The organism is Mesorhizobium sp. M8A.F.Ca.ET.218.01.1.1 (assembly GCF_004791165.1).
GTDB lineage: Bacteria > Pseudomonadota > Alphaproteobacteria > Rhizobiales > Rhizobiaceae > Mesorhizobium.
The window spans coordinates 279,028-336,698 of sequence record NZ_SRUZ01000007.1; the positions used below are offsets into that span (position 1 = coordinate 279,028).

51 protein-coding genes (2 of these 51 only partly in view) are annotated in these 57,671 nt (G+C 63.8%); 28 read left to right on the plus strand and 23 right to left on the minus strand.

Annotation, left to right across the window (positions count from 1 at the left end; all coding sequences use genetic code 11):
* From EN861_RS25190 to EN861_RS25245, 12 genes are all read left to right on the plus strand, one after another.
* On the plus strand, nt 1-459 hold the 3' end of the coding sequence (locus EN861_RS25190; RefSeq protein ID WP_135866236.1) for a DHA2 family efflux MFS transporter permease subunit. Its footprint begins 975 nt before the window's first position; the window shows 459 of its 1,434 coding nt (coding positions 976-1,434); the start codon falls outside the window, past its left edge; its stop codon occupies nt 457-459.
* Nucleotides 460-730: 271 nt separating this feature from the next.
* Nucleotides 731-1,717, plus strand: a complete 987-nt coding sequence (locus tag EN861_RS25195) for an ABC transporter permease (RefSeq protein WP_127278341.1) — start codon at nt 731-733, stop codon at nt 1,715-1,717.
* A gap of 87 nt (nt 1,718-1,804) precedes the next feature.
* Nucleotides 1,805-2,830, plus strand: a complete 1,026-nt coding sequence (locus tag EN861_RS25200; protein ID WP_015317085.1) for a sugar ABC transporter substrate-binding protein — start codon at nt 1,805-1,807, stop codon at nt 2,828-2,830.
* Nucleotides 2,831-3,086: 256 nt separating this feature from the next.
* Nucleotides 3,087-5,210: an SMP-30/gluconolactonase/LRE family protein gene (locus EN861_RS25205; RefSeq protein WP_135866238.1), complete on the plus strand. Its 2,124-nt coding sequence runs from the start codon at nt 3,087-3,089 to the stop codon at nt 5,208-5,210.
* A complete protein-coding gene (locus EN861_RS25210; protein WP_127278343.1) occupies nt 5,207-6,262 on the plus strand; it encodes a hypothetical protein in 1,056 nt (351 codons plus the stop codon). Before EN861_RS25205 ends, EN861_RS25210 begins: the two co-directional genes overlap by 4 nt.
* Nucleotides 6,262-7,758: a sugar ABC transporter ATP-binding protein gene (locus EN861_RS25215; RefSeq protein ID WP_127278344.1), complete on the plus strand. Its 1,497-nt coding sequence runs from the start codon at nt 6,262-6,264 to the stop codon at nt 7,756-7,758. The genes EN861_RS25210 and EN861_RS25215 overlap by 1 nt, the downstream gene beginning before the upstream one ends.
* Before the next feature lie 390 nt (nt 7,759-8,148).
* Nucleotides 8,149-8,559 (plus strand): carboxymuconolactone decarboxylase family protein, encoded by a 411-nt coding sequence (locus tag EN861_RS25220; protein WP_127278345.1) that lies wholly within the window; start codon nt 8,149-8,151, stop codon nt 8,557-8,559.
* Nucleotides 8,560-8,798: 239 nt separating this feature from the next.
* Nucleotides 8,799-9,635: a metallophosphoesterase gene (locus EN861_RS25225; RefSeq protein ID WP_135866240.1), complete on the plus strand. Its 837-nt coding sequence runs from the start codon at nt 8,799-8,801 to the stop codon at nt 9,633-9,635.
* Nucleotides 9,632-10,789, plus strand: a complete 1,158-nt coding sequence (locus EN861_RS25230) for an ABC transporter ATP-binding protein (RefSeq protein ID WP_135866242.1) — start codon at nt 9,632-9,634, stop codon at nt 10,787-10,789. Before EN861_RS25225 ends, EN861_RS25230 begins: the two co-directional genes overlap by 4 nt.
* Nucleotides 10,782-11,705 carry a sugar ABC transporter permease gene (locus EN861_RS25235; RefSeq protein WP_135866244.1) on the plus strand — a complete coding sequence of 308 codons (924 nt, stop codon included), beginning with the start codon at nt 10,782-10,784 and terminating at the stop codon, nt 11,703-11,705. Before EN861_RS25230 ends, EN861_RS25235 begins: the two co-directional genes overlap by 8 nt.
* The gene (locus EN861_RS25240) at nt 11,702-12,532 is read left to right on the plus strand and encodes a carbohydrate ABC transporter permease (RefSeq protein WP_135866246.1); all 831 of its coding nucleotides are present in this window, start codon (nt 11,702-11,704) and stop codon (nt 12,530-12,532) included. Before EN861_RS25235 ends, EN861_RS25240 begins: the two co-directional genes overlap by 4 nt.
* Nucleotides 12,533-12,558: 26 nt before the next feature.
* Nucleotides 12,559-13,824, plus strand: a complete 1,266-nt coding sequence (locus EN861_RS25245; RefSeq protein WP_135866248.1) for an ABC transporter substrate-binding protein — start codon at nt 12,559-12,561, stop codon at nt 13,822-13,824.
* Nucleotides 13,825-14,005: 181 nt separating this feature from the next.
* On the opposite strand, the gene EN861_RS25250 is transcribed toward EN861_RS25245, so the two are convergent.
* The 11 genes from EN861_RS25250 to EN861_RS25305 form a co-directional block, all read right to left on the minus strand.
* Nucleotides 14,006-14,893 (minus strand): amidohydrolase, encoded by an 888-nt coding sequence (locus tag EN861_RS25250; RefSeq protein WP_189343729.1) that lies wholly within the window; start codon nt 14,891-14,893, stop codon nt 14,006-14,008.
* Nucleotides 14,893-16,029 (minus strand): VWA domain-containing protein, encoded by a 1,137-nt coding sequence (locus EN861_RS25255; protein WP_135866253.1) that lies wholly within the window; start codon nt 16,027-16,029, stop codon nt 14,893-14,895. The genes EN861_RS25250 and EN861_RS25255 overlap by 1 nt, the downstream gene beginning before the upstream one ends.
* Before the next feature lie 234 nt (nt 16,030-16,263).
* Nucleotides 16,264-17,145 (minus strand): MoxR family ATPase, encoded by an 882-nt coding sequence (locus EN861_RS25265; RefSeq protein ID WP_135866255.1) that lies wholly within the window; start codon nt 17,143-17,145, stop codon nt 16,264-16,266.
* 9 nt (nt 17,146-17,154) lie between these two features.
* The gene (locus tag EN861_RS36670; RefSeq protein ID WP_127873194.1) at nt 17,155-18,156 is read right to left on the minus strand and encodes a molybdopterin cofactor-binding domain-containing protein; all 1,002 of its coding nucleotides are present in this window, start codon (nt 18,154-18,156) and stop codon (nt 17,155-17,157) included.
* 1 nt (nt 18,157) lies between these two features.
* Nucleotides 18,158-19,525 carry a xanthine dehydrogenase family protein molybdopterin-binding subunit gene (locus EN861_RS36675; RefSeq protein WP_135866257.1) on the minus strand — a complete coding sequence of 456 codons (1,368 nt, stop codon included), beginning with the start codon at nt 19,523-19,525 and terminating at the stop codon, nt 18,158-18,160.
* Between the two features lie 12 nt (nt 19,526-19,537).
* A complete protein-coding gene (locus EN861_RS25280; protein ID WP_135866259.1) occupies nt 19,538-20,020 on the minus strand; it encodes a (2Fe-2S)-binding protein in 483 nt (160 codons plus the stop codon).
* Between the two features lie 109 nt (nt 20,021-20,129).
* On the minus strand, nt 20,130-20,924 hold the full coding sequence (locus EN861_RS25285) for an FAD binding domain-containing protein (RefSeq protein WP_135866261.1): 795 nt from the start codon (nt 20,922-20,924) through the stop codon (nt 20,130-20,132).
* Nucleotides 20,925-20,935: 11 nt separating this feature from the next.
* A complete protein-coding gene (locus EN861_RS25290) occupies nt 20,936-21,379 on the minus strand; it encodes an SRPBCC family protein (protein WP_135866264.1) in 444 nt (147 codons plus the stop codon).
* 113 nt (nt 21,380-21,492) lie between these two features.
* On the minus strand, nt 21,493-22,320 hold the full coding sequence (locus tag EN861_RS25295) for an AraC family transcriptional regulator (protein WP_135866266.1): 828 nt from the start codon (nt 22,318-22,320) through the stop codon (nt 21,493-21,495).
* 175 nt (nt 22,321-22,495) lie between these two features.
* Complete coding sequence (locus EN861_RS25300; protein WP_127873191.1) at nt 22,496-23,494, minus strand: ABC transporter permease; 999 nt, start codon at nt 23,492-23,494, stop codon at nt 22,496-22,498.
* Nucleotides 23,495-23,546: 52 nt separating this feature from the next.
* Nucleotides 23,547-24,290, minus strand: a complete 744-nt coding sequence (locus EN861_RS25305) for an ATP-binding cassette domain-containing protein (protein WP_127280595.1) — start codon at nt 24,288-24,290, stop codon at nt 23,547-23,549.
* A 446-nt stretch (nt 24,291-24,736) separates the two neighbouring features.
* Here EN861_RS25305 and EN861_RS25310 point away from each other — a divergent pair, with 446 nt between their 5' ends.
* Together EN861_RS25310 and EN861_RS25315 are read left to right on the plus strand one after the other, a co-directional pair.
* A complete protein-coding gene (locus EN861_RS25310; RefSeq protein WP_127280594.1) occupies nt 24,737-25,726 on the plus strand; it encodes a sugar-binding protein in 990 nt (329 codons plus the stop codon).
* 188 nt (nt 25,727-25,914) lie between these two features.
* A complete protein-coding gene (locus EN861_RS25315) occupies nt 25,915-26,697 on the plus strand; it encodes a FadR/GntR family transcriptional regulator (RefSeq protein WP_127280593.1) in 783 nt (260 codons plus the stop codon).
* Between the two features lie 18 nt (nt 26,698-26,715).
* Here EN861_RS25315 and EN861_RS25320 read toward each other — a convergent pair whose 3' ends face one another.
* Nucleotides 26,716-27,654: an NAD(P)-dependent oxidoreductase gene (locus EN861_RS25320; protein ID WP_135866269.1), complete on the minus strand. Its 939-nt coding sequence runs from the start codon at nt 27,652-27,654 to the stop codon at nt 26,716-26,718.
* Between the two features lie 120 nt (nt 27,655-27,774).
* Between EN861_RS25320 and EN861_RS25325 the strand changes: the two genes are divergently transcribed.
* From EN861_RS25325 to EN861_RS25335, 3 genes are all read left to right on the plus strand, one after another.
* A complete protein-coding gene (locus EN861_RS25325; protein ID WP_127279251.1) occupies nt 27,775-28,671 on the plus strand; it encodes an NAD(P)-dependent oxidoreductase in 897 nt (298 codons plus the stop codon).
* A gap of 100 nt (nt 28,672-28,771) precedes the next feature.
* Nucleotides 28,772-29,548 (plus strand): FadR/GntR family transcriptional regulator, encoded by a 777-nt coding sequence (locus EN861_RS25330; RefSeq protein WP_127279252.1) that lies wholly within the window; start codon nt 28,772-28,774, stop codon nt 29,546-29,548.
* Nucleotides 29,549-29,704: 156 nt separating this feature from the next.
* Nucleotides 29,705-30,148 carry an SRPBCC family protein gene (locus EN861_RS25335; protein ID WP_127279253.1) on the plus strand — a complete coding sequence of 148 codons (444 nt, stop codon included), beginning with the start codon at nt 29,705-29,707 and terminating at the stop codon, nt 30,146-30,148.
* A gap of 41 nt (nt 30,149-30,189) precedes the next feature.
* On the opposite strand, the gene EN861_RS25340 is transcribed toward EN861_RS25335, so the two are convergent.
* Nucleotides 30,190-30,480, minus strand: a complete 291-nt coding sequence (locus EN861_RS25340) for a DUF3175 domain-containing protein (RefSeq protein WP_127279254.1) — start codon at nt 30,478-30,480, stop codon at nt 30,190-30,192.
* A gap of 177 nt (nt 30,481-30,657) precedes the next feature.
* On the opposite strand from EN861_RS25340, the gene EN861_RS25345 reads away from it, so the two are divergent.
* The 7 genes from EN861_RS25345 to EN861_RS25375 all read left to right on the plus strand — a co-directional run bounded on the left by EN861_RS25345 (nt 30,658) and on the right by EN861_RS25375 (nt 38,630).
* Nucleotides 30,658-31,887 (plus strand): MFS transporter, encoded by a 1,230-nt coding sequence (locus EN861_RS25345; protein ID WP_127279255.1) that lies wholly within the window; start codon nt 30,658-30,660, stop codon nt 31,885-31,887.
* A 160-nt stretch (nt 31,888-32,047) separates the two neighbouring features.
* Entirely contained in the window at nt 32,048-33,076 is a 1,029-nt protein-coding gene (locus EN861_RS25350; protein ID WP_135866271.1) for a LacI family DNA-binding transcriptional regulator, read from the plus strand.
* 289 nt (nt 33,077-33,365) lie between these two features.
* The gene (locus tag EN861_RS25355; protein WP_135866273.1) at nt 33,366-34,493 is read left to right on the plus strand and encodes a sugar ABC transporter substrate-binding protein; all 1,128 of its coding nucleotides are present in this window, start codon (nt 33,366-33,368) and stop codon (nt 34,491-34,493) included.
* A 78-nt stretch (nt 34,494-34,571) separates the two neighbouring features.
* The gene (locus EN861_RS25360; RefSeq protein WP_135866275.1) at nt 34,572-36,119 is read left to right on the plus strand and encodes a sugar ABC transporter ATP-binding protein; all 1,548 of its coding nucleotides are present in this window, start codon (nt 34,572-34,574) and stop codon (nt 36,117-36,119) included.
* Nucleotides 36,116-37,096, plus strand: coding sequence for an ABC transporter permease (locus tag EN861_RS25365; protein ID WP_127280764.1), 981 nt, complete (start codon nt 36,116-36,118; stop codon nt 37,094-37,096). Before EN861_RS25360 ends, EN861_RS25365 begins: the two co-directional genes overlap by 4 nt.
* A complete protein-coding gene (locus EN861_RS25370; protein ID WP_127280763.1) occupies nt 37,093-38,079 on the plus strand; it encodes an ABC transporter permease in 987 nt (328 codons plus the stop codon). The genes EN861_RS25365 and EN861_RS25370 overlap by 4 nt, the downstream gene beginning before the upstream one ends.
* 2 nt (nt 38,080-38,081) lie before the next feature.
* The gene (locus EN861_RS25375; protein ID WP_127280762.1) at nt 38,082-38,630 is read left to right on the plus strand and encodes a gluconokinase; all 549 of its coding nucleotides are present in this window, start codon (nt 38,082-38,084) and stop codon (nt 38,628-38,630) included.
* On the opposite strand, the gene EN861_RS25380 is transcribed toward EN861_RS25375, so the two are convergent.
* From EN861_RS25380 to EN861_RS25390, 3 genes are all read right to left on the minus strand, one after another.
* Nucleotides 38,625-39,776 carry a hypothetical protein gene (locus EN861_RS25380; protein ID WP_135866277.1) on the minus strand — a complete coding sequence of 384 codons (1,152 nt, stop codon included), beginning with the start codon at nt 39,774-39,776 and terminating at the stop codon, nt 38,625-38,627. The genes EN861_RS25375 and EN861_RS25380 overlap by 6 nt on opposite strands.
* Nucleotides 39,777-39,786: 10 nt before the next feature.
* Complete coding sequence (locus EN861_RS25385; protein WP_023769580.1) at nt 39,787-40,236, minus strand: Rrf2 family transcriptional regulator; 450 nt, start codon at nt 40,234-40,236, stop codon at nt 39,787-39,789.
* Nucleotides 40,237-40,487: 251 nt separating this feature from the next.
* Complete coding sequence (locus EN861_RS25390; RefSeq protein WP_127280601.1) at nt 40,488-41,471, minus strand: sulfate ABC transporter substrate-binding protein; 984 nt, start codon at nt 41,469-41,471, stop codon at nt 40,488-40,490.
* Between the two features lie 234 nt (nt 41,472-41,705).
* Between EN861_RS25390 and EN861_RS25395 the strand changes: the two genes are divergently transcribed.
* Nucleotides 41,706-41,987, plus strand: coding sequence for a DUF1778 domain-containing protein (locus tag EN861_RS25395; protein ID WP_127280600.1), 282 nt, complete (start codon nt 41,706-41,708; stop codon nt 41,985-41,987).
* A complete protein-coding gene (locus tag EN861_RS25400; protein WP_135866431.1) occupies nt 41,987-42,463 on the plus strand; it encodes a GNAT family N-acetyltransferase in 477 nt (158 codons plus the stop codon). Before EN861_RS25395 ends, EN861_RS25400 begins: the two co-directional genes overlap by 1 nt.
* Before the next feature lie 53 nt (nt 42,464-42,516).
* Here the strand turns inward: EN861_RS25400 and EN861_RS25405 are convergent, their stop codons facing one another.
* From EN861_RS25405 to EN861_RS25445, 7 genes are all read right to left on the minus strand, one after another.
* On the minus strand, nt 42,517-43,557 hold the full coding sequence (locus tag EN861_RS25405) for a sulfate/molybdate ABC transporter ATP-binding protein (protein WP_127280599.1): 1,041 nt from the start codon (nt 43,555-43,557) through the stop codon (nt 42,517-42,519).
* Nucleotides 43,558-43,569: 12 nt separating this feature from the next.
* Nucleotides 43,570-44,454, minus strand: a complete 885-nt coding sequence (gene cysW, locus EN861_RS25410) for a sulfate ABC transporter permease subunit CysW (RefSeq protein ID WP_127873179.1) — start codon at nt 44,452-44,454, stop codon at nt 43,570-43,572.
* Nucleotides 44,447-45,298 carry a sulfate ABC transporter permease subunit CysT gene (cysT, locus tag EN861_RS25415; protein WP_135866279.1) on the minus strand — a complete coding sequence of 284 codons (852 nt, stop codon included), beginning with the start codon at nt 45,296-45,298 and terminating at the stop codon, nt 44,447-44,449. Before cysT ends, cysW begins: the two co-directional genes overlap by 8 nt.
* A gap of 23 nt (nt 45,299-45,321) precedes the next feature.
* Nucleotides 45,322-46,350: a sulfate ABC transporter substrate-binding protein gene (locus EN861_RS25420; protein ID WP_127278932.1), complete on the minus strand. Its 1,029-nt coding sequence runs from the start codon at nt 46,348-46,350 to the stop codon at nt 45,322-45,324.
* 211 nt (nt 46,351-46,561) lie between these two features.
* Nucleotides 46,562-47,311 carry a M15 family metallopeptidase gene (locus EN861_RS25425; protein WP_135866282.1) on the minus strand — a complete coding sequence of 250 codons (750 nt, stop codon included), beginning with the start codon at nt 47,309-47,311 and terminating at the stop codon, nt 46,562-46,564.
* 204 nt (nt 47,312-47,515) lie between these two features.
* On the minus strand, nt 47,516-49,606 hold the full coding sequence (gene pbpC, locus EN861_RS25435; protein WP_245512111.1) for a penicillin-binding protein 1C: 2,091 nt from the start codon (nt 49,604-49,606) through the stop codon (nt 47,516-47,518).
* A gap of 245 nt (nt 49,607-49,851) precedes the next feature.
* Nucleotides 49,852-55,332 (minus strand): alpha-2-macroglobulin family protein, encoded by a 5,481-nt coding sequence (locus EN861_RS25445; RefSeq protein ID WP_135866285.1) that lies wholly within the window; start codon nt 55,330-55,332, stop codon nt 49,852-49,854.
* Between the two features lie 280 nt (nt 55,333-55,612).
* Here EN861_RS25445 and EN861_RS25450 point away from each other — a divergent pair, with 280 nt between their 5' ends.
* Both EN861_RS25450 and EN861_RS25455 read left to right on the plus strand, forming a co-directional pair.
* Nucleotides 55,613-57,541: an autotransporter assembly complex family protein gene (locus tag EN861_RS25450; RefSeq protein ID WP_135866287.1), complete on the plus strand. Its 1,929-nt coding sequence runs from the start codon at nt 55,613-55,615 to the stop codon at nt 57,539-57,541.
* Between the two features lie 2 nt (nt 57,542-57,543).
* Nucleotides 57,544-57,671: the 5' end (the start) of a translocation/assembly module TamB domain-containing protein gene (locus EN861_RS25455; protein ID WP_135866289.1), read on the plus strand. It continues 5,929 nt past the right edge of the window; only the first 128 of its 6,057 coding nucleotides appear in the window; it begins with the start codon at nt 57,544-57,546; its stop codon lies off the right edge, out of view.

Genomic DNA, 57,671 nt, shown 5'->3' on the forward strand with positions numbered 1-57,671 from the left:
ACGGTGACGACGCCGATGCTGCGTCGCTTCGGCTTTCGCTCGGTGATGGTCGTCAACGGCATCATCGCGTCGGCATCGATCATGGCTTGCGCGGCGATCTCGCCGCAGACGCCGCAGGCGCTGGTGGTGGCGCTGATGCTGATTGCCGGCCTGTCGCGCTCGATGCAGTTCACCGCGCTCAACACGCTGGCCTTCGCCGATATCGCCGCCGGGCAGCGGAGTTCCGCAGCGACCTTGTCTTCGATGCTGCAGCAGGTGGCGATGCTGTTCGGCGTTGCCGTGGCGGCGGCGATCCTCAACCTGTCGCAGATCGCGAGAGGCCGGCCGGCGCTCGATCTCGTGGATTTTCGAGCAGCCTTCCTGGTGATCGGCGTCATCGGGCTGGTGACGTCGTTTCGTTTCCTGATGTTGCCGAGGACCGCCGGCGCCGAGGTCTCGGGCCATGTTGCCGGGAACTGAAATCGAATTTTCCCGACCATCGCGGGGTTAAATTCCGTCTTCGCCTTTCGCCTTGGTGTGACGCTTTCGCAATGCGCCGAGATGGTGCAAACAATTGCCAAAAGCGTTTAAGTTTCCGGGCATTGCGCCAGATTCGGCAATCAATGCGTCCACTTTGCGAATCTCATCGCAAGCCCACGTTTTGAACGCGGATTCATTTGACGAAGCGACGCTGAGCCGATTAGTTTTCGACCCAGGGGTGGCAGCGCTGCCATCGGGGTGAAAGCAGACAATGAACATGGCCGGCTGGCTGAACTTCAGGAGCCTGAATCAGGAAGGCATTGTCTTTGCCATAGCGGTGGTGCTGTTCGTCGCCGCCGCAATTGGCCTGCCGGGTTTCATAGATCCCAACAATCTCGTCGCCATCGTCCGCTCGGTGTCGGTGCTGGGCATACTGGCGCTCGGCATGGCCGTCGTCATCATCGGCCGCGGCATCGACCTGTCGGCGGTGGCGATCATGGCGATGTCGGTCGCCTGGTACCTGCAATTGCTCAACACCGGAACGCCGGACGGGCTGGCCTTCGCCTATGTGCTGGCCGGCGTGCTCGCCATCGGCCTGCTCAACGGCTTTCTCGTCGCCTATGCCGATGTGCCGGCGATCTTCGTCACGCTGGCGACCGGCTCCTTCGTCTTCGGCTATGTGCGTTCGCAATTGATCACGCAGGACGCGGTGCCGGTGCCTCAGGGCCATTGGGTGGAACTGCTCGGCGGCCTGCGCTTTCTCGACGTTCCGATCGAGGTGTTCGTCTTCGCCGGGCTCGCCTTCCTGTTCTTCCTGTTCCTGCGCTACACCAAATGGGGCCGCTACATCTATTTCGCCGGCGACAATCCGGTGGCGGCGCGCAACATCGGCATTCCTGTGCGGCCGATGCTGGTGCTGCGCTATGTGCTGTCCGCTTTCGTGGCGCTGATCGCAGGCCTTTTGACGGCGGCCAGCCTGCACTCGATCAACACGCGGGTCGTCAACTCGACGCTGCTCTACGACATCGTGCTGGTGGCGGTGATCGGCGGCATCGGATTGTCGGGCGGGCGAGGCGGCGTGCGCAACGTGCTGGTCGGCGCAGCACTGATCGGCATCCTGCTCAACGCCATGACCATCATCGACATTCCGCTGCTCTACCAGAACCTGATCAAGGCGGCGATCCTGCTCGGTGCCATCATCGTCGACGGCATCATCAATCCGCGCGACGAACAGACCGCGCAGCAGGGCGATATTTAGGGCAGATGGGCTAGCCCATCTTGCTCGGGGTACCCGGTGCGATCGGAACGATCGGCCGGCAATGAAAACCGAACCAGAGGATGACACATGAAACTGATCAGAACACTCATGGCGGCTGCCACGGCCCTTGCCGTCACCGCCTTCGTGGCGCCGACCTTCGCCGCTGACGATCCAGGCCCTGCTGCCTATGCACAAGCGCTGAAAGGCAAGCGTGTCATGCTGGTGCCGCTGGCGATGGGCTTCGACCTGGCGCAGGGCTGGGCGCATTACCTGAAGAAGGAGGTCGAGGCCTGGGGCGGCACGTTCGAGACGCGCGATCCGAACTGGGTGGTCGATGCCGGCGCGCAGGCGATCACCGATGCGATCTCTTCGGACACAAGGCCAGATGTGCTGATCATCCATGCACCGGACCTCAACTCCTATTCCAAGCTGATGAAGAAGGCGCAGGCGGCCGGCACCTATGTAATCCTGGTCGACAATCCGGCGAATTTTCCCGCCGACGCCTTTGTCGGCAGCGACTGGGACCGGCTCGGCCAGCTCGAGGCTGAAGCGGCGATCAAGGGTTGCGGCGAGAACTCGTCCAAGAAAATCGGATTGGTGCAGGGCGACCAGGCCAATTCTTCCAGCCTTTACCAGTATGCCGGCATCATGAAGGTGCTGGACAAGCATCCCGACTTCAAGGTCGTGGCAAAGCCCGACTCCAACTGGGATGCCACGACCTCGCGCAACGTCACCACGACCATGCTGCAGCAGAACCCCGACATCTGCTCGATCATCGATTTCTGGGATGGTGACGCGACCGGTGCATCCGCCGCGATCCGCGACGCCAAGCTTGACGGCAAGGTGTTTTTGGTCACCACCGGCGGCGGCGAAAAGGCGGCCGATTGCGACAAGCTGAATGACGGCACCTATGGCGCCGTGGTGATGACCGATCTTGCACGCCAGTCGGGCGACATGAACGCCATCATAAAATTCCTGCTGCAGAGCGGCCAGCCGGCCGGCACCTCGCACACCTACATCTACACGCTGGAGAAGGCGACGACCAAGGCCGACCTCAAGCCCGACAGCTGCTGGGACCTGAAGGCGCTGCAGGCCGAGGCGGCGGCGAAATAGTGTCGCGCGGTTAATGTCAGCGAGGTGGCTTGGGCCATCTCTAATCGCTAGCGGTTTGCGCTGCCCTCACCCTTACCCTCTCCCCGTGAAGAACGGGGAGAGGGGGACGCCGACGTTGGTGCGCTTCCCTTCTCCCCGTCTCTATACGGGGAGAAGGTGCCGGCAGGCGGATGAGGGCAGCGGCGAGATCGAGAATTACCCGAAGCCATGCCTCGGGAACAACCCGGCCCTTTTTCTCATGGAATAGCAGCAGCCGATGACCTTTCGCGAACGCCTTCAGTCCTGGCGCTACAATCTCGTGCCCGACCATCTGGTCGGCGAGATCCTGACCAAGCGCTGGACCGACAACGCCATTCCTTTCCTGGCGCTGGTGGTGACATTGGCGACCTTCGGCTCGATCATTCCGGGCTTCTTCAAGCTCTCCTCGCTGCAGGAATCGACCCGCCAGCTCGGCGAGTTCTCGATGGTCGTCACCGGCATGACCGTGGTGATGCTGGGCGGCGGCATCGATCTCTCGGTCGGTTCGATCTTCGCGCTGTCCTGTTTCTCCGCCGTCTATGTCTTCTTCATCCTGGAACAGTCGATCTGGCTGGCGCTGGCCGCCTCGCTCGCCACCGGCCTCGTGTTCGGCGCGATAAACGGCTACCTCGTCGGCTATCTCCGGCTGCGCGCCTTCCTCACCACGCTGGTGACCTTCATCTTCGGGCGGGCGCTGTTCGACATTCTGGTCATCACCTATGCCGCCGATGTGCAGCTTTCGACCGCTACGTCTGACGTGCTCGATTTCATAGGCGACAGCGCCTTCTGGGGGCTCTCGGTCTCGGTGTGGCTGGCAATCATCCTCGCCATCGTCACCCATATCGCGCTGACGCGCTCGCGGCCCGGCTGGCATGTGCTGGCGGTCGGCGGTTCCCGCCGCTCGGCGCACAATGCCGGCATCCGGGTGCGCCGCACCGTGTTCATGACCTATGTCTTTTCCGGCTTCTGCGCCTCGATCGGCGGCTTTCTCATCGCCTGCCGGTTGAGCGGGGCGGGGCCGGGCACCGGCCTCAACCTGGAGATCATGGCGCTGACCGCTGCGGTGGTCGGCGGCGTCAGCCTCGGCGGCGGGCGCGGTTCGGTGATCAAGGGCCTGATGGGCGCCATCATTGTGCTCACCATGACCAACGGGCTGATCCGGCTCGGCTACGGCACCGGCACCAACCAGATGGTTCTGGGCATCATGCTTGCGGTGGCTGTGACCATCGACATCCGCTGGCTGAAGAACCGCCACAAGGTGCTGAACGAGGTCTATGTCGCGCCGGTCTATCTCAAGATGGGCGAAACACAGTCCGCGGTGCCGGGCTCCGGCACGCCTTACGCGCTCGACAACCGGTTGTCTTCAGCCGACCATATCGGGCTTGGCGAACTGGAGGGGCCTGAAGACGTCATCCTCGACCGCGACGACAATCTCTATTGCGGCACCCGCCATGGCGAGATCGTCCGCTTCTTCGCGCCCGATTATGTCAGGTCGGAAGTGTTCGCCCATATTGGCGGCTTTCCGCTGGGGCTCGCCTTCGACAAATCAGGCAATCTCATCAGCTGCGTTGGCGCGATGGGACTCTATTCCGTGTCGCCTGAGCGCGAGGTGAAGCGTCTGTCGGCCGAGACGTCGCGTTCCTGGACCTCGATCGTCGACGATGCACGGCTGCGCGATCCCAATGATTGCGACATCGCTCCGGACGGGCGCATCTATTTTACGGACTCGACCAAGCGCTACGACGCCCATGACTGGGCGCTGGACTCGATCGAGAACCGCGCCACCGGACGGCTGCTGGTCTACGACCCCAGGGACGGGTCGACCAGGACGCTGCTCGACGGCTATCGCTACACCAATGGTGTGTGCATGGCGCATGACGGCAAGTCGCTGTTCTTCGCCGAAAGCTGGGCCTGCCGCGTGCATCGCTACTGGCTGGAAGGGCCGAAGGCGGGCACCGCCGAATGTGTCATCCGCGACATGCCGGGGTATCCTGACAACATCAACCGGGCCTCGGACGGCAATTACTGGATGGCGTGGCTGGGTATGCGCACGCCGAGCTTCGACCTCTCGCTGCGCCATCCCGACATGCGCAAGCGCATGACGCGCCGGCTGCCGCAGGACGAATGGCTGTTTCCCAACATCAACACCGGCGGCGTGGTGAAATTCAACGAGAAGGGCGGCATCGTCGAGGCGATGGGCGACTTGACGGGCGGCGCGCACCCGATGGTCACCTCGATGCGCGAGCACAAGGGATATCTGTTCGTCGGCGGCATCCTCAACAACCGCATCGGCCGCTACAAGATCAGGGGTGCCGACCCGAACTGGACCAGCCCCGCTTCCTATTGGGGGGCGCAACCATGATCCTCGATCCGATCCTGGATATGTTTCGCGGCAAGGCAGTGACCATCCCGCCGCTCGACGGCGCCTTCCGGCCGAACACGCGGCTCGATGATGCGTCGGCTTTCGCCGAACTGACCGAGCCCGACAATCTGCTGGTTGCCGGTGGCCGGCTGCTCGCCTCAAGCGGCAACGCCGTCCTTGGGATTGCTGTCGGTGTGGAACCCGCCGTGGTCGAGACCTTTCCGTCTCCTGTCACGGCGCTGTCGCTGTCGCCTTCAGGCGAACTCACGGTAGCGCTGGAGAGCGGCAAGCTGTTCATCGCGGCCAGGGAGGTGTCGCTGCCAGCCGGAATCCGTTGCATCACCGCTCTTGCCTATGCCGAGGACGGCGGGCTTTGGCTGGCTAATGGGTCGGCCGAGCACACGCCGTCGCAATGGGCCGCCGATCTGATGAAGAAGGGCGCCTCCGGTTCGCTTTGGAAGCGGGATGCGGCAGGCGGTGAGTTCAGCAAGCTGGCCGGCGACATTGCGTTCCCTTACGGGCTCCATCCCCTCGGTAGGGACGTGCTGGTGAGCGAGAGCTGGCGCCACCAGCTCGTCCGTTTCGATGGCACGACCGGCGATCGCTCGACCGTGCTGACGCATCTGCCCGGTTATCCCGCGCGGCTGTCGCCGGCCGGCGATGGTGGCGCGTGGCTGGCCCTGTTCGCGCCGCGCAACCGGCTGATCGAATTCGTGCTGCAGGAAACGCACTATCGCCAGGACATGATCGGACAGGTGCCGCCGGCCTACTGGATCGCGCCGGCGTTGGCCTCAAACCGCAGCTTCCTCGAGCCGCTGCAATGCGGCGGCATCCGAACCATGGGCATCCACAAGCCGTGGTCGCCGAGCCGCTCCTACGGGCTGGTGGTCAGGCTCGATCAAAACATGCAGCCGCAGTTCAGCCTGCACAGCCGCGCCAACGGCACGCGCCACGGCATCTGCAGCGTGGCGGAAAGGGACGGCGGGCTGTTGATCGCCTCGAAGGGCGGCGACTGCGTGCTGGCCGTCGACCTTGCCTCGGGAGGTTTCTGATGCAACCGATAGTTCGCCTCGAGAACGTCACCAAGAATTACCGCGGCGTGCCCGCGGTGAAGAACGTCACCTTCGAGCTACGCAAGGGCGAAATCCATGCGCTGCTCGGCGAGAACGGTGCCGGCAAGTCGACGCTGACCAAGATCATCGCCGGAGTGGTCGATGCCACCTCGGGCAAGATGTTCCATAAGGGCCAGGAGATCGCCTACGCCTCACCGCATGCCGCGCTCGAAGCGGGCATTGCCATGGTGTTCCAGGAGACCAGCCTGGTGCCGTCGATGACGGTGGCGCAGAACCTCTATCTCGGTACTGAAAAATTCCTCAACCGGCTGCGCGGCACGTATATTTCAGCACAGCAGTTCCTGCAGTCGCTGAATTTTCCGGTCGATCCGAACGCCATGGTGGCGACGCTGGGCGCCGCCAAGCGGCAGATGGTCGAGATCGCGCGCGCCGTGCACCACAATGCCGAGATCATCATCTTCGACGAACCGACAGCGACGCTGACGCCGGAGGAGAAGCGGCATTTCTTCGCACTGATCCGGCGGCTGAAGGCGAACGGTGTCTCGATCGTCTTCATCAGCCACGCGCTGGAAGAGGCATTGATGATTGCCGACCGCATCACCATCCTGCGCGACGGCGAGCTGGTCATCACCGACGACACGTCGGCCTTCGACCGCGACAAGATCGTCGCCGCCATGGTCGGGCGCACGCTGTCGGGCCAGATCTACCGCCAGCGCGATGAGGCCAGGCTGCGCAAGGCCGGCAAGAAAGTGCTGTCGGTGCAGGACATTTCGATGAGCAACGTCGTGCGCAACAATTCCTTCTCGATCTTCGAGGGCCAGATCACCGGCGTGTTCGGCCTGATCGGCTCGGGCCGCACCGAGACGTTCAAGATCGTGTCGGGCATCTACAAGCGCGATTTTTTGCGCGGCGGTGCGATCGAACTGGACGACAGGCCGGTGCGCTATCTCGTGCCGAGCCAAGCGGTGGCCGACGGCATTGTCTATGTCACCGAGGACCGCAAGAGCGAAGGCATCTTCGAGACGATGGGCATCGCCGAGAACCTGTTCGGCGGGCTGCTGGCGGCGGGCCGCGAACAGGCCTGGGTGATCAACCAGCAGGAGTTGCGGCAGCTTTCGGCGGAATGGACCAAGACGCTGAACATCAAGGCGATCAACGACAATGCGCGCGTCGTCGAACTGTCCGGCGGCAACCAGCAGAAGGTGGTGATCGGCAAGGGGCTGGTGCAGAAGCCGCGCATCGTCATCTTCGACGAACCGACGCGCGGCGTCGACGTCGGCGCGATCGCCGAGATCCACCAGATCATCAACCGGCTGGTGGATGAGGGGCTGGCGGTGGTCGTCATCTCGTCCTACCTGCCTGAGATCATGAACCTGTCGGATCGCATTTTGGTTTGCCGGCAAGGGCGCATCGTCGAGGAGTTTTCACCGGCGGAGGCGACGGAGGAGAGGATCATGTACGCGGCGGTGCATTAGGTGGCGAGACAAGGTGGATGATCGCACCATTGGATCGAACACCGGAGGCTAGTCGAGGCATCCGTCATTTCGTCATCCACGGGCGGAGCAAGGAGCGTAGCGACGCGGCGCAGACCCGAGGATCCATGCCGAGACTCAGAAGCGCTGCTATGGTGCAGGATTTGGCTCCGCTGCACTCTACGGTGAAAGTCGCGGCATGGATCCCAGGGTCTCCGCGACGGCGCTTCGCGCCTGCTTCGCCCAGGGATGACGAAGTTTAAGTGCTTCGGCCAACCTTCAAGGCGCCACGCCATTGAGCGCCAAAAACCGAGTCAAAAAAGTTGGTTAGCCGCCGCATTTGCTCGAAACTTGTTTCAACGACCTTATTCATCCAAACGAAAGGACCCGATCATGGCCACCACAAAGCTCCTCAGCGATGCCGAGGTCGAGAAAATCCCGGCGGTGAAGGCGGTGTTCGACGACATCAGGGCGACGCGCAAATCGGATTTCGTCAACAATTTCTGGCGTGGGCTGGCCAATGATCCGGCGGCGCTGAAGCGGATCTGGGAACAGTTGAAGGCTGTGATGGTGGCGGACAGCGCCATCGATCCGCTGACCAAGGAAATGATCTACATCGCGGTGTCGACGGCCAATGGCTGCTCCTACTGCGTCCACTCGCACACGGCGGCGGCGCGCGCCAAGGGCATGACCGACGCGCAGCACGGCGAGCTGGTGTCGATCATCGGGCTCGCCGGCCAGACCAATCATCTGGTTACGGCGATGCAGATTCCAGTCGATCCGCAATTCGAGGTGAAAAGCTAGAGCCGTTCCGGGAAACGCGCATAGCGGCCTTCCATCTGAAATTACGCAAAAACAAAGAGTTAGAGCGGTTCGGTAGTTCTATCGAGCGCTGAACCGCGCCGGCGGCTAGCCGGCCTATCGGCGCGCCGCGCACATTTGTCCCCACGCTGTTAAGGAAGTGACATGTAACGGCACTAAGGAAGCCACACGCGAGGTCGCTCGGTGGTTTTCCGGCAGCCGGCTCTCGCAATGGAGCCGGCATGAAAATCGTCCAGATCACCGATACCCATTTCAGCCCGACCAAGCCGCATTTCAACGGCAATTGGCAGCCGCTCGCCGCCTGGATCGAGCAGAGCGCTGCGAACCTCGTCATCCATACCGGCGATCTCAGCGTCGATGGCGCAGACAAGGATGCCGACATCAGCTTCTGCATGGACCTGATGCGGGAAATCTCAGTCCCGATGCTGCTTGTGCCCGGCAATCACGATGTCGGCCATCTGCCCGGCTCCTTGCAGCAGGTCAATGCGGAACGTCTCGAGCGCTGGCGCCGGCTGGTTGGTCCCGACTATTGGATGGAGGACGCCGGAAACTGGCGGCTCATCGGCCTCGACAGCCTGCTGATGGGCTTTGATGATGCCGAAGAAGAGAACCAGTTCGAATGGCTGCGTGCGGCGCTGGAAAGCCGAGGCGGCCGGCGCGTCGCGCTCTTCGCCCACAAGCCCTTGTTCATCGATGAGCCGGGCGAGGGCGACACCGGTTACTGGAGCATCCGCCCGGCACAGCGGCAGCGTCTCTACGATCTGATCGCCGCCCATGATGTCGCGCTGTTCGCCAGCGGGCACTTGCACCGGGCATGGCAAGGCAAATACCAAAACACTTCGCTGATATGGGGTCCGTCGGCTGCCTTCGTCGTCGGCGACATGGAGCGCGACATGCCGGGCGAGCGGTTGCTCGGCGCCGTCGTGCATGAGTTCGGCGACACGGTCACCAGCGAGATCGTCGCAATTCCCGGCATGACCGTCCATGTCCTCGATGACGTGGTCGAGGAGGTCTACCCGCACGAGGCGCACAAGGTCCGCAGGAAGATCGCGTCATGAGCGCGCTCTCGCTTCGCGGCCTGAACAAGGCCTTTGGCGGCAACGCCGTCCTGAACGGCGTCAGCCTCGATGCCGAAGCGGGCGAGTTCATCGCTCTCGTCGGCCCCTCGGGCTGCGGCAAGAGCACCTTGCTGCGCATCCTTGCTGGGCTCGATCATGCCGACAGCGGCGAGATCTTCGTTGGCGGCAAGGACATGTCGGCGGTCGCCGCGGCCGATCGCAACATCGCCATGGTGTTCCAGTCCTACGCGCTCTATCCGCATCTGACGGCCGGCCAGAACATTGCCGTTCCGCTGGCCATGAAGCGGTTGAGCCGGACACAGCGCCTGCCGCTGGTCGGCTCGGCCCTGCCGGGCCAGAAAGAGATCCGGGCCGGGATTTCGCGGGATGTCCGCGAGATGGCGACGGTGCTCAAGATCGACCATCTGCTTGACCGGAAGCCTGGTCAGATGTCGGGTGGGCAACGGCAGCGCGTCGCGCTGGCGCGCGCCATGGTGCGCCATCCCAGCATCTTCCTGATGGACGAACCTCTGTCCAACCTCGACGCCAATCTGCGCGTCCATGCCCGTGGCGAGATCGTCGAACTGCACCGGCGCGCCGGCGTACCGACGCTCTATGTGACGCATGACCAGGCCGAGGCGCTTTCGATGGCCGACCGCGTGGCGGTGATGATCGGCGGCAATCTGCTGCAACTCGCCGCGCCCGAGGCGATCTACAACGATCCCGCTCATATCGAGGTCGCCCGCTTCGTCGGCCAGCCGAGGATCAACATCATCTCGGCGCTCGCCGAGAATGGCCGCGTCGATTTCTCGGGCACCCGGCTTGCCCTGCTGGAGAAAGTGGCGAACGGCCCGGTCAGCCTCGGCATCCGGCCTGAATTCGTCAAGCTGTCGCCCAGCGGCCGGAGCGGGCTTGCCGGGCGGATCGAGCGTCTGGAATTCCTCGGGTCGGAGGTCATTGCCCATTGCCGGCTCGACGCGTCCGGCGACGTCGTCATCGCCAAGCTTGCGCCGCATGAGGCGAGGGACCTGATTGCGGGAATGCCGGTGGGTATCCTTCTGTCCCCCGAACAGGCCATGGTCTTCGGGCCGGAGGGACGGCGGCTGCGTACGGCAAGTGCCGCGCCAACGCGGCAGGAGCCGGCCTATGTCTAGCATCGTGCTGGCGGGCCGCGCTTCGGATGCGGCGGCACTTCATCGGCGCAGCGAAGACCGCGCCGCCTGGCTGCTGGCGGCTCCGGCGATCGTGCTGTTGCTGCTGTTCGTGCTGCTGCCGGTGGTTGCCGTCATCTTCCTCGGCTTCACCGATTTCGAACTCGGCTATGGCAAATTCCGCTTGGTCGGCTTCGAGAACTACGCGCATCTGATCACCGATCGAACCTTCCGCAAATCATTGTGGAACACATCGGTCTATACGGCGATCGTGGCACCGGTCTCGATCGTGCTCGGTCTCGGCGTCGCCTTGCTGATCGAAGGTGAACCGCGTGCGCGCGGCTTCTTCCGCACCGTCTATTTCCTCCCCGTGGCTTCGCTGATCGTCGCCATGGCGACGGTCTGGCAATATCTCTTCCACCCGACGATCGGGCCGATCAACGCGCTGCTTTCCCTCGCCGGCATTCCCGGTCCGAACTGGCTCGGGGCCTCGAACACCGTGCTCTACAGCCTGTCGATCATCGGCATCTGGCAGTCGGTGGGCTTCAACATGGTGCTGTTCCTGGCGGGCCTGACGGCTATCCCGCGCGAACTCTATGCCGCCGCACACGTCGACGGCGCGAAATCGGCGCTCGACCGGTTCTTCCTGGTCACCTGGCCGATGCTCGGACCGACGACGCTGTTCGTCGTCACCATCAGCATCACCAATGCGGTGAAGGTTTTCGAGACCGTGAAGATGCTGACCGATGGCGGCCCCAACAAGGCGTCGGAAGTGCTGCTGTTCACCATCTACCAGGAAGGTTTCGTCTATCTGCGTGTCGGCTACGCCTCGGCAATGACCGTCGTCTTCCTGGCGATCCTGGTCGTGCTGATGCTTCTCCAGTATCGCGTGCTCGACCGGCGGGTGCACTACACATGACCAGCATCCCGGCCGGCCGCCTCATCCGCTTCGCGCTGCTTTCGCTCGGCGCGCTGATGATCCTTGCCCCCTATATCTTCATGATCTCGACGGCGGGCAAGACGCAGAGCGACATCTTCACCTCGTCGCTGTCGCTCATCCCCGAGCATTTCAACTTCGCCGAGAATTTCGCCAAGGCGTTTGCCAAGGTGCCGATGGCAACGCTGCTGTGGAACGGCGTCATCGTGTGCGGCCTGATCTTCTTCTTTCAGGTGCTGGTCGCCATCCCTTGCGCCTACGCCATGGCCAAGCTGAAATTCCGCGCGGCGCGATTGATGATGGTGCTGGTCATGCTCGGCCTGCTGGTGCCGATCCACGCCACGGCGCTGCCGCTCTATGTCGCCTTCGACCGGATGTCGCTGTTGAACAGCTACACATCGCTGGTGGCGCCTTTCACCATTTCGGTGTTCGCGATCTTCATGTTCCTGCAGTTCTTCCGCGCCATGCCCGACGATCTCATCCACGCGGCGCGGCTCGACGGCATGTCCGAACTGGGCATTGTCGCGCGCGTCATCGTCCCCAACGCCTGGCCGGCCGTCACCGCCTTCGCGATCTTCTCTGTGGTCGCGCACTGGAACGACCTTTACTGGCCGCTGATCGTCGTCAGCAAGCAGGCCTACGCCACGCCGCCGCTCGGCCTGATGTATTTCCGCGCCGCGGAGGCGGGCGACGACTACGGCGCACTGATGGCCGCAACGCTGATCATCACCCTCCCACTCGTCGTCGCCTTCCTGTTCGCACAGAAGCGCTTCGTCGAAGGCATCACCATGACCGGTCTCAAAGGCTGACCGGGTCGAACCAGGAGCACGAGCACATGAAGCAACTTCCCAGGATTCTTGCAGCGGCGGCGGTCTCGCTGACATTCGCCCTTCCGGCCTATGCCGACACGACGCTGACGGTTCATTATCCGATGCCCGGCTTCTTCAAGAACGTGATGGACACGATCTCGAAGAAGTTCATGGCAGAAAACCCCGACATCAAGATCCAGTTCGCCAGCCCGTCCGCCACCTATGAGGAAGGCATCCAGACCATCCTTCGCCAGGCCGGCACCGACGAGATGCCCGACATCACCTTCATCGGCCTCAATCGCCTGCGCATGCTGAACGAGCGCGACGTTGCCGTCGATCTTGGCCCGCTGGTCAAGAAGGAAGGCAACATGGCGGAACTCGGTTTCTCCGACACGATCCTGAAGCTGGCGCAAGTCAACGGCAAGCAGATCGGCCTCGCCTTCGCCACCTCGAACCCGATCATGTATTACAATGCCGACCTAGTGAAGGCCGCCGGCGGCGATCCGGACAACCCGCCCAAGACCTGGGACGAGGTCATCGCGCTCGGCGGCAAGATCAAGGCGCTCGGCAATGGCGTCGACGGCATCGACTTCCGTTGGCAGGGCGACGACTGGATGTTCTCGGCGCTGCTGTTCGGCGCTGGCGGCAAGATGCTGAACGAGGACGAAAGCAAGGTCGCCTTCAATGGGCCGGAAGGCGAGAAGGCCGTCGAGATCCTGGAGCGGATGGTGAAGGAGGGCGGCATGCCGGTCTTCACCAAGCCGGCTGGCGAGCAAGCGTTCGCGGCCGGCAAGGTCGGCTTCGAATTCCAGACCACCGGCGCCCTGGTCAACACGATCAAGAATGTCGGCGACAAGTTCACGCTGCGCACGGCCAAGATCCCGCTGATCGATCCGATCAACGGCCATCTGCCGACCGGCGGCAACGCCGTGGTCATCCTGACCAAGGACGCGGCCAAGCAGGACGCCGCCTGGAAGTTCGCGAAGTTCGCCGCTGGTCCTTATGGCGCGTCGGTCGTCGTGCCCGGCACGGGCTATGTCCCCAACAACGAACTGGCGGCGAAATCGCCGGAATATCTCGGCGATTTCTACAAGAAGAACCCGCTGTTCCAGGCTGGTCTGAGCCAAATGCCGCTGATGGTTCCGTGGTATGCTTTCCCCGGCACCAACGGTGTGAAGGTGACACAGACCATCGTCGACAATCTGTCGCGGATCGTCGACCAGTCGGCAACGCCCAAGGAGGCGCTCGGCGACGCTGCAAGCGACGTCGAAGGCATGCTGCCCACGCAATAAGGAAGCACGGCGGCTCTTCCTTCCCCCCTTGTGGGAGAAGGTGGCCTCGCGAAGCGAGGTCGGATGAGGGGTGCTCCAGGGAACGCCAACGTCTCACTCCGCTGGAACACCCCTCATCCGTCTCGGCGCTGCGCGCCGATCCACCTTCTCCCACAAGAAGGGGAGAAGGAAGACCGCTGCGTTAAACCGGCCGATACACCCGCTCCGCCGTATTCCAGAAGATATCCGCCTCGGCGGCCGGACCGTGCTTCGCCACCGCATCGCGGTGCGCCTTGATCAGTTCGGCGTGGGTGGTCCACAGCTTTTCGATCGGGAAGTTCGAGCCGAACATCAGGTGATCGGCTCCGAGAATGTCGATCGCATTGTCGACGATATAGGCGATCAGCGCCGGGTCGTTGCGGTGGACGAAAGTGCCGAGACCGGAGAGCTTGGCATAGAAATTGGGCGCAGCCGACAGCGTGCGCAGGCCGGCCTTCCAGGCCTCGGTGGTTTCCGTGTCCATGCCGGTCAGCATGCCGGCATGGGTGAGGATGAATTTGGTTTGCGGATTCTCGCCGACCAGCGCCAGCCCGTCCTTCATCTGGGCGGGGAAGAGCTGCAGGTCGAAGGACAGGTCGTAATCTTTCAGCCGCGCGACATTGGCGCGCACTCTCGGGTCGATCACCTGGTCGGCCGAGGCGGCGAAGCGGAAGGCCGGCGTCTCGTGCCAGTGCAGCTGCATGCGCACGCCGCGCAGCAGCGGATATTTTTTCAAGCGGTCGATCTGAGACCTGACATCGTCGACCGTCATGTCGGCATAGCCGACGATGGCGTGCGGCCAGCCGGTTTCATCTGCCGTTTTCTGCAGGAAGGCGACTTCCTTTTCGAAATCCTCCTTGGCCCAGTTGGTCTGGACATAGACCGCTTTTTCTACGCCGGAACCCTGCTGGTCGGCGAGAAACTCCCCGATCGGATAATCGCGGCGGATCGGCTCGTAAGGGCCGAAGATGCGCGGCACCATCGGCCCGACCAGCCAGGGCTGGTCCTGCTGGCGCCAGATGTGGAAATGCGCGTCGATGGCTTTTTGCATCACGATACCCTCTTCCAGATTGCCGCCGCCACGGGCGCGGGGCGGGCAAGCGACAGGATGAAATCGGTGAGACCGGCAAGTGACGAGCCGTCGACCAGATCGTCAAGCACTGGCAGGATGGCACTGAGCGCGGCGGTCTCCGGCCGGAAGCGCGGGTCGCCGGCCAAAGGGGTCGCCAGCGACAGCCGGAAGGCGCGGGCGCTCAGCCGGCGCATCGCCGTTTCCAGCTCGGCATGATCGCCGCGCTCCAGCGCGTCGGACAGGATGACGACGGCCGCACCGCGCGCGAAGGAGGAGAAACGCGGCACGGAGAGGAAGGCAAGCAGCGTCGGCCCCATGCGGGTGCCTCCGTCCCAGTCGTCGACCTGGGCGGCCGCGCGCGCCAGCGCTTGGTCCCGGTCGCGGACGCGCAACGCCGTGGTGATGCGGGTCAGACGCGTGCCGAAGGTGAATATTTCTGCCCGGTCAGCACCCTGCACGGCGGCATGCGCCAGCTTGAGATAGTCCGCTGTGTGCAACTTCATCGAGCCTGAAACGTCGATGAGGATCAGCAGCTTGCGCGGCACGGTCTGGCGGCGGCGCAGCAGCGGCGAGGGGACATCGCCATCGGCGCTGACGATTTCCCTGAGCGAGCGGCGCAGGTCGAGCTTGCCGCGTGAATGGGTGCGCACGGTGCGAAACGAGCGACGCGCGGGGAGCGCGGATGACAGTTGGCGGCGAAAGGCGGTCAGCCTGTCGTCGTCGCGCTGGAAGTCGCGGGTGCTCAACTGCTCCAGCGCCGAGGACAGTTCGCCGCCTTCCTGTTGCCGCTCGGCTTCGATCCGTTCGTCGTCGGCGCCGCCATCATCCTTGATGCGGGTCTCGTCGTCGGCGTCGCCTTCGACAACGGCTGATGTGTTGCCGTAGAAATGGCTTTGGAAATGCGCCTCGAATTCGTCGCGGCGATCCGGCGGCGGCGCCAACGTGGCAAGGGCCGCCTCGCGGATATCGGCCATCGAGCGGGGGCCAAGCAAGGTTATCGCCTGCATGAAGCCGGAGGCTTGTTCGGGGGCAATGGCGAAACCGTACTGGCGCAGCAGTCGGGCGAAGCCGAGGAAGGGTGCCGAGGCCGGAGGTAGGCTACGGTCGCGCGGCATGGCAGAAATATTCCGACCGTTGCGTTCCTTCGCGCCCCCCTCTGTCCTGCCGGACATCTCCCCCACGAGGGGGGAGATCGGATGTCATCCCGGCTTTCGCCAATCTCCAACGTAGCAGGATTGAGCGAAGCGCCGAGGTTGCTAATCTCCCCCCTTGTGGGGGAGATGTCCGACAGGACAGAGGGGGGCGCTGTCCCGCCGACGTTAGAGACAGAGGCTCGTTGACTCCCCGCATCACGCCAGCGCCTCCTCGACGATACGGCCAAGCTCCGGCGCGATGTAGGACAGGTCTTCCTCGTCCTTGATCAGCACGCCGATGGCGCGGCGGAAGGCTTCCGGCCAGGGGCTACCGCCTTTTTCAAGAATGGTCGCGGCATTGGCCCATTCGACCGCCTCGGCGATGCCGGGTGGCTTGGCGAGCGGCCGGGCGCGGATGGTCTGTACAGCCGCCGCCACGGCGCGAGCAGTGGCCTGCGCCACATCGCCGGCGCGCAGCATGATGATGGCGGCCTCGCGTTCGGCGTCGGGATAGCCGATCCAGTGATAGACGCAGCGGCGGCGCAGCGCTTCGGCAAGTTCGCGGGTGCGGTTCGAGGTCAGCACGACGATCGGCTGTGCCTCGGCACGGATGGTGCCGCGCTCGGGAATGCTGATCTGGAAGTCGGAGAGGAACTCCAGCAGCAGCGCTTCGAATTCATGGTCCGAACGATCGATCTCATCGACCAGCAGCACACGCTGCTGCGGCGCCTTCAGTACTTGCAACAGCGGACGGGCGATGAGGAAACGGTCGTCATAGATGTCGATCTCGTGCTCGCCGGCATCGCGGATGGCGAGCAACTGGCGCTGATAATTCCATTCGTAGAGCGCGTGCGCGGCGTCGATGCCTTCGTAGCATTGCAGCCGCACCAGATCGCGCCCGAGCAGCGCGGCGATCGCCTTGGCCGCTTCCGTCTTGCCGACGCCCGGCGCGCCTTCGAGCAGCAGCGGCTTGCCGAGCCGGATAGCAAGAAAGATGGCGGTGGCGAGGCTTTCGTCGGCCAGATAGCGCGAGGCGGCGAGATGCTGTGCCACCGCCTCCGGCGAGGTCGCGACAGTCTCGGTGTTCACCTCGGGCATTTTCGGCACTCAGTTCGCTTGCGCCTTCAGCGCCCGCAAAATGCGCTCCGGCGTGATCGGCAGCGTGTCGATGCGCACGCCGACGGCGTCGAAGACGGCATTGGCGACCGCCGGTATTTGCGGGTTGGCGCACATTTCGCCCGGCCCCTTGGCGCCATATGGTCCGTCGCCGGACGGACGCTCCAGAACGATGATTTCGGTCTCGGCGAGGTCGCCGGGACCGGGCATCAAATACTGGTTGAAATCGGTGCCGCCATGGTCGCGGTTGGGATAATAGGGCTCGGTCGTCTCGTAGAGTGCGTGGCTGATGCCCATCCAGGAGCCGCCGACCAGCTGCTGCTCGACCATTTTCGGGTTCAGCGCGCGGCCGATCTCGAAGACGTTCTTCACGGTGAGCACGGTCACTTCGCCGGTCTCGTCGTCGACCTCGACTTCAGCGACCGTGCACGCATGCGCGTAGCAGGTCGACGGCTTCATCGCGCCGGTTTCCTTCTCCGGATAGGAGCGGGGGATCAAAAACATGCCGCGGCCGGAGATCGAGCGGCCGCGTTTGAAATGCGCCGACAGCGCGACGTCGAAGATCGAGATCGACTTTTGCGGCGCGCCCTTGACCAATATGTTGCCCTGGCCGTCGGTTTCGAGGTCCGAGGCATTCACCTCCAGCTCTTCAGCGGCCACTTCCAGCATCACCTGACGGGCCTCCTTGGCGGCCTGGATCACGGCATTGCCAGCGCGGTGGGTGCCGCGCGAGGCGAAGGTGCCCATGCAGTGCGGGCCGGTGTCGGTGTCGGCGGTGTCGACGACGACGCGGTCGGTCGGCACGCCGATTGTCTCGGCGCAGATCTGCGCCATGATCTGCTTCATGCCCTGGCCGAGATCGACACTGGAAAGCGTCACCATGAAATTGCCGGTCGGGGTCGAATGCACCAGCGCCTGGGTCGGATCGCCGCCGAGATTCATGCCCGTGGGGTAGTTGATCGCGGCGACGCCGCGTCCACGCCGGATCGCCATCTCAGGCTCCCTTCTTGTAGGAGGACATCGCCATGTATTTCTCCGCCACCGGCCAGTTGGCGGCGCGCGCTGCTTCCTGCATGCACTCGATCAGTGCCGCGCCCTCGGTCGGCTGGCGATGCGCTTTCATGTCGCCGTCGCGATAGGCGTTGATGAAGCGGAATTCGAGCGGGTCCATGGCGATCAGCCGCGCCAGCTTGTCCATCTGCACCTCCAGCGCGAAGTCGCCGATGGTGACGCCGAAGCCGCGCATGGCCGACGACGGGGTGCGGTTGGTGTAGACGCAGTAGGTGTCGATCCAGACATTGGGAATGGTGTAGGGGCCGGGATAGTGCCCGGCGCCCTTCTGCGCGCCATAGGGCGAGTGGCGAGAGTAGGCGCCGGCATCGGTGTAGCCTGTGACTTTGCGCGCTACGATGCGGCCGTCCTTCATGACGCCGTCCTTGATGACGACTTTTTCGGCCGCGCGCGGCGAGGAGATCTGCATCTCCTCCTCCCGGCTGTAGATAAAACAGACCGGTCGCCCGGTTAATTTTGCGCCGAGGATGGCGATCGGCTCGACGATGACATCGACCTTGCCGCCAAAGCCGCCGCCGACGGTGCCGCCGACGAAATGCAGCTTCGAGCCCGGCATCTGCAGGATGATCGAAGTGTTGTCGAGGGTGAAGAACATCGCCTGGGTGTTGGTGTAGCAGGTGAAGCGATCATTGCCTTCGGGCGCCACCACGCAGCCGGTGGTCTCGGTCGGCGCGTGCTCGATGGGTGACGACTGATAGCTTTGCTCCAGCACGTGATCGGCCTCGGCAAAGCCCGCCTCGACATCGCCGAAGCGCACCTTGCGGCACTCGCCGCTGTCATAGAGGTAATAATTCTGGCCGTGATATTCGTTGACGATGGGCGCGCCGGGCTTCAGTGCTTCCTCCATGTCGAACACCGCTGGCAGCACTTCGTAGTCGACCTTGACCTTGGCGGCGGCTTCCTGGGCGGCCCGCTCGGTTTCGGCCAGCACCGCCACCACGGCCTCGCCCTTCCAGCGCACCTTGCCGTCGGCCAGCACCGTCTCATCCTCGGGTCCGATCTGGATCAAGATCAGGATGGTGTAGACATTGTGCGGCACGTCCTTGGCCGTCAGCACCTTGACGACGCCCGGATGCTTTTCGGCCTCGGAGGTGTCGATCGAGCGGATGCGGGCATGGTGGTGCGGGCTGCGCACCATCTTCAGATGCAGCATGCCGGGGAAGTTACGGTCGGCGAAAAAGGTGGTCTTGCCGGTGACGTGGCCGGGCGAATCCGAGCGTGGCCGGGCCTGGCCGATCTCGTGCAGATCGTCCTTGCGGACATCGGCGAAGTAGCTCTTGCGCAGTTCCATTCTTTTGGTCCCTCAGGCCGCGTTCTGCGAGTTGGCGCGGGCGGCGGTGAGCACCGCCTGGATGATCGGCTCGTAACCGGTGCAGCGGCAGATGTTCCCGGACAGCGCTTCGACGACCTCGTCGCGGCTGGGGTTGGGCGTGTGGTCGAGCAGCACCTTGGCGGCCATGATCATGCCCGGCGTGCAGAAGCCGCATTGGCTGGCGAAAGTGTCGAGGAAGGCGCGCTGCAGCGGGTGCAACACGCCGCCTTCGGCAAGGCCCGATGTGGTGGTGATCGTTGCGCCGTTGCAGGTTTCGGCCAGCGTCAGGCAGGAGAGCCTCAACTCACCGTCGACGATGACGGAGCAGGCACCGCACGTGCCTTGGTGGCAGCCGCCCTTCGGCGAGGTGTCGCCGATCTTGTCGCGCAAGGCGTTGAGCAGCGTGGTGCCGCCGTCTACGAATTCGGCCTTTTCAGAGCCATTGAGCGTGAATTGAACCGGGACCTTTGCCATTCTTCCTCCTTGCGCGCCTGCCCCGCAGGGCAAGCGCGCGCCCCCCGACGTGTTCATTTTTGTGCTTGTCGTTCTCCCAGAACCGCTTCACACTTTTGGGCGACAAGCATCAGCCGAGCAGCAGCCGGCCGAGATGGACCGGCAGCACTTCGGCGCGGTACCAGGCGCTGGCGATTGGATCGGTGATCGGCGCGGTGCCTTCGGTGGCGGCGGCCAGCGCTGCCGCGATGCCGTCTTGATCAAGCGTTTTTCCCAGCAGTGCGTTTTCCGCCGCCCTGGCGCGCACCGGCCGATCGGCCATGCAGCCGAGCGCGATCCGCGCCGAGGAGACGGTCCCGTTTCCAGCCTGTTCGAGAACGATCGCAATGCTCAGCACCGAGACCCCCTTGGGCTTGACCCGAGACACTTTGAGGAAGCGGAAACTGCCGGCCCTCGGAAGCATGAAACTGACCGACGTGACGATGGCGCGGCTGTTGTCCCGCCCGGCCAGGAAGGTTTCGATGGGCGTGTCGCCGTCATCGGTGCCGACCGTTGCGTCGAGGGCCAGCAGGGCTACGGCAAAATCACCATAGGGCGACGGCGCGAACAGATTGCCGCCGACAGTCGCCATGTTGCGGATCGCCGGACCACCGACGGCGCGCGCGGCCTTGGCAAGGGTACCAAGCTCCGGATGGAGGGCGATCTCCGCCATGGTCGCCGAGGCGCCGATGCGGACCTTGCCGCCGGACAGGGCGATGGTGGACAGGGCTGGGTCGGTGGCGCGGACAAGAGTGGCGACGGAGATATCGCCTTCATTGGCGGCTCGAACTACAAGCGTCCCGCCGCCGAGATAGCGGCTGCCAGCCGCCGTCAGCGCAGCATTGGCGTCCTTTACCGTTGTAAAAGTCTGCAGCGCCAGTGCCATGGCCCGCTCCTTCAGCTCTGGCCGGCGAAATGGGTCTTAAGGGCATTGAAGCCGCCCTGGAAGACATTGGCGCCCATGCCCTCGGCCAGCTTGTCCGCATCCTCGGGGGCCGCGTCGAAGCTGGCGGTCCATTCGGCATAAGTGCGGTCGCCGTCGGTGACGCGCCTGAGCTGCAGCGTCGCCTTGTGGTTGGTGAGCGGCTGCGGCGTCTCCAGGATGGAATAGCTGACGAGGAAATCGTCATCGGAAAAGTCGAGCAGTTTTTCGCGCAGGCGCGCGCCGCTGGCGAGCTGGAAGTTGCGCACGCAGCCGATCGTGCTGGCATCCTTGCCGTCCTCGATATGGCTGTCGACCATGCGCGGGTGCCAGCCCGGCAGCCCGTTGAAGTCGCGTATGCGCGCCCAGACCTTTTCGACCGGCGCGTCGATGACGCTGGAGATGGTGACTTTGGGCATATGGTGTTCCCTTGCGGAGTTCGTTGCGGCAAGGGTAGGGCGCTGGAGCGGGCAGCGCTTATCAATGCGTCTTGAGCGCGTATCAACCAGTCTGAAAAACAGATGGCGCCGACTCAGGCCGTGGCCCGCGCCGCCTCGCGGTAGAGCGTCGGCGGCACCCCGACATGGTCGCGGAAGAAGCGCGAGAAATTGCCCTGCGTGGTGAAGCCAAGATTGCAGGCGACCGAGATCAGCGGCTCCTGCGACCATTGCAGCTGCCGCACCGCTTCCTCCATTCGCAGCGTGTTCCAGTAGACGTTTGGCGTCAGATTGGTCTGTTCCTTGAACAAGGCGAAGAAATGCGGCCGCGACAGGCCGACGCTGCGGGCTACATCGTCGAAGGAGATGCGCTCGCAGACATTGGCCTTCATCAGCTGGATCGCCTTGCGGACGCGGAAATCCTGCATGGTGCTGATGCGGCCGCGCGCTTCCTGCGGCGCCGAGGCGTCGGCGGCATCGAGCACCGAGTCGATGAAGCGCTCGATCTCGTAGTTGGCGACGTCGTCGACGCTTTCATTGTCGGTGAGATGATCGAGCAGGCTGGCGGCGGCCTGGTGCAGCCACGGCTCGAGCGCGATCGCCGCCTGTGAGAACAGCGGCGCGCTGGACGGCAGGTCGCGGCGCCGGCGCGCCCAGTCCGGGTCGATGTAGAAGGCCAGGAACAGGCCCGGCCGTCCGTCCTGGGACAGGACGTGGCTATGCGGCTGGAGCGAGTTGATGCCGGCGGCGGTACCCGGGCCGAGGCGGACCGTCTCACGGCCGATGGTCATCTCGCCGGCGGTGCCTTCGAGCCAGATGATCAGATGCGCCTCGATATGGGCATGGGTGACGAAGTCGCTCGCGACATTCAGGACAGAAACATGTCCGAACCGGCCCCAGTAGAGCCTGATCGCTTCCGTCATGGGTATATCCTCCCGCAGGCGACTGGCCTCCCTTCGCCTGCAGGGGGATTGTGCGGCCGGTTTTCGGCATCCGTCAAGGTATCGGTTGTTGGCCGGAACCAATGGCGGTCGGCTTCAGTCGATTTTCAGACTGAACGATAGCAACCAGAACGAATTGCGCTTCGACGACGTGCTCTCAGTCGCTGCGCCTGAAATTGCGGATGCGGTCGAACAGAACCGCCAGCAGGATGGCGCCGCCGATGAAGGTGCCTTGCCAGAAGGCGTTGATGCCAAGCAGGCCAAGGCTGTTTCGGATCACCTCGATGAGGGCAGCACCGACAATGGCGCCGAAGGCGGTGCCGACGCCGCCGGCCAGATTGGCGCCGCCGATGACGGTGGCGGCGATCACTTGCAGTTCCATGCCGTTGCCAAGATTGGTGGTGACGGCGCCGAGCCACCCGGTCTCGATGATGCCGGCAATGCCGGCTGACAGCGCCGAGATCATGTAGACGGCGACCTTGATCTGCTTGACCGGTACGCCGGTCAGCGTCGCCGCGTGCTCGTTGCCGCCAATGGCGAAGATATGGCGGCCGAACTTCGTCCAGCGCAGGATGAAGCCGGTGATCAGCGCCAGGATGATCATGTAGAGCACCGGATTGGCGATGCCGAACACCCAGGCGCCGCCGCCGAGCGCCAGCAGCTTGTTGTGGTCCGGCCCGAACTGGAAGACGACGGTGTTGTTTGAGGCGACCATGGCAAGGCTACGGGCGATCGACAGCATGCCGAGCGTCACCACGAAGGGCGGAAAGCCCAGGTAGGCGATAAAAATGCCATTGAAGGCGCCGATGACGAGCGCGGTGGCGATCGTGGCCAGAATGCCGATCTCGATCGAATAACCGGCATGCATGGTGACCGCCAGCACCATCGAGCATAGGCACAGCACCGAACCGACAGACAGGTCGATGCCGCCGGTGATGATGACGAAGGTCATGCCGAGCGCGACGATGGCGACGAAGGTGATGTTGCGGGTGATGTTGTAGAGGTTCTTCGATGTGGCGAAGGCATCGGTGGCGAAGGACAGGAAAATACAGGCCAGGATGACGGCGATCACCACCCAGAAAGTCTGGCTGGAGAACAGGCGCGACAGGAAGGTGTGCTGCTTCTGCGCGATCGTCTGGTCAAGGGTGACTGCCATTATCGACCTTTCCTGCGCTGCCGATGCGCGGTGAAATCCGGGTTCGCCATTCTCATGCCACCTGCTCGATGGCGCCGGTGATCAGCCCGGTGACCTCTTCGGGCGAACTCGACGCGATCGCCTTGTCGGCGACCTTCCGGCCGCGCCGCATGACGATGACGCGGTCGGCGACGTCGAAGACGTCGGGCATGCGGTGGCTGATCAGCACGACAGCGATGCCCTGGTCGCGCAGATGACGGATGAGGTTCAGCACTTCGGCGACCTGCCGCACCGAGATCGCCGCCGTCGGCTCGTCCATCAGCACGATCTTGGCCTGAGACAGCATGGTGCGGGCGATCGCCACCGCCTGGCGCTGGCCGCCCGACATCTGCTTGACGAGGTCGCGCGGGCGGGTCTCGGATTTCAGTTCGGCGAAGATCTGGCCGGCGCGCTTGTACATGGCGGCGTAGTCGAGGATGCGGAACGGGCCGACGCCGCGGCGCAATTCGCGGCCGAGATAGACATTGGCCGCCGCAGTCAGATTGTTGCAGAGCGCCAGGTCCTGGTGAACGATCTCGATGCCGTGCTGGCGCGCCTCGACCGGCTTGTGCAGGATCAGCTCCTTGTCATCCATCCGCATCGTGCCATGGCTCGGCCGGAAATTGCCGGCTATCATCTTGACCAGCGTCGATTTGCCGGCGCCATTGTCGCCCATCAGGCCGACGACCTGTCCGGGCTCGATCGACAGCGACACGTCGTTGACCGCCTGGATGGCGCCGAAATGCTTCGAGATGTTGGTGAGTTCGAGAACCGCCACCAGTCTTTGCCTCCCATATCAGGCCCATCCGCCCGCGGACAGGCGACGGCATCCATTCGCCTTCCCAACTCCTCCCGGGACAGCGATGCCGTCATTTACGCGAATGGCGTCGCGGGCGTCAATTGTCGACGGGCAATTGTCAGACGAATAGTGCCGTGCTGTTTTTGAAAAATCAGTTTTGTAGGACAAATAGCAATTGACGTTGGCGGCAAGCCGTTATTAGTTGAGCGTCGGAGGAAGACATGCCGGCCTTGACGACGCCATCGGCGGCGCCACCGGTCGGAAGGTTTTGGCGATCGTGCGGCGTCATCGCTGAACTGGTCGCATCTGAAAATGCTTATCGGCCTGGCCGGATTGAGTGAGCGCACGCGTCTCAGTCATCTCGCATCCTGGCTGGTTTGTGTGGCGGGCACGCCGTGTCCGTCTGTTTCCAAGGGAGGACTGACATGAGGAAAACAGTATTGCTCGCCGCCGTCGCCGCCATGGCGCTGGGCGCCGGGCCGGCTTTGGCCAAGAAGCAGCTCGTCATCGTGGTGAAAGGTCTCGACAATCCGTTCTTCGAAGCCATCCACCAGGGCTGCGAGAAGTGGAACAAGGAAAACGCCAGCTCGGAATATGAATGCTTCTACACCGGCCCGGCATCGACTTCCGACGAGGCCGGCGAGGCGCAGATCGTGCAGGATATGCTGAGCAAGGCCGACACGGTGGCGATGGCGATCTCGCCGTCCAACGCGCCGCTGATCGCGCAGACGATCAAGAGCGCCAATCCGTCGATCCCGATCATGACCGTCGACGCCGACCTCGCCAAGGAAGACGCGGCGCTGCGCAAGACCTATCTCGGCACCGACAACTATCTGATGGGCAAGAAGATCGGCGAGTACATCAAGAAGGCCAAGCCGAACGGCGGCACGATCTGCACCATCGAGGGCAATCCGGCGGCCGACAACATCCTGCGCCGCGCGCAAGGCATGCGCGACGCGCTGACGGGCAAGGAGGGCCTCGCGGCCCTTGCCGGCGAAGGCGGCTGGACGGAAGTCGCCGGCTGCCCGGTGTTCACCAATGACGACGGCGCCAAGGGCGTTCAGGCGATGACCGACATCCTCGCCGCCAATCCCAAGCTCGACGCGTTCGGCATCATGGGCGGCTGGCCGCTGTTCGGCGCGCCGCAGCCCTATCGCGACCTGGTCGGACCGCTGAAGGACCGGCTGGCCAAGAACGACTTCGTCATCGGCGCCGCCGACACGATCGGCGACGAGGTGGCGATCGCCAGGGACGGCCTTGTCACCGCGCTGGTCGGCCAGCGGCCCTTCGAAATGGGCTACAAGGCGCCATCGGTGATGATCGACCTGGTCACGGGCAAGAAGGTTGACGATCCGGTGTTCACCGGTCTCGACGAATGCACCAAGGACACGGTCGACACCTGCATCCAGAAGTAGGGTTTTCGATCAGGGGCGCCCGCCAAGCGGGCGCCCCTCCACCTCGTCGGATGATTGGGGCAGACGCTTCAGGGGCCAGCGGCTCCGGCTTTGTCGCGCCCATGGTTTGGTTTTTCGGCAACGGGATCGGCGCGCCGCGCGGCTCCGGATCAATCCGGGCGACAGACGGCCGACCTATTGGAACGTGGATGCCGGACGAAAAGGCAAAGAAACAGGCTGGTCGGGCGAAGGCGCAAGCCAACCGCGATACGGCGGTCGTCCGCAGGGCGGATGCGGCGCACTTTCCCGGGTCCAGCGTTCATGCATCGCTCGCCAGCGAGATCGGGCTCAGGATCGTGCGCGGCGACTATCCGCCCGGCAGCATCCTGCCAAATGAGGCCAAATGGGCCGAAACCTTCAATGTCAGCCGTTCGGCGGTGCGCGAGGCGATCAAGATGCTGATGGCCAAGAGCCTTCTGGCATCGCGTCCCAAGATCGGCAGCTGGGTCGAGCCGAAGGAGCGCTGGAACCTGCTCGACCGCGACGTGCTGGCCTGGTACGCGACCGCACCGGATCGCGAGGCGTTCCTGCGCACCGTGCAGGAGTTCCGTCACATCATCGAACCGGAGGCCTCCGCCTTTGCCGCGATGCGGCGCAGCGACGAGGAGATGGCCGAGATCAGCCTGGCGTGCCGCGAGATGGGGGAGGCGGCCAACCTGGCCGAGCGCATCCGTGCCGATACGCGCTTCCACCTCGCCATCCTGCGGGCGTCGGGCAACGACCTGCTGGTGCCGCTCGGCGTGCTGATCGAATCGGCGCTCGACCATCTCTTCGCTTTCACCACGCGCCAGGTCGGCGATCAGCGGCGGGCGCAGAATCTGCACGAGGCGATCGAGAAGAGCATCCGCCTGCAGCGGCCGGCAGCCGCCCGCAACGCCGTGCACAAGCTGCTCGCCGACACCGATGAGGGGATCGGAAGAGGCCGGCGGTAAGGCCAGCCGTCCGGGGCCTCAGATCGTCTGCTTCTTGCCATCCTTCATCGGCATCAGGTCGATACCATTCACCTTGGCGATATGAGTCGCCAGCATCGGCACGAACTGCTCGGCCGGCCCGGTGGCATGGGCGCCGGCGAAGGAATTCTTGGTGGCGTTGCCGAGCGGGTTGGCGATGCCCGCCGCGCCCGCCATCGATTCCAGATAGGTCAGGTCCTTGAAGGCATTGGCGATGGTGAATTTGTGGGCGTCGCGGTCGCCTTCCAGCGTCCAGCGCATGAAGGTCTGGTAGAAGCCGCAATCCATGCGGCCGTTGCGGATGACGCTGTCGAAACGCGGCGGCGAGATGCCGACCTTCTCGGCCAGCGCCAATGCCTCGGAATAGATGGCGGCGTAACCGAGCGAGATGAAATTGTTGAGCAGCTTCATGCGATGGCCGTCGCCGGTGTCGCCGATATGGACGATGCGGCCAGCCCAGGTGTCGATCACCGGCTTGACCCTGGAGAAGACGGCGTCGGGCGCGCCGACCATGGCGTCGAGCGTGCCTTCCCACGCTTCCTTCGGCGTGCGGCTTAGCGGCGCGTCGACATAGTCGACGCCGAGCGCCTTGAGTTCGGCCGCGAGCGCCACCGTCGAGACCGGATCCGAGGTCGAGCAGTCGACGACGACCGACCCCTTCTTCAAACCCTCCTTGAGGCCGCCGGGACCGCGAATAATGGCCTCCACCTCGCGCGAGCCGGTGACGCAGATGAAGACGATATCGGATGCGGCCGCCACGTCTCGGGAGGTCGATGCCTCACGAGCGCCCCGGCCGAGAAGATCCTCCGCCGGCTTGCGGTTCTTGCGGCCGAGAAAGGTCAGGGAATAGCCCTTGTCGACGATGTTCTTGGCGATGCCGTGACCCATCAGGCCAAGGCCGACAAAGCCGATTGTCTCGCTGGTGGCGGTGGTGTTCATGCTGTCTGTCCTGTTCTGTGATTATCGATAATGTTGCCGCTGTTTTAGCCATAGACGGTTGCAGAAAGCAATATTGTCTGACAATAGACGTAAATCCCAGGACTTTCGTGGAGACCAGAAATGACCAAGCGGATCATGTTCACCGGCGGCAGCGGCAAGGCTGGACGCCACGTCGTGCAATATCTGGTGGAGCAGGGCTGCCAGGTGCTCAACATCGACACCAAACCGCTCGACAATCCCAAGGTGCGCACGCTGATCACCGACATCACCGACAGCGGCCAGGTGTTCAACGCGCTGTCGAGCTATATGGGGCTGCACGAATTCGATCCGTCGCTGCGGCCGCAGCCCGTCGACGCCGTGGTGCATTTCGCCGCCATCCCACGCATCATGATCACACCCGACAACGAGGTGTTCCGCATCAACGCGATGGGCACCTACAACGTCATCGAGGCCGCGGTGAAGCTCGGCATCCGCAAGGTGATCATCGCTTCCAGCGAGACGACCTACGGCCTGGTGTTCGCCAACGAGCCGCGCGACCCCACGCATTTCCCGCTCGACGAGGAGTATGACGTCGATCCGATGGACAGCTATGCGCTGTCCAAGATCGTCAACGAGAAGACGGCGCGCGCCTTCGCGCAGCGCAATGGCACGGACATCTATGCCTTGCGCATCGGCAACGTCATCGAGCCGCATGAGTATTCGCTGTTTCCGAAATGGTTCGCCGATCCGGGCTTCCGCAAACGTATCGCCTGGAGCTATATCGACGCGCGCGACCTTGGCCAGATCACGCTGCGCGCCATCGAGAAGGATGGGCTGGGCTACCAGGTATTCAACGCCGCCAATGACGACACCTCGTCCGATCTGCCGACCGCCGAACTCCTGAAGCGGTTCTATCCCGGCGTGCCGGTCAAGGGCGAACTCGGCGAATACGAGACGCTGCTATCGAACCGCAAGGCGCGCAACATGCTCGGCTTCCGGCCGGAGCATAGCTGGCGCAAATACGTCAAGACCGCCTGAGCGAGGTCGAATCGCGCTGGGTTGTGCATAGAAGCCGGCTTTGCCGCCCAATGGCCGCACCGCGCTTGACAGCTTCCCTAAACCGGCCTTTCTGGAATTCATGCGGGACGCGAGGCCGAACAAGGAAAAATCGCCCAAAAAGGCTGTAGCCGCCGAACGCCCGGCCGGTGTTCGCCGGCCCGACGCGGCGCGCATTCCCGGCTCCAGCGTACACACGTCGCTGGCCAGCGAGATCGGGCTCAGGATCGTGCGCGGCGACTATCCGCCCGGCACCATCCTGCCCAATGAAGCCAAGTGGTCGGAGACCTTCAGCGTCAGCCGGTCGGCGGTGCGCGAGGCGATCAAGATGCTGATGGCCAAGAGCCTGCTGGCATCGCGCCCCAAGATCGGCAGTTGGGTCGAACCGAAAGAACGCTGGAACCTGCTCGACCGCGATGTGCTCGCCTGGTACGCGACGTCGCCCGACCGCGAGGTGTTCCTGAGGACGGTGCAGGAATTCCGCCACATCATCGAGCCGGAAGCGACCGCCTTTGCCGCCATGCGGCGGACCGACGAGCAGATGGCTGAGATCAGCCAGGCCTGCCGGGAGATGGGCGAGGCGAAAAGTCTGCAGGAACGGACCCGCGCCGACACCCGCTTCCACCTTGCAATCCTGCGTGCCTCCGGCAATGACCTGCTGGTCCCGCTCGGCGTGCTGATCGAATCCGCCTTCGATCACCTGTTTGCCTACACGACCCGCGAACTCGACGATTTGCAGCTCGCCCAGAAGATGCACGAGGCGATCGAAAAGAATATCCGCCTGCAGCGGCCGGATGCGGCGCGCAATGCCGTGCGCAAGCTCCTGGCCAATACCGACAACGTCATCCGTTCGCGATAGAACTCCAGCGACACAGCCATTTGCGCGGGTGTTTCCGCCTTGCCGGCTCGAAGCAATTGAGGCCGCCACCGTCAAAAAACTCAAAAACCTGTGTCGGATCGGCCGTGTGATAACCGTCCTTGGGGTATCGAACAGAGACCACGAAGGAGTATCGACATGCCCAGCACCGTTCGTCTGCATCGCGTTCTGACCACCAGCCCGGAGAAGGTCTACCGTGCGTTCCTCGAGGCCGATGCGCTTGCCAAATGGCTTCCGCCGAACGGCTTCACCTGCACGGTCCATCACTTCGAGGGCAAGGTCGGCGGCACGTTCAAGATGTCGTTCCGCAACTTCACCACTGGCGACAGCCACTCATTTGGCGGTGAGTATGTCGAGCTCGTCGCGGGCGAACTCCTGCGCTACACCGACAGGTTCGACGATCCCAACCTGCCCGGCGAGATCGAGGTGACCGTGACGTTGAAGAAAGTGTCCGTGGGCACCGAAGTGAACATCACCCAGGCCGGTATCCCGGATGTCATTCCGGCGGAAGCTTGCTATCTCGGCTGGCAGGAATCGCTGCGGAACCTGGCCAGGCTCGTCGAACCCGAAATCAAGCAATAGGACGCCCTGTCCAGTCAGGAGCCATTGGCGGGCGAGGGCGGCTAGTCCTCCTTTGGCCGCCCGAATGCTTCGCGCAGTTCGTCCTTGGCGTCCTCGAGGACCTTCTTGCGCGCCGCGGGCAGGTTTCTGCCGGCCCTGTTGATGTAGAAATTCAGCATCGACATGGCGGATTGGAAGGGCTCGGCCTTGCGACGGTGGCTGTGTTCGGCCGACCGCTTGAGCGAGGCTGCGATCTTCTTGGCGTCGTCGGATTCGAAGACATGCTCCTCGAGATCCATCGCATCGCTGTGCTCGGTTACCTCGGCCGACCATTTCTGCTTGGTGGCGGTCATGGCTGGACTCCTTTGCGGGGTTGCTGATCGGAAACTCCACACATGGATGTCGGTTCCCACCTGCCTTTCCGCTCTGGAGCCACGGATTTGCCTGTCGTGGCGCTGCTATGGACGGGGAATGCGCGGATAGTGGCGACAACGGCGACCGGTTTTCGAGACCGCCGACAGGAAACGCCTTTGACCCGAACCGACTTGAGCCGGCCCAGTCCCGGTATCGACAGCTCCTACGCCTGGATGCGGCTGGCCATCTCGATGCTGCTGGCGACAATCGGCGCGGTCGGCATGTGGGCCGTTGTCGTGGTGCTGCCGGCGGTACAGGCCGAGTTCGGCGTCGACCGCGCCGCGGCATCCATGCCCTACACCGCGACCATGGTCGGCTTTGCCGCCGGCAATGTGCTGGTCGGCCGCGCCATCGACCGCATGGGTTACTGGATTCCGGCGCTGTTCTCCTCGATCGCGCTCTCCGCCGGCCTCCTGCTCGCGGCGCTGTCGACCTCGATCCTGCAATTCACCCTTGCCCAAGGGGTGCTGATCGGTCTCGGCACATCGGTGATCTTCGGACCGTTGATCGCCGATATCTCGCACTGGTTCAATCGTCGCCGCGGCGTCGCCGTCACGGCGGCGGCGGCCGGCAATTACCTCGCCGGAGCGATCTGGCCCACCATCATGCCGACGCTGATCAAGGCGGAAGGCTGGCGCTTCACCTATGCGGCAATCGGCGTCTTCTGCCTGGTCACCATGGTGCCGCTGGTGTTGTTGCTGCGGCGCGGCGCGCCGGAAGCGGCTGCCGCCGGCTCGCCCGGAAGCCGGTCGGTGCAGCCGATTCCTATGTCGCCGGGGGCAATGCAGGCGCTGCTGGTCGTCGCCGGCTTGGGTTGCTGCGTGGCGATGTCGATGCCCCAGGTTCACATCGTCGCCTATTGCATGGATCTTGGCTACGGCATGGCGCATGGCGCCGACATGCTGTCGATCATGATGGCGGCGGGCGTCGTCAGCCGGCTTGCCTCGGGCTTCGTCGCCGACCGCATCGGCGGCGTCAAAACCCTGCTCATCGGCTCGGTGCTGCAATGCCTGTCATTGCTATTCTATATCCCGTTCGACGGGCTCGCCTCGCTCTATGTCGTGTCGCTGGTCTTCGGCCTGTCACAAGGCGGCATCGTGCCTTGCTATGCGATCATCGTGCGCGAGTACCTGCCGGCCAAGGAGGCCGGCCAGCGTATCGGTATCGTCATGATGGCGACGATTTTCGGCATGGCGATCGGCGGCTGGATGTCGGGCTGGATCTACGACCTGACCGGCTCGTACGCCGCCGCGTTCCTGAACGGCATCGCCTGGAACCTCTTGAACATACTGGCGATCGGCCTGTTCATGTGGAAGGCGAGGCACAGGGCCGCCTTAGCCGCCTGAGGAAGGCCAGGCACAGCCACTCAGTGGCTCGGCTTGACAACAGCCAGTCCCTGCGCGACGCCAGGGGCCGATGGGTGCGGCAACAGGCCGGTGAGATGGCGACAGCTGGAAATATCGCATTGCGGGCGCGCTTCGATGGCCATGCGCATGGGCCAAGGCCTTGATCAAGCCGCGCTCGCGCCGGGGCGGTGGCCGCCCGACCATATCGGATGTGGCACGCAAGGCAGGCGTCGGCGCCATCACCGTTTCGCGCGCGCTGCGCGAGCCGGTGCGCGTTTCCGAGGAACTGCGCCGCCAGATCCTGGCCGCCGTCGAAGAACTTGGCTATGTGCCGGACCCGAACGCACGCGCGTTGGCCTCGGCGCGGGCTGAAGTGTTCGGCGTGTTGGTGCCTTCGCTGACCAACAACGTCTTCGCCGAGGTGGTGCGCGGCATCTATGACAGCCTGTCGGACAGCCCCTTCCGCATTCAGCTCGGCAACACGCACTATTCCGGACTGGAGGAAGAGCGGCTGCTGCAGCTGTTCGGCTCCCAGCGGCCGGCAGCGCTGATCGTTGCCGGCATCGACCAGACGCCCACCTCGCGAAAGCTCTTGGAGAATGCCGGTTGCCCGGTGGTTCAGGTGATGGAGACCGGACCCGATCCCGTGGACATGATGGTCGGCTTCTCGCATCTCGACGGCGGCAGGACGGCGACCGAGCACCTGATCGAGGCGGGGTATCGCCGGATCGGTTTCATCGGTGCACGCATGGATCCGCGCTCGCAGCGGCGCCTGGCTGGTTACCGCGCGGCGATGGAGAGGGCCGGGCTGTTCGACCCGCGCCTGGTCACCACCACGCCGGTGCTTTCCAGCGTGTCGCTTGGCCGTGAATTGTTCCGCGACGCCCTTGCCAAGATGCCGACGCTCGACGGCGTTTTCTGCAACAATGACGATATCGCGCTCGGTGTGCTGTTTGAATGCCATCGCGCCTCGATCGATGTGCCGAAGACCATCGGCATCGTCGGCTTCAACGATCTCGAGATGATGCAGGTGGCATTTCCGTCGATCACCAGCATCCGCACCCATCGCTACGAAATCGGCAGGCGCGCTGTCGCCATGGCGCTGGCGGCCATCGCCGGTGATCGGCCGCAGGAGCGTGTCGTCGACCTCGGCTTCGAGCTCAAGCGGCGCGAGAGCACGGCACGCTGAAGCAGTTTAGACCCTGCTGAAATCAGCCTTTACAGGCATTCTTGGTAGCGCTACCATTCGAACCGGCATCAAGTCTAAGCGCTGTTTATTATACATAAGCGACAGAATTTTCCTTGTTTATTATTGATAATATGATACTTTCGTTGCAGCTTAAGGAAGCAACGAGGAGGGAGAGGTCGGTGCTGGCCACCTGACGTGCGTGGCCGGCCAGGGCGGGAGGTGCTGGGGCGAACACGTCATTCTACTGCAGCTAACAAACAAGTCAGAACTGCAACTGGGAGGAATATCGATGATCAAGTCACTCGTTGGTGGCATCGTTGCCGCCACTGCATTCGTCATGTTGAGCTCAGCGGCGATGGCCGGAGGCCCGGAAATCGTCAAGGGACCGGCAGCCGAGCCGGACTGCTTTGCCCCATGGGCAGCCGATACGCAATTCTTCAAGTTTCCCAAGAAGGCCGGACCATACCGCATTGCGTTGGCCAACGGCTACATCGCCAACACCTGGCGCATCCAGATGGTGCAGACCGCCAAGGCGTATGCGGCACAGCCGGATGTCGCCAAAAAGCTGAAGGAATTCAAGGTCGTGTCGACGGGCGAGGACGTCCCGGCGCAGATCTCCGCGATCAACAATTTCATCGATTCCGGCTTTGACGCGATCGTCGTCAACGCGCAGAACCCAACCGCATTCGGACCAGTCATCAAGCGTGCGAAGGAGGCCGGTGTCGTGCTGGTCGCCTTCGACAACATCCTCGACACCAAGGATGCCATCAACGTCAATGTCGACCAGAAGGGCCTTGGCGCGTTGTGGGGCAAGTGGTTGGTCTCGCATGTCCCGAACGGCGGAAAGGTACTCGAAGTGCGCGGCGTCGCCGGCACTTCCGTCGACACGGACCGTCATGCCGGCATCCACGAGGTCCTCGACGGCTCCGGCAAGAAATGGGAAGTCACCGAGGTGGTCGGCAAATGGGACGACGGCGTTGCCCAGAAAGCCACGGCGGACGCGATTGCCACAAACGGCCCGTTCGACGGCATCACCGGGCAAGGCGGCGACACCGGCATCGTGCAGGCGATGATGGATGCCAAGCATCCATTCGTTCCGTTCGGCGGCGAGACGGAGAACGGTTTTCGCAAGTTCTGTGCCGCGCATGCCGGCGACGGCTTGAAGTGCTCTTCGGCCGGCACCGGCCCCGCCCAGGTGGCGGTGGCAATCAAGACGGCAATCGCGGCCCTCGAAGGCAATGTCGTGCCGCAATCGGTGAAGCTGCCGCTGGCTATTGTGGAGGATCCGAACTTCAAGGCTGGCCAGGATTTCTTCCCCGACCAGTCCGACAATTTCTTCGTCGGCAACTCCTTCCCAACCTGCGGCATCAATTTCAGCGCCCAGGAAATCATGGGGCAGACCAAGGAAAACCAGTAGGCTCACTGCTATCGCCGGCGCCGCGGGTCAACCCGCGGCGCCAGCCCTGAAATCCCATGATTGCCCCTGGGAGGGTTGATGGACGGTGCGGCTCCACTCTTTCGCATGGAAGGCATTTCCAAGCGCTATGGCGGCGTGCGGGCGCTGGAAAAGGCCGAGCTGACGGTCGAGGCCGGCAGCATCCATGCCATCCTCGGTGAAAACGGGGCCGGCAAGTCGACGCTGATCAAGGTCATGGCGGGTGTCGTGGCGCCTGATGAAGGCCGCATGATGCTGGATGGGCGCGAAGTGACCTTCGCTTCGCCCGGTGCGGCGAACAAGGCCGGCATCGTCTGCATCTTCCAGGAATTGTCGCTGATCCCCGAGCTCAGCGTTGCCGACAACATCGTCATTTCGGATCCACCCAAACGCTTCGGCATGATCGACCGCAAGGCACAGCGCCGCATCGCCGAGGACGCGCTGGCGCGGGCGGGCGCCGCCGATATCCATCCGCTGGCGCTGGTCAAGGACCTGCCGCTGTCGCGGCGGCAGATGGTGGAGATCGCCAAGGCCCTGGCGCGCAAGCCACGTATCCTCATCCTCGACGAGGCGACATCGGCGCTGACGGCTGCGGACGTCTCAAAGATTTTCGCTGTGCTGAAGCGGCTGCGCTCGGAAGGGCTGGCGCTGCTCTACATCTCCCACCGCATGAACGAAATCGCCGAACTCGCCGATCATTGCACGGTGTTCCGCAATGGACGCAACGTCGCCAGCTACAAGGCCGGCTCGAAGAGCGACAACGAGGTGGTCGAACTGATGATCGGCCGCGAGTACAGCCATATTTTTCCGCCCAAGCCGCCAGCGGCAGCGGCCAACGCCGCCCCCAGGCTCGAGGCGCGCAAATTGTCGTGGGCCGACCGGTTGGACAACATCTCGCTGACCGTCAGGGCAGGAGAGGTCGTCGGCCTCGGGGGGCTCGACGGCCAGGGCCAGCGCGAACTGCTGCTTGCTTTCTTCGGTGTGCTGCGTGGCCTCTCCGGCGAGGTGCTGATCGACGGCAAGCCGGTGACGATTACCAGCCCGGCGGCGGCCCGCGAGGATGGCATCGGCATGGCGCTCATCCCTGAAGACCGCAAGACCGAAGGCCTGATGCTGCCGATGACGGTGCGCGAAAACCTGTCCTTCGCCGCGCTTGACCGGCTGTCGAAAGGGGGCATCATCGACCGCGCCACCGAGCAGCGGCTGATCGACGACATGGTCGGCCTGCTGGCGATCAAGACGGCCGGTCTCGACATCCCGGTCGGCGCGCTGTCGGGCGGCAACCAGCAGAAGGTGGTCATCGCCAAATGGCTGATGCGCCAGCCGCGCATCATCCTGCTCAACGATCCGACGCGCGGGATCGATGTCGGCACCAAGCAGGAAATCTATCAGCTGATGCGCAAGCTGGCGGACGCGGGCGCGGCGATCCTGTTCTATTCGACCGATTATGACGAGTTGATCGGCTGCTGCGACCGCGTGCTGGTGCTCTATGACGGGGCGGTCAAGCGCGAACTGGTCGGCGCCGAGATCACCGAACGGGCGCTGATATCGAGCGCGCTCAACATCCATGGCGAGGAGAGCCCGGTGGGCCTGGGAGCGGAAGCGTGAAAGATTGGCGCTACTGGCTGGCCGAGCAGCGCGGAACGCTGCTGGCGCTCGGCATCTTCATCGTCATGTTCGTCATCTACACCTCCAACCATCCGGCGGGCTTCACCGCCAATGTCGTGCAGACGGCCGCGAACAAGGGCGTGCTGCTTGCCTTCGTCGCCATGGCGCAGACACTGGTCGTCATCACCTCCGGCATCGACCTGTCCGTCGGCATGATCTTCCTGCTCACCAACTGCCTGGCCTCCTGGCTGGTGGTGGGCACGCCGATGCAGACCACGCTCGGCGTCATCGCCGTGCTGGCGGCGGGCCTTCTGTGCGGCGCCATCAACGGCGCCATCGTCATCTATGGGCGGCTGCAGCCGATCGTCGCCACCATCGCCACCGGCGCGGTCTATTACGGAGTGGGCCTCCTGCTGCGCCCATTCCCGGGCGGCTCGGTCAACGAGGACCTGGCCGATGCCATGACAGGACGTTTTTTCGATCTGGTGCCGGCAAGCCTGGTCGTGCTGCTGGCGGTCGTGCTGTTGATCTGGGTGCCGTTCAGCCGTTCGGTACTCGGCCGTGCCGCCTACGCGGCCGGCTCTTCGGAAACGGCTGCCTACATGTCTGGCGTGCCGATCCGTCGCGGCAAGTTTGCCGCCTACACACTGGCCGGCCTGCTGGCCGCGATCGGCGGGCTGTTCCTCACCTTCTTCACCTATACGGGGGAGGCAGCCTATGCCAGCGGCAACGCCTACACGCTGTTTTCGATCGCGGCCGTGGTGCTGGGTGGCGTCTCCTTGTTCGGTGGCAAGGGCAGTGCCATCGGCGCCATCTTCGGCGCGCTGGCCTTCCGCACGATCGGCGATCTTCTGTTCGTCTTCGACTTCGATCCGCTCTGGCAGCCGCTGTTCCAGGGCGTTATCCTGCTGGTCGCCGTCAGCCTCGGCGCCTTCGCCCTGTTTCGGGTCCGCAACCGGCTGGAGTGGTTCCTGTGAGCGAGACGACCTTGGGCGGCATTGCCGGCCGCATGCCGAAATTCATCCGCCGCGCCGATCCGGCGGTGCTGACGGCCTTTGCCTGCATCGTGGTGCTGCTGTTGGTGGGCAGCCTCTATTCGCGCAGCTTCCTGTCGCCTGAATATCTCTTGCAGCAGCTCAAGGTGGCTTCGTTCCTTGGCGTCATTGCCACCGGCATGATGCTGGTCATCCTGCTCGGCCAGATCGACCTGTCGGTGCCGTGGTCGGTGGCGGCGGGCGCGATGATGGCCTGCGCGGCGGCGGCCTATGGTCCGGCCGGCGTGGTGCTGGCGATCCCGTTTGGCATCTTCTGTGGCGTGCTGATCGGCGTCGTCAACGGCATTGGCGTCGCCTATCTGCGCATCCCCTCGATGATCATCACGCTGGCCACCAACGCCGTCGCGCAAGGGCTGATGGTGGTCTACACCGGGGGATTCTCGCCGCAGGATTCGGCCACCGGCGCCATGCGCTACCTGGCCACCGGCTTCACCATTCCGGGCGTCCCCAACGCGGTCATCATCTGGGCGCTGATCGGGGCCGCGATGGTGTTCGTGCTGACCCGCAGCGGTTTTGGCCGCGCGGTCTATGGCATCGGCAACCGCGAGCGCGCCGCCTATCTCTCCGGCATCGACACAAGACGCGTGGTGATGATCGCTTTTGCCGTCTCCGGCGGGCTCTCCGCCTTTGGCGGCGTGCTGCTGGCGGGTTACGCCTCCAAGGCGGCGCAATCTATGGGGGATGCCTATCTGCTGCCGTCGATCGCGGCCGTCGTGCTCGGTGGCACCTCGATCCTGGGTGGGCGCGGCTCCTATCTCGGCACGGTCGCGGGCGTGATCCTGATCACGCTGCTGCAATCCATCCTGTCGGTCATGCAGATGCCCGAGGCGGGACGGCAGATCATCTATGGCGTCGTCATCGTCGCCATGCTCCTTCTCTACGGCCGCGCGCCGGCGAGCCGCTGACGGTGGACGAAAAGGCAGCGCAGGCGCCGACGGGCGCTTCCGGTTTGGCACCTCCGGCTATCGTGGTGATGGGCGTCGCCGGCTGCGGCAAGTCAGCCTTCGGTCTCGCGCTGGCCGCCGCGCTGGGTGCCGTCTTCATCGAGGGCGACAGGCTGCATCCGCCCGAAAACGTCGCCCGCATGGCGCGGGGCGAGCCGCTCACCGATCAACTGCGCGAGGGCTGGCTCGACGCGATCGGCGAGCAGATCGCGGCGTCGATCGGCAACGGCCAAGGTGTGGTCGCCGCCTGCTCGGCGCTGAAGCGCGGCTATCGCGAGCGGCTGCGCGGCTTTTGCCCCGATATCGTCTTCCTCTATCTGGAGATCGATCCGGCCACCGCACGGCGGCGCGTCGGCAACCGCAAGGGCCATTTCATGCCGGCAAGCCTGGTCGACAGCCAGTTCGCCATCCTGGAGCCGCCGGGCCAAGACGAGCGGGCATTGACGCTCGACGCGACGCAGCCGGTCGACGAACTCGTCACCCAGGCATTGCGCTCGATGCGCCGCTCATGAGCCTTCTTCTGCGCTGATGCCGATGCCGTCCTGAGCTTCGGTCAACCGCTCATGGCGCGACCAGGACATCATCTGCTCGGGGCACTGCTTCAGCGCCTCCAGCAAGCGGTCGCGTTTCAGCAGGATGTAGTGTGCCTGCAGGGCCATGTTCTTGGCTCCGTCCCTGGTTGTGTTCACTGCCGTGAGCGCCGGTGCCGGCGGCACCAGTTCGGGGCTCAAGACGGCCCGGTATTGCCGGAAGGGCACGTCCTCGAAAGTCGACATGGCAAACAGGGCCGTCTTGCCTCGGGCGGCGAAATTCGCCGGTGCCGAGGCAAGGTGGGTCCAGCCGCTTTCGCCCAGTGCGGTTTCGGTGAAGGTCGAGCCGGCGTGGATGGTGTTGGTCATCAGCACGACGCCGTTCTGCTTCAGCATCTTCTGAATGCGGATGGTGACCTGATAGGCGTCGTCACGGTCGAAGACGATTCGGCTTTTCAGGAACCGGTTCTCGACATGAATCATTGGCGGGTTGAGGAAGCGCTGGCCGAACACCGTCTCGGACACGCCATGCGTGTTGACGCTGACCTGATGCGCTTCGATGCCGGCCTCGTGTATGGCGCGCTTGCCGATCATCGTCTGGGCGGTGAACTGATCGCACCAGAGGATCGCGCCGTGGCCGCGTTGCAAGGCTGCCTGCAAGCCTTCGAGGCCCTCCAGCCGGATCGTCGGCGTCCAACGGCCGGCGACCAGATGCGCGGCAAGTTGCATGCGGCGGCGATGGCGCGCCGTGAGCATTGCCTCGAACAGCTTGCGCGCATCGATGCCGTCGCCGAGCACCGCGCGCGTTGCGGCGGCATAGGCGCGGAAGTCCTTGCGCATATGGCGCTTCAAGCGAAACCTCGACGCCCAATCGCAGATCGGCGACCACCAGCGCACCGGCAGCGCTGCCGCGACCGCGAGGTAGAAGAGGGTAATCAGGCTTTCGCGAAGATCCCTGGTGGAGAAGCGGCGGAGCCTGCCGGGATTGGCCAGCTTGCGGCTGAAGAAGCGCACGTCCTCGGCATATTCGGGAACAAAGACGTCGGCGATGATTTCGGTGCGAAAGCTGGCTGCCGATGGCTGCTTGCGGGCGGCTTTTCGGGATTTCGTAAACCTCGACAGCCTCATCCACCCGGCTCTAGATTTGTGAAGTCAACTCGACCGGGAAATCGTCATTATCGGCATCGCGCATGGCGGCGAGGCTACGGTTGTCCAGCACCTCGGCGATCGCCTGGCGCACTTCCAGCATCATGTGCCGGACCTGGCAGGTCGCCTCGTCGCAATCCTCGCAGCGCTGATACTGCGTGCGGCTGGCGCAAGGTATCGGCGCCAGCGGCCCGTCGAGCACGCGCACGACATGGCCGATCTTGATCTCGGAAGCCGGGCGGGCGAGGCGATAGCCGCCTTCCTTGCCCTTGCGGCTCTGGACGAAGCCGGCGTTGCGCAATTCGCCCAGTATGGCATCGAGGAATTTCTTCGGGATGTTGTTGGCGACGGCGATGTCGTTGACGAAGGCCAGTTGGCCAACCGGAAGATTGGAAAGATGCACGAGGGCCTTGAGGCCGTATTTGCCTTTTTTCGTCAGCATGCCCTGATAACCCGTTGAAGCCCCAACCACCCCGCATCTGGCGGCTGTTTGTGTGCAAATGATGACGGCATTGCTTCCGCACGCCCGCCGTTTCGCGAAAACAAAGCCATTGGAACGCATGTTAGGCACAAACGCGTTGATTCTTTGTAACGTTTTGCACGAAGGGCGCCGCTTTGCGCTATCGGCTGCATAAACGAGAAAAGCCGGCCCACGGCCGGCTTTTCTGATCGTTTTATCGGTCCGCGGAGATTTTAGCGGCTGCCATAGGCCTGGTCGAGCAGGCCGCCGGCGGCGAAATGCTCCTTTTGGACCTTGTCCCAACCGCCGAAGACGTCTTCCACCGTCAGCAGGCGCACATCCGGAAAATCGGCCTTGTATTTGGCCGCGACAGCCGCGTCGCGTGCGCGCAAGCCGTTGTCGGCGGCGATGCCCTGGCCCTCGGGCGTATAGAGAAAGTCGAGATAGCTCTTGGCCAGATCGCGCGTGCCGTGCTCGTCGGCGACCTTGTCGACGATCGCTACCGGGAACTCCGCCAGAAGGCTGACCGAAGGCGTGACCTGCTCGAATTTGTCGTCGCCATATTCCTTGCGGATGCCGCGCGTCTCGGATTCGAAGGTGATCAGCACGTCGCCGATCTCGCGCTGCACGAAGGTGGTGGTGGCGGCGCGCCCGCCTGTGTCGAAGATCGGCACGTTGTTGAACAGCTTGGTGATGAACTCCTTCACCTTGGCGTCGTCGCCCTTGAAGGCTTCCTTGGCGTAGGCGGTGGCCGCGAGATAGGTGTAGCGCGCATTGCCCGACGTTTTCGGGTTGGGGAAGATCACCTGCACGTCGTCGCGCACGAGATCGTTCCAGTCCTTGATGTGCTTGGGGTTGCCGGCACGGACGAGAAACGACGGCAGCGAATAGAAGGGCGAGGCATTGTCGGGAAAGTCCTTCTGCCAGTCGGCGGAGACAAGGCCCTTCTTGACCAGGAAGTCGACGTCGGTAACCTGGTTGAAGGTGACGACATCGGCGCCGAGGCCCTCGGCGATGGCGCGCGCCTGCGCCGAAGTGCCGGCATGCGACTGGTCGACGGTGACGCCCGGATGCTCTGATATGAAGGCCTTGTTGACCTGCACGAACAGTTCGCGGCCGACGTCATAGGAGGCGTTCAGCAGCTTGTCGGCCGACCAGGCTTGGGAGGATGCGAGGAGGAGACCGGCGGCGGCAACGCCGAGGAAAAATCGCTTCATGAAAAGGCTCCGGATGTAATGCTCTATTGCCAGACCATAGCCGGGGCGCGAAGGAGCGGCGAGGCATGGATTCAGGACTTGACCATTGTTGCTAAAAAACTGTTTCCCAAACAGACATATCGTAGTTTTTTCTTTCACCTTGAGGTCGGTCCTCTTCAGCCTGTTTCTGATAAAAGCCACAAATAGATACACATTGTGTATGCGCAATGTTATGGTGGCGGAAAGGAGTCTTCCATGACGAAAGCCGCGCCCGAAACCCACGCCAAGCCTGTCAATCTGCGCATCCGAGAGGATATCCGCATACTGATCGACCGCGCCGCGAAAATACGTGGGAAAACCCGCTCCGACTTCATGATCGACGCCGCCTATCGTGCGGCCGAGGACACGCTACTCGACCAGACCCTGATCAAGGTGGATCCGGAGAGTTACCGGCATTATCTCGACATCCTCGATAAACCGCCGAGCGGGGAAGGTTTTGGGCGCCTCATGAACGTGCCCAAGCCATGGCGGGACTGATGCTATCGGCGCCCACGCCCCTGGCAGAAAACCACGATCTCGGCCTTTTCCAAAGCGGAACAGAAAGTCTCGACCAATGGCTTCGCCGCAGGGCACGGGCCAACCAGGTCAGTGGCGCATCGCGTACTTATGTGGTGGCGGAAGGCACACGCGTTGTCGGCTACTACTGCTTGTCTTCGGGCGGGCTTGATCTGGCGGAAGCGCCCGGCATTGTTCGCCGCAACATGCCAGATCCCATTCCGATGGTCGTGCTCGGGCGTCTCGCGGTGGATGGAAGCTGGCAACGGAAGGGGCTGGGCGCGGCGCTTCTGCAAGATGCCGTCCTGCGCGCCGGTCAAGCCGCGACGATCCTCGGTATTCGCGGAATTTTTGTTCATGCCATATCGGATGAAGCGAAAGCCTTTTACGAGCACTACGGCTTTGCGGCCTCCCCGAAAAACCCGATGACCCTGGTGTTGTCGTTGAAGGCCAGGTGAAAGACCGCCACCGACCGGGACATCCCTGGGGCGGATTCACCGTGGTCCGATCGCTATGCAGCCGGGAACAGCTTCCAGCGCCCCGGGCGGAACGCCACGCGGCTCTTCTGCGCTGCCGGATGGTCGACCGGCAGCTCAATCTCGACCCGCTGGCGTTCGCCGCCGATTTCAAGTTCGACGCGCCTTGTGCCGGCGACGCGGCGGCTGGCCGCCACGGTGCCGGCGATGCAGCCGCTGCAGCCGTCCAGCAGTTCGACATCATGCGGACGGAAGTAAAGCATCGCATCGCCCTCGGACGCGTGCGGCGCCGACAATCCGATTGGACGGTCGGCCAGCCAGATCTCGCCATTCTCGACCTTGACCGGAAGGGAACTCGATTCGCCGATGAAGCCGTAGACAAAGGGCGAATTCGGCGTGTCGTAGATGTCGTCGGCGGTGCCGACCTGCTCGATACGGCCCTGGCTCATCACCACGACACGGTCGGCCAGTTCCAGCGCCTCTTCCTGATCGTGGGTGACGAAGACGGTGGTGTGGCCGGTGGCGTCATGGATTTCCCGCAGCCAGCGGCGCAGTTCCCGGCGCACCTGCGCGTCGAGCGCGCCGAACGGCTCGTCGAGCAGCAGCACCTTGGGTTCGATGGCCATGGCGCGGGCGAGCGCCACGCGCTGGCGCTGGCCGCCCGAAAGCTGCGCGGGATAGCGCTTCTCCAGCCCTGAAAGCTGGACGAGATCGAGAAGCTCGGAAGCACGGCGGCGGATCTCCGCTGCTGGCGGCCGCGACGGTCCGTGCCGCACCTTGAGGCCGAAGCCGATATTGTCAGCCACCGTCATATGACGGAACAGCGCGTAGTGCTGGAAGACGAAGCCGACATTGCGTTCCTGGATCGATTTCTGCGAAGCGTCCTCGTCACCAAAGAAGATTTTCCCGCGTGTCGGCCGCTCCAGCCCGGCGATCAGTCTGAGCAAGGTCGTCTTGCCGGAGCCGGATGGTCCCAGCAACGCAATCAATTCGCCCGACTTGATGTCGAGCGACACGTCGTGAAGCGCCGGAAACCGCTCGAATTCCTTGCGCACGTTGGCAACGCGAACTTCCATACAATGAACCTTCTAATGTCCGCGCGTCGCGGCGAGTTCGGCGCCGTAGCGCATCTCGAGCAGTGTTTTCAAGACCAGCGTGACGAGCGCCAGCCCGGCAAGCAGCGAGGCGACGGCGAAAGCGCCGACGGCGTTGTACTCGTTGTAGAGGATTTCGACATGCAGCGGCATGGTGTTGGTCAGGCCGCGTATGTGGCCCGACACCACCGAAACCGCGCCGAACTCGCCCATGGCGCGCGCATTGCACAAAAGCACGCCGTAGAGCAGGCCCCATTTGACGTTGGGCAAGGTCACAAACCAGAAGGTCTGCCAGCCATTGGCGCCGAGCGAAAGGGCGGCCTCCTCGTCGCCATTGCCCTGTTCCTGCATCAGCGGGATCAGTTCGCGGGCGACGAAGGGGAAGGTGACGAAGACGGTGGCCAGCACAATGCCCGGGACGGCAAACAAGATCTGGATGCCATGTGCCTTCAGCCACCCGCCGAGCAACCCCTGGGCGCCGAACAGAAGCACGTAGACCAGACCCGAAATGACGGGCGAGACCGAGAAGGGCAGGTCGATCAGCGTGGTGAGAAACGCCTTGCCCTTGAATTCGAACTTGGCGATCGCCCAGGCGGCGGAGATGCCGAAGACGACATTGAGAGGCACCGAGATCGCCGCGACAAGCAGTGTCAGGTGGATGGCCGAGCGTGCGTCCGGTTCGCCCAGTGCTTGCGTATAGGCGCCGACGCCTTTCGCCAGCGCCTCGTGGAAGACGATGATCAGCGGCAAAAGCAGGAAGATGCCGAGGAATGCGAAAGCGATGGCCATCAGCACGGCCTGCGCTGGGCGGCTTTCGGTCACCGCCGCCGAGCGGCTCTCGTGATACGGTTCGTAGGATTTGATCTCGGGATCAGCCATAGCGCTTGCGGCTCCATGTCTGCACCAGATTGACGACCAGCAGCATGACGAACGACAGCGCCAGCATGATTGCCGCGATCGCGGTCGCCGCTGGGTAATTGTATTCCTCCAGCCGGATGACGATCAGAAGCGGTGCGATCTCGGATTTGTAGGGCAGGTTGCCGGCGATGAAGATGACCGAGCCGTATTCGCCGACGCCGCGCGCGAAGGCGAGCGAGAAGCCGGTGATGATGGCCGGCGCCAGGCCCGGAAAGAGCACGCGGGTGACGATCTGGAAGCGGCTGGCGCCAAGCGTGGCGGCTGCTTCCTCCACCTCCTTGTCGATTTCCTCCATGATCGGCTGCACGGTGCGCACGACAAAGGGCAAGCCGATGAAGACCAGCGCGATGACGATGCCGAGCGGCGTGTAGGCGACCTTGATGCCGAGCGGCATCAGCAATTTGCCGATCCAGCCGTTCGGCGCGTAGAGCGTGGTCAGCGCGATGCCGGCCACCGCCGTCGGCAGCGCGAATGGCAGGTCGACCATGGCATCGACGATGCGGCGGCCGAGAAAGCGGTAACGCACCAGCACCCAGGCGACGAGCGTGCCGAAAACGACATTGACGACAGCCGCGATGAAGGCGGTGCCGAAGCTGATTTCAAGTGCGTTGAGGGTGCGGCGATCGGTGGCGATGGCCCAGAAATCGATCCAGCCGAGAGCGGCCGAACGCCAGATCAGCCCGGATAGCGGTATGAGGATGATGAGGGTGAGGTAGGCAAGCGAGAAGCCGAGCGTCAATCCGAAACCCGGAATGACGCTCGGCTGTCTGAACCGCCACCCCGCCTGCGCGGGTGCTGTGGTCATATCGTCCTGATCTAGGTTTTAGCTCACTGGGCCGGTTTGTAGATCTGGTCGAATATACCACCGTCGCCGAAATGATAAGGCTGTGCCTTCTTCCAACCACCGAAAAGCGGGTCGTCGATGGTGATCAGCTTGATAGGCGGCAGCTTGGCGAGATCCTCGGGCGGAACCAGTTCGGGCTTGGACGGCCGGTAATGGTTCTTGGCGATGATGGTCTGGCCTTCCTTGGAATAGAGGTAGCTCAGATAGGCCTCGGCCACCTTGCGCGTGCCCTTGGCGTCGACATTGGCATCGACCACGGCCACCGGCGGCTCGGCCAGGATCGAGGTCGGCGGATAGACGATGTCGAAATTGTCGGCGCCAAACTCGTCGAGCGCCAGATAGGCATCGTTTTCCCAGGCGATCAGCACGTCGCCAAGGCCTTTTTGCGCGAAGGTCACTGTCGAGCCGCGCGCACCGGTGTCGAGCACGGGAGCATTGGCATAGAGCTTGCCGACGAATTCCTTGGTCTTGGCTTCGTCGCCGCCATCATTGGCGTTGGCATAGGCCCAGGCCGCGAGATAGTTCCAACGCGCGCCGCCCGACGTCTTGGGGTTGGGCGTGATCACCTGGACGCCGTCCTTGACGAGGTCGTTCCAGTCGTGAATGCCCTTGGGATTGCCCTTGCGGACAAGGAAGATGATGGTCGAGGTGTAAGGCGCTGAATTGTTTTCGAATTTCTTGCGCCAATCGGGATTGATCTTTTTCGATTTGGAGACGATGGCATTGATGTCGCCTTCGAGAGCCAGCGTCACCACATCGGCGTCGAGGCCGTCGATCACGGCGCGGGCCTGGGCGCCCGATCCGCCATGTGACTGCTGGATCGTCACCGTCTCGCCGGTTTCTGTCTTCCAATGCGCGGCGAAGGCCTCGTCATAAGCCTTGTAGAGCTCGCGCGTCGGATCGTAGGACACGTTGAGAATGGTGGTGTCGGCAAACGCGAAACCGAGCGTGCCGAACTGGACAGATGTGGCGACCAGTGCGCCGAGCAGTTTCCTGAAATGAGGTTTGGTCATTTCTGCCTCCGTTGAACCCGCGCCAAATCTACCGAAATTATAGAAATTAGATGCATTGAATGTTGCCTTTTTTGCCTCCCTGGAGAAAATCTCCGGCGTTCTGCCGCGGCTATGAGAAATATTTTCCTCGCGGTTGCTCCGCGCCGGAGTCGGTCCGCCCTGTGGCCTATCTAGGGACGCGCGGTTGCCGGGCAAGTCTGCTTTGGGCAGGTCACTCGGCGGTCACCGGGAAATCGAAGCGCTGCTTTTGAAATGGCTCTTGGTCGAGCGTAAAATGCCACCATTCTCGCGCGTAGTTCCTGAAACCTCCAGCACGCATGGCATCGACGAGGAGCTTGCGGTTTGCCGCCGCTTCGGCGCCGAGCGGGCGATGCGCGGTCTCACTCGTCCGGTCGAAGCAGTCGAAGCCGGTGCCGAAATCGAGGGTGTTGGCATCGACCGCGCCGCAGGCCGGTTTCGACACGGACATACTGTCGGCCGGTGCGATGGCGATATCGACGGTCGAGCCGCGCGAATGTGCCGACTGGCGGGCGACATAGCCCTCGGCGATGAGGTCGCCGCGCTTGACCTTCGGATACCATTGCGGGTCCGGCGGCCCGCCCGCGGTCGTCCAATCGCCCATGTCGGCCACGGAGCGGGCAGGGCGATAGCAGTCGAACACGATCAGCGTCATGCCCCTGGCGACCATTGCCTTCTGGACCCCGGCAACGGCTAAGGCCGCCTGCCGGGCGAGGATGCAGACCGGCGCATCATAGCCGCTTACCTTGCGATGCAGAAAATTGTCGGCGCCGGAATAGCGGATGTCCTGGCGGATCGAGGCATCGATGGCGGCCAATCGGACGAAGCCGGTGGGCAGGGGATCGGCCGAGGCGGGAAGGGTGACTGCGAAGAAAGCCGCTAAAATGGCGGCTATACTGCGTAAGGTATGGCGTGGCACGCCCCCCTCTGCCCTGCCGGGCATCTCCCCCTCGAGGGGGGAGATTGGCAGCTTTTGCGTCGCGCGCCGCCGTTGGTCATTGCCGAAAGCGGCCTGGCCATCCGATCTCCCCCCTTGAGGGGGAGATGGCCGGCAGGCCAGAGGGGGGCGCCTCGCACCGGACATCAGGCAATTTATCCCTTATTCCCGGACCTCGAAAGGCCAGTCTCCTGAATCCCTTGACGCAGCCTATTCAACGAACACTTTCACACTGGCCGCCCGTCCCGCCGCGTCGATGACGGTCAGCGTCGAATAACCCGCGCCGTCGGGCTGCCATGTCGCGGTGCGGCGGCGATCGAGGCCGATGAGCGGCTTGCCGTTGGCCAGCCAGCGGAACGGCGCCCGGCCGCCTTGGAGCTTCAGCACCAGTGGCGACGCATCGGCCGAGTTGGTGGCGAGATCGACGCGGGCGCCATCCGGCGGGAAGATGATGGTCGGCGCGGGTTCGGTCGGGGTCGCCTGCACCAGGCCATCCGCGCCGGCGCCGAAGCGGGCAAGCGTCACCGGCAGGTCCTCGCGCTTGGGGGTGAAGGCGCCGGGCGGTTTGCCCGGCAGCGGTACGGTCGCCAGCCCCGAGCGGACAAAGCCTTCGAACAGGATCGGGGCGGCCGAGACATAGCCGGAAAGACCAGGCACCGCGCCGGCATCGGGCCGGCCGACCCAGACACCCAGCACATAGCGGCCGTCGAAGCCGACCGACCAGGCGTCACGGTAGCCGTAAGAGGTGCCGGTCTTGTAGGCAATGCCGCGCTGCAGGGCGCCTTCGGGTGGCTTCACACCCGACAAAATGTCGACGATCTGCCAGTTGGCCTGGTCGTTGAGGATGGTGGTGGTCGAACTCGCGGCGTTGGCCGGCTCGGTGCCGTCATGCAGCGAATGCGTCTTGCCGCCATTGGCGAGCCCTGTGTAGAGCTGGACCAGGTCGCGCAGCGTGACGCCGACGCCGCCGAGGCCGATGGCCAGGCCGGGCGCTTCATTGACCGGCAGGATCGGGTTGACGCCCGCCTGGCGGAAGCGCGCCGTCAGCCGTGCCGGGCCGACCGCGTCGAGCACGCGGATCGCCGGCACGTTGAGCGATAGTTGCAAAGCCTGGCGGATCGAGACATCGCCCTGATAGCCCATGTCGAAATTCTTCGGCCTGTAGCCGCTGAAATCGACCGGGCTGTCCTCGATCAGCGTTTCCTGCGCCACCAGTCCCTGCTCGAAGGCGAGGCCGTAGATGAACGGCTTCAGCGTCGAGCCGGGCGAGCGCACGACCTTGGTCATGTCGATCCAGCCGGAACGGCTGGAATCGAAGAAATTGGCCGAGCCGACTTCGCCCAGAATGTCGCCGGTGCGGGCATCGGCCAGCACCATGGCGACGGACAGACGCGGCCCGAGCTTGGTGGCGGCATCGCGCGCCACCTGTTCCAGTCCTTGCTGGACGCTTTTGCGGATCGTCAGCTTGAGCGGCTGACCCGGAACGGCCTTGGGAAGCATCGCATAGGAGGCATGCGCGGCAAGCGCCGGCAAGGTGCGGCGCAGGCCCGAGACATCGTCAAGTGCGGCGCGTGCCGCCTCGCGTTCGCCGATCAGGCCTGACGAGACCATGCGGCTCAGCACACGATCGCGCGCGGCGTGGGCGATCTGGAGGTTGCGGTCGGGCCGGCGCTTTTCCGGCAATTGGGGGAGGGCGACGAGAAGGGCGGCCTCGGAAACGGTGAGCCGCTTCGGTTCCTTGCCGAAATAGGCGAGCGAAGCGGCGCGCACGCCTTCCAGGTTGCCGCCATAGGGCGCCAGCGTGAGATAGCGCTCGAGGATGTCGCGCTTCGACAGCCGCCGCTCGATCTGGATGGCGCGCAGCATCTGCTTGATCTTGGAGCCGAGGCTGCGGCTTTCGCGCGGCTCGATCAGCCGGGCAAGCTGCATCGACAGGGTCGAGCCGCCGGAAACGATATGGCCGCTGGTGGCGAATTGGCCGGCGGCGCGGGCGAGAGCCAGCACATCGACGCCCTCATGGTCCCAGAAGCGCTTGTCCTCATAGGTGACCAACATGTCGACGAACTGCTTGTCGACCTGGTCCAGCCGGGTCTCCAGCCGCCAGTAGCCGTCAGGCGTCGCGAAGGCGCGCAACAGCTGGCCGTCGCGGTCCTGGACTTCGGCGGAGACGGTCAGAGTTGCGGGCAATGGTGGGGGGAAGGCGCGGTCGAGTTCCCAGAGGGCGGCGGTGGCGATTGCCGCAACGACGGCTAGCGATGCTCCCGCAATGGCGGCCCGCCAAATGAATTTCTTGGAGAGCATGGCGCTGCCCCTCATCCGCCTGCCGGCACGACGGCCCTTCGGGCGTTCGCCGTTCGAAAAGCCAAGCAATTGGCTTTTCGTCCGCTGCGCGGACCACGGCTCACCTCCCCGAATAGTGACGGGGAGAAGGGAGCTGTCGCGGCGGTCGGCGCTAGCCCCTTTCTCCCCGTCACTATACGGGGAGAAATGCCCGGCAGGGCAATGAGGGGCAGCGCAAGCCTCACGTTCATATCCGCCAAGGCACCTTACGGCGCCTTGATCTCCATCATGCCGGTGGCGGTGCGGGCCGAATATTGCGGCCGGTACATGTCCTCCACCGCTGCCGCCGGATGGGCATAGGTGCCCGGCGTGACGGCGCGCACGACATAGGCAAGCGTCAGATTGTGGTCGTGGTCGCCGTCGGCCGGGTTGAATGCCGCGACGAAGCGGTCGTCGCGGAATTCCAGATGCGCGGCGTCGGTCTGTGCCAGCCAGGAGAAGTTCGTCAACTGGGCGCTGGAAACCAGCCCCGGATTGTCGATCTCGAAGCCGGCCGGCAACAGGTCGGTAACCAGCAGGCGCGACGGCCAGCTGTTCTGCTCGGTGACCTTGAGCACGACGACATAGCGTTCGTTCTGGGTGGCCTCAGTCACATTGGCTTCGGTGCCGTCGAGCTTGTAGTAGGTGCGGCTGATGGTGAAGCCGTCGCCGCCGGCCGGCAAGGGCTGGATCGGCGACGCCACGGTGGTGACGACGGCCTGCAGCGGGGTCTTGCCGGTGTTGGCGATTTCGAGCGGGCTGTCGACCAGGTCGGAGCCGTTGACCTGGTTGGAATAGCCGCCGGAATGCGGCGCGCCGTTGACGGTCAGTGCGATGGAGTCATTGCCCTCCTTCAGCGCACGCGCCGCCAGCAGCATCCAGGAATCGTCCTGGGTGCTGGTCCAGCGGGCTTCGGCGCGTTTCCTTGTCACCAGCTTGATCAGCTCGGGCACGATCGTCGATACCGGCTTCGATTCCGCCGCCAGCGACAGCATCGCCGCGCCGTCACGCAATGCCGAGCCGTAGTCGGAACGGTACCAGTCGTAGTCGGTGCTCGACTTGGCCAGTTGCAGCGCGGTCTTGAACGTCGCCTCCGAACGCTGCGTGTCGCCATAGAGCGCAAGGCTCGCCGCCAACTGGGCGACGGCCATCGGGCTCGAGAAGGCTTCGAGCTGGGTGTCGGCGTAGTAGCGCAGATCGCCGATCGAGGCCTTCTTGTTGCGGGCCAGCACGTAGAGGGCGTAGGCGATCTCGCTACCGCGGTCCTGTACGCTCTGGTCGTAGCCGAGCGAGTTCTGCAGGTTGTTCAGGGCCTGGTTCATCGCCAGAGCCGGCACGTCGTATTTCTGCTCCCGCGCCCTGGTCAGGAATTCGCTGACATAGGCGTCGAGCCACAGATCGCCGGAGCCCGGACCCCACAGGCCGAAGCTGCCGCTCGAGGACTGGTAGCTCAGGACCTTGTAGATCGCATCCTGGATGCGCCCGTGCAGTTCAGGGTCGCTTTCCATGCCGACGCCTGATGCCATCTCGTTGACGTAGAGAAGCGGCATGGCGCGGCTGGTGGTCTGCTCGGCGCAACCATAGGGGTAACGATCGAGCGTCATCAAGAGCGACGGCACGTCGAAGGCCGCAGCCTGCGAAACGCCGACGCTGACCGATGCGCCTTCGAGCAGGCTGGCAGCCAGCAGCTCCTTGTCGACGCGAAGCGCGCCGCCATTGCCCTTGAGGTCGACCACGAGGCGCGTGGTGACCGGCAATTGGGCCGGACGCACCGGGACATAGAGCGTCTGCTCGACCTTGGTGCCGTCCGCATGCGCCAGCTTGATGGTCAGCGAGGCATTGCCCGCCGTCTTTGCGATCAGCGGCACGGTCAAGGTCTGGCGCTTACCCTGGGCGAGCGTCAGCTTCTGGGGCAGGGGCTTGTCACCTGTCGACAGGTCCCCCGTCGTATCGATCGACAGCGCATAGTCGCCGGCCGGTCCGTCGGTGTCGGCAACGTCGAGACGCATGACGGCGTTGTCGCCAGGCGCCAGGAAGCGCGGCAGGCCGGCGGTGATCACAACGGGATCACGCACGATCACGTCCGACTGGGCATGGCCGATCGCCTCCTTGGTCCAGGCGACAGCCATGACGCGCACGGTGCCGTTGAACTGCGGGATGTCGAAGTCGATCCGCGCCTTGCCGTCGGCGTCGAGCTGGACGATGCCGGAGAAGAAGGCGACCAGTTTTTCAGTGGGCGGGCTGCCTTGCGTCTGCATGTTGGCGCCGTCACCGCCGGTCCTGAGCTTGCCGGTGGTGCCCAGCGAGCCATCGATCAGGCGGCCGTAGATGTCGCGGATCTCCATGCCCAGCATGCGCTGGCCAAAGAACCAGTTCTCCGGATCCGGCGCCTTGTAGTTGGTCAGGTTGAGGATGCCGACATCGACGGCGGCAACGGTGACATAGGCGTTGGTGCCCGGCTGCACGCCGGCCACGGAAACCGGGATCGACAGCTGCTGGCGCGGCATTGTCTTGTCCGGCGGCGTGAGCGTGACGGCAAGCTTCTTGGCGCCCGGATCGACGGTGAGCCATTTCACGCCGATGGCGCGGGCGGGCATGCGCGTTTCCTGCGCGTCGCCCGGCCGGAAAAGGGTTGCCGTGACATAGGCGCCGGCGCCCCAGTCGTCGCCAACCGGGATGTCGACGGTGCTGCCGCCGGCCGGCACGGTCGCCGTGATGGTTTTCAGCAGCTTGTCGGAGCCGATGTTGATCAGTAATTCGCCGGCAAAATGCGGCGAGATTTTCAGCTTTGCCACTTCGCCCGCGGCATAATTGTCCTTGTCGAGAGCGATCTCCAGGCCGTCAGGCGTTTCGGTGGTGGTCGAGGCGACATACCAGCCGGCGTCGAATTCATAGCTGGTCGCCGGCCCCTCGGGATCCGATGTCTCGACCTCGAGCCTGTACTGGCCCCAGTCGACAGGTACGGAGACGGCGGCGTCGCCATCGGCGTTGAGATCGATCTGGCCGTTGGCGATCGATTTGGTGAAGCTCACCGGCTCGTAGTTCCAGGAGTTGTTGGAGCGGTACCACTGATAATTGCGTTCGACCTTGACCAGCGTCCACTGCGCGCCTTTCAGCGCCTCGCGCTTGCCGTCGGGATCGACGGCGATCAGGCTGAACTTGGCCGTGCCGCCCTGCGGCACTTCACCATCGGCGAAATCCGGACGAATGCCGATCATATGGCCTTGCGGGCGGATGCCGATGTTGAGCGAGCGCTCGATGGCGCGGCCACCGGTTTCGCGCATGCGCACCGTCACCTTGCCGTCGACCAGCTTGGTGGTCGAGGGCAATTGGTCGACGGAGATCGGGAAGGTCGCTTTGCCGTCATCGCCGACCACCGGCAGATCGGCGAGCGGCGTGACCGTGGGCTCCGCCGACTGCTCGTCGGCGAGGCCGAAGGAAAAGTCGGGGAAGCGGTCCCAGTCCCGGGACGTCGACAGGGTCAGTTCGCCTTCCAGCGCCAGGCCCGCCGCCGGCGCGCCATAGAGGAAGCGGCCGTCAATGTTGATGTTGGCGGTTTCGCCCCGCGCAATCTCCTGCTTGTCGGCCTTCATGTCGAACTCGATGCGATCCGGCACGAAGTCCTCGACCAGGAACATCTGGCTGGCAACCGCCGGCTGCTTGGGGTCGGTGTGGATCGACACCGACCATGTGCCGCGCATGGCGTTGGCTTCGAGCGGCAGGTCGACGGCGTGGCCGCCGGCCGATGCGCCGTCGCTGACGATGCGGCGGTCCTCGACGCCATCGGGACGCGAGAAGATAAAGGTCAGCGGCAGGTTCTCGACCGCCTTGGCCGCGCCGTCGCGGGCAAGCGCGGCGACATGGACGTCCTCACCGGCGCGATAGATGCCGCGTTCGGTCCAGGCATAGACGTCGAGCGCGCCCGGTGCGGCGCGTCCGGTGACGCCGCGGTCGGACAGGTCGAAGCCGGCCTTTGACATATCGAGGAAGACGAAATCATTGTCCCCCTGCTTGGCCATCAGCACGGCCGGCACCATGCCGCCGTCACCGCGCGTCAGGCCGGGGTTGAAGACGGCATGGCCGTTCGCATCCGACGTCGCGGTTCCGAGAACCTCGTTGTTACGAGCAACCAGTGTCAGTTCGGCCCCGGCAATCGGCTTGGCGCTACCCAGCGAACGGGCAAAGACGTTGAGCCCGTCCTGGCCGGTGTAGGTCGACAGGCCGATGTCGGAGACGACGAACCACTGCGTGGCCAGCGAACCGTAATCGTCGCTCTTGTCGTTGACGGCCTTGGCCGTCAGCACATAGACGCCGGGCTTGCGCTGCGGCAGCGCTTCGTCGACCGGGAAGGAGGTGGTGACCTCCTTGTTGAGATCGTTGACGATGTCGAGTTGGCCCTGCCAGACCGGCGCGCCCATCTGCTCGGAAATGTTGGAAATGTCATAGCCGTCGAGCTGGTGCAGGAACTGGTAGCCCGACAGCAGCTGCGCCAGCGAGCGGTCGCCGATGCGGTAGAGCTTCATCTCGGCGGCGTTCATGTTGACGGTGACGACCGGAATGCCGCGGCGCGCGCCGGCCGGCAGCACGAAGCTGTCGCCGGTGAAGCGGGCGGATGGCGCGCGGTCCTGCACATAGATCGACAGCACCACGGGGGCAGCGGTCACTTCGCCGATCGCGGCCGGCAGGCCGGCGCGGAAGGTGACGTCATAGTGCTGGCCGTGTTCGAGCCCTTCGACGCAGATCTGCTTGTCCTTGGCCTCGATGCCCTTGGGCGCGGCGTTGTCGACGGTGACGAACTGCGCGTAGTCGACGCCGGTCTTGACCAGATCCTCGGAGAATTGCGCGCAGATGCGCGGCGCGCTGGTGTCGGCATCGACAGAGTGATCGATGACGCGGAATCCCTTGCGGGCCTTCAGATCGGCATAGTCGGCCTGGACCGCGGGCGAGCTTTCCAGCGCAAGGCTGGCTTCATAGGCCTGCAGCGCCGGCCGGTAGAGATCGCGCTTGTCGAGACCATTGCCGAGCAGCGCCAGCACTTCGGCGCGCGTCTTGGTGGTGCGCAGCAACTTGTAGGCGTTGAAGGCGGCCGACGTGGCGTTTGCCGGCAAAGTTGAGGCTTCGGAGGTGCTCGCGGCGGGCTGCACGGCCAGCGTTTCGCGCGCCAGCTTGAGCCAGAGCTGGCCGTCATCCGGCATGACCGAGACAGCGGCCTCGTATTTCTGCATGGCGGAGCGATGGTCGCCGGTCTGTACGGCTTGTTCGGCCGAGTTGATCAGCGCCGCCATGCCCTCCGTCGGCTTGTCAAAGGCAGGGCCAAGCAGCTTGTTGCGGTATTGCTGGGCCTGGTCGGCCATCCAGTTGGGGAAGAAGGCGAGTTCCGGCGGCGCGCCGATATCTGGATCGCCGTCGATGTTGACGACCTTGCCGGCGACCGCGCCGTTGAAGGATTTCAACTGGTTATAGTCGGATTTGAGAAAGCACCATTTGGCCTTGGTGTTGTAGGTGAAGGCGCGGCAGGTCGGATCGCCGAGGCATGTCGTCTTGCACTGGTCGAGCGTGACGTTCTGGTCGGACCTGAGATCGAAGCCGAAATAATCGGAATTGTCCGTCGTTGCGATTCTTCGCGCTTCCGCCGCTTGCGCGACGCTACCACAGGCAAAGAAAAGAAGGACGAGAATCGACAGACCACGAGCCGCGCGCATTGCCATAACACCCTCCAGACAATTGCAGACGTCCGGGCATGTTCAAGCTTCAGTCAGGCTTGTCAACGCGCGGACGCGGCAGGTCTCCGCCTGCCAACGGTTTATTTTCCGGCCAAGGACCGGTATGCGGACAGTAACCTCCACGGGAAGGGGATCACGCTTTCTTGCGGAAACGCAGAAGGTGTGAATTCCAAGCCCACCCTATTTCAGACAATTGGATTGTGGCCCCTTTACGAGCGCTTCAGAACTTCATTCCAATTTTAGTTTTGTAACCTAGGTTGTCTTAATGCCGGCGCATGAAGAGCAGATGTCAGGAGGGACCGCGCCAGGGCGCGTGCTTCCGCGCGCCCTGCTTTTGGCCATGATGTGCGGGACCGCGCTGATCGCCGAATCAAGATCCGTGGCCGCGTTCGAGCTTTTCGGCATCAAGCTGTGGGGATCGTCCAGCGACGAGGACGCGGACATTGTCGATCCGCTGCGCTACGCGGTGACCATCTCCGCGCCCGACGCCGACAAGGACCTCGTCAAGAAGCTCGAAAACGCCTCGGCGCTGAAAGGCGACGAGGACCGGCCCGTTTCGGGTTCGCTCGGGCTGATGGCCAAGGCGCGCGGCGACCGCGAACAGCTGGTCGCCGCACTTTATGCCGATGCCCGCTATGAAGGCGTCGTCACCATCACCATCGACGGCAAGCCGCTCGACGAACTGCCTCCGGACGCCGAGTTCAAGGGTCCGCAGCCTATCCCTGTGGCGATCAATATCGCCACAGGCCCCAAATTCACCCTTGGCGACATCCGGCTGGAGGGCGACGCGGCGGGGCTGATGAGCGCCGATTATGGGCTGATATCCGGCGGCGACGCCGGATCGGGCGCGGTGCTCAAGGCCGAGGCGCTGATCGTGCGGACGCTGAAGGAGCAGGGCAGGCCGCTGGCCAAGGTGACCGACCGGCATATCGTCGCCGACCATGCCACATCGACGCTCGATGTTACGCTGACGGTCGCAGCCGGGCCGGTCGCCGGCTATGGCGCGACCACCGTGGAAGGCACCGAGAAGGTCGACAGGGACTTCACCGAATACATGACCGGGCTGAAGCGCGGCAGGCAATACTCGCCACAGGAGATCAGCGACGCGCGCGACAGGCTGCTGGCGCTCGAGGTCTTCAACAGCGTGACGTTCAAGGAAGCCGACAAGCTCGACGCCGACGGCAACATTCCGATCGGCGTCCAGGTCAGCGAGCGCAAGCCGCGCTTTTTCGGCCTTGGCGGCACCTTCTCGAACACCGAGGGGCTTGGCCTCGAGGGCTACTGGGGGCACCGCAACCTGTTTGGCCGCGCGGAAAAGCTGCGCATCGACGGCGCCATCAGCGGCATCGGCAGCAACAATCTGTCCGAACTGAACTACAATGCCGGCATCATGTTCGAGAAACCCGGCGTGATCGGACCGGCGTCGAAGTTCTTCGCCAGCGTCAAGACCGTGCTCGAGCATCCGGATGCGTACGACCATTTCTCGGTCAAGGGCAGCACCGGCCTGTCCTACGAACTCGACAAGAAGCAGACCGTGTCGGCCGAGGTGGCGCTCGATTATTCGCGCATCCATGACGCCTTCGGCAAGCACACCTACCTAATCGCCAGCATTCCGCTGCAATATGTCTATGACAACAGGGACAGCAGGTTGAACCCGACCAGGGGCTTCAGGGTGCTCGCCTATGCCGAGCCGAGCTACGACATACTGAGTGGTGCGGCCTTCCTCAAGCTGAAGGGCGAGGGATCGGCCTATCAGTCGGTGGATACCGCGTCGAAATTCGTGCTGGCTGAGCGTGTCGCCATCGGCTCGATCGTCGGTACCGGGCTGCAGAACGTCCCGGCCGACCGGCGCTTCTATTCCGGCGGCGGCGGCTCGGTGCGCGGCTATGCCTATCAGGGCATCGGCCCCAAGGATTTCACCGGCCAGCCGATCGGCGGCCTGTCCTTCTTCGAGACCTCGGTGGAGATGCGCATCGCCGTCACCGACACGATCGGGATCGTGCCCTTCGTCGATGCCGGCACGGTATCGACGAAGTCGGTTCCCAACTTCTCCGACGTCAAGGTCGGCGCCGGTGTCGGCCTGCGCTATGTCACGCCGTTCGGGCCGTTGCGCATCGACGCGGCCGTGCCGCTCAACCGTGATCCCGGCGACCCGCATTTCGGCATCTATGCCGGCATTGGCCAGGCCTTCTGACGATGAAAACGGTCTGGCGCATCCTTCGCATTGTCCTCTACACGCTGCTGATCATGGTCGCGGGCGCGATCGGCGCGCTCGTCGTGCTGACCAAGACCGAGCGTGGGCGCGACAATCTCGCCGGCATCAT

Coding starts and splice junctions, on each gene's coding strand:
- EN861_RS25195 (WP_127278341.1), top strand. CDS start 731: ATGAACATGGCCGGCTGGCTGAACTTCAGGAGCCTGAATCAGGAAGGC.
- EN861_RS25200 (WP_015317085.1), top strand. CDS start 1,805: ATGAAACTGATCAGAACACTCATGGCGGCTGCCACGGCCCTTGCCGTC.
- EN861_RS25205 (WP_135866238.1), top strand. CDS start 3,087: ATGACCTTTCGCGAACGCCTTCAGTCCTGGCGCTACAATCTCGTGCCC.
- EN861_RS25210 (WP_127278343.1), top strand. CDS start 5,207: ATGATCCTCGATCCGATCCTGGATATGTTTCGCGGCAAGGCAGTGACC.
- EN861_RS25215 (WP_127278344.1), top strand. CDS start 6,262: ATGCAACCGATAGTTCGCCTCGAGAACGTCACCAAGAATTACCGCGGC.
- EN861_RS25220 (WP_127278345.1), top strand. CDS start 8,149: ATGGCCACCACAAAGCTCCTCAGCGATGCCGAGGTCGAGAAAATCCCG.
- EN861_RS25225 (WP_135866240.1), top strand. CDS start 8,799: ATGAAAATCGTCCAGATCACCGATACCCATTTCAGCCCGACCAAGCCG.
- EN861_RS25230 (WP_135866242.1), top strand. CDS start 9,632: ATGAGCGCGCTCTCGCTTCGCGGCCTGAACAAGGCCTTTGGCGGCAAC.
- EN861_RS25235 (WP_135866244.1), top strand. CDS start 10,782: ATGTCTAGCATCGTGCTGGCGGGCCGCGCTTCGGATGCGGCGGCACTT.
- EN861_RS25240 (WP_135866246.1), top strand. CDS start 11,702: ATGACCAGCATCCCGGCCGGCCGCCTCATCCGCTTCGCGCTGCTTTCG.
- EN861_RS25245 (WP_135866248.1), top strand. CDS start 12,559: ATGAAGCAACTTCCCAGGATTCTTGCAGCGGCGGCGGTCTCGCTGACA.
- EN861_RS25250 (WP_189343729.1), bottom strand. CDS start 14,893: ATGCAAAAAGCCATCGACGCGCATTTCCACATCTGGCGCCAGCAGGAC.
- EN861_RS25255 (WP_135866253.1), bottom strand. CDS start 16,029: ATGCCGCGCGACCGTAGCCTACCTCCGGCCTCGGCACCCTTCCTCGGC.
- EN861_RS25265 (WP_135866255.1), bottom strand. CDS start 17,145: ATGCCCGAGGTGAACACCGAGACTGTCGCGACCTCGCCGGAGGCGGTG.
- EN861_RS36670 (WP_127873194.1), bottom strand. CDS start 18,156: ATGGCGATCCGGCGTGGACGCGGCGTCGCCGCGATCAACTACCCCACG.
- EN861_RS36675 (WP_135866257.1), bottom strand. CDS start 19,525: ATGGAACTGCGCAAGAGCTACTTCGCCGATGTCCGCAAGGACGATCTG.
- EN861_RS25280 (WP_135866259.1), bottom strand. CDS start 20,020: ATGGCAAAGGTCCCGGTTCAATTCACGCTCAATGGCTCTGAAAAGGCC.
- EN861_RS25285 (WP_135866261.1), bottom strand. CDS start 20,924: ATGGCACTGGCGCTGCAGACTTTTACAACGGTAAAGGACGCCAATGCT.
- EN861_RS25290 (WP_135866264.1), bottom strand. CDS start 21,379: ATGCCCAAAGTCACCATCTCCAGCGTCATCGACGCGCCGGTCGAAAAG.
- EN861_RS25295 (WP_135866266.1), bottom strand. CDS start 22,320: ATGACGGAAGCGATCAGGCTCTACTGGGGCCGGTTCGGACATGTTTCT.
- EN861_RS25300 (WP_127873191.1), bottom strand. CDS start 23,494: ATGGCAGTCACCCTTGACCAGACGATCGCGCAGAAGCAGCACACCTTC.
- EN861_RS25310 (WP_127280594.1), top strand. CDS start 24,737: ATGAGGAAAACAGTATTGCTCGCCGCCGTCGCCGCCATGGCGCTGGGC.
- EN861_RS25315 (WP_127280593.1), top strand. CDS start 25,915: ATGCCGGACGAAAAGGCAAAGAAACAGGCTGGTCGGGCGAAGGCGCAA.
- EN861_RS25320 (WP_135866269.1), bottom strand. CDS start 27,654: ATGAACACCACCGCCACCAGCGAGACAATCGGCTTTGTCGGCCTTGGC.
- EN861_RS25325 (WP_127279251.1), top strand. CDS start 27,775: ATGACCAAGCGGATCATGTTCACCGGCGGCAGCGGCAAGGCTGGACGC.
- EN861_RS25330 (WP_127279252.1), top strand. CDS start 28,772: ATGCGGGACGCGAGGCCGAACAAGGAAAAATCGCCCAAAAAGGCTGTA.
- EN861_RS25335 (WP_127279253.1), top strand. CDS start 29,705: ATGCCCAGCACCGTTCGTCTGCATCGCGTTCTGACCACCAGCCCGGAG.
- EN861_RS25340 (WP_127279254.1), bottom strand. CDS start 30,480: ATGACCGCCACCAAGCAGAAATGGTCGGCCGAGGTAACCGAGCACAGC.
- EN861_RS25355 (WP_135866273.1), top strand. CDS start 33,366: ATGATCAAGTCACTCGTTGGTGGCATCGTTGCCGCCACTGCATTCGTC.
- EN861_RS25360 (WP_135866275.1), top strand. CDS start 34,572: ATGGACGGTGCGGCTCCACTCTTTCGCATGGAAGGCATTTCCAAGCGC.
- EN861_RS25380 (WP_135866277.1), bottom strand. CDS start 39,776: ATGAGGCTGTCGAGGTTTACGAAATCCCGAAAAGCCGCCCGCAAGCAG.
- EN861_RS25385 (WP_023769580.1), bottom strand. CDS start 40,236: ATGCTGACGAAAAAAGGCAAATACGGCCTCAAGGCCCTCGTGCATCTT.
- EN861_RS25390 (WP_127280601.1), bottom strand. CDS start 41,471: ATGAAGCGATTTTTCCTCGGCGTTGCCGCCGCCGGTCTCCTCCTCGCA.
- EN861_RS25395 (WP_127280600.1), top strand. CDS start 41,706: ATGACGAAAGCCGCGCCCGAAACCCACGCCAAGCCTGTCAATCTGCGC.
- EN861_RS25400 (WP_135866431.1), top strand. CDS start 41,987: ATGCTATCGGCGCCCACGCCCCTGGCAGAAAACCACGATCTCGGCCTT.
- EN861_RS25405 (WP_127280599.1), bottom strand. CDS start 43,557: ATGGAAGTTCGCGTTGCCAACGTGCGCAAGGAATTCGAGCGGTTTCCG.
- cysW (WP_127873179.1), bottom strand. CDS start 44,454: ATGGCTGATCCCGAGATCAAATCCTACGAACCGTATCACGAGAGCCGC.
- cysT (WP_135866279.1), bottom strand. CDS start 45,298: ATGACCACAGCACCCGCGCAGGCGGGGTGGCGGTTCAGACAGCCGAGC.
- EN861_RS25420 (WP_127278932.1), bottom strand. CDS start 46,350: ATGACCAAACCTCATTTCAGGAAACTGCTCGGCGCACTGGTCGCCACA.
- EN861_RS25425 (WP_135866282.1), bottom strand. CDS start 47,311: ATGCCCGGCAGGGCAGAGGGGGGCGTGCCACGCCATACCTTACGCAGT.
- pbpC (WP_245512111.1), bottom strand. CDS start 49,606: ATGCTCTCCAAGAAATTCATTTGGCGGGCCGCCATTGCGGGAGCATCG.
- EN861_RS25445 (WP_135866285.1), bottom strand. CDS start 55,332: ATGGCAATGCGCGCGGCTCGTGGTCTGTCGATTCTCGTCCTTCTTTTC.
- EN861_RS25450 (WP_135866287.1), top strand. CDS start 55,613: ATGCCGGCGCATGAAGAGCAGATGTCAGGAGGGACCGCGCCAGGGCGC.